Annotated in this window: 47 protein-coding genes, 1 tRNA gene and 1 pseudogene (2 of these 49 only partly in view); 22 read left to right on the top strand and 27 right to left on the bottom strand. The window is 62.5% G+C overall.

Features of this window, described 5'->3' with window-relative positions; all coding sequences use genetic code 11:
- The 8 genes from NP503_RS14945 to NP503_RS14980 all read left to right on the top strand — a co-directional run.
- Positions 1 to 1,422: the 3' portion of an amino acid permease gene (locus NP503_RS14945; protein WP_127268307.1), read on the top strand. The gene continues 141 nt to the left of window position 1, outside the view; the window shows 1,422 of its 1,563 coding nt (coding positions 142-1,563); its start codon lies beyond the left edge, outside the window; its stop codon occupies positions 1,420 to 1,422.
- Between the two features lie 87 nt (positions 1,423 to 1,509).
- On the top strand, positions 1,510 to 2,880 hold the full coding sequence (locus NP503_RS14950; protein ID WP_127268306.1) for a glutamine synthetase family protein: 1,371 nt from the start codon (positions 1,510 to 1,512) through the stop codon (positions 2,878 to 2,880).
- 125 nt (positions 2,881 to 3,005) lie between these two features.
- The gene (locus NP503_RS14955) at positions 3,006 to 4,394 is read left to right on the top strand and encodes an aldehyde dehydrogenase family protein (protein ID WP_127268305.1); all 1,389 of its coding nucleotides are present in this window, start codon (positions 3,006 to 3,008) and stop codon (positions 4,392 to 4,394) included.
- 17 nt (positions 4,395 to 4,411) lie between these two features.
- Positions 4,412 to 5,584, top strand: a complete 1,173-nt coding sequence (locus NP503_RS14960) for an iron-containing alcohol dehydrogenase (RefSeq protein WP_127268304.1) — start codon at positions 4,412 to 4,414, stop codon at positions 5,582 to 5,584.
- A gap of 242 nt (positions 5,585 to 5,826) precedes the next feature.
- Positions 5,827 to 6,933, top strand: a complete 1,107-nt coding sequence (locus NP503_RS14965; RefSeq protein WP_127272317.1) for an ABC transporter substrate-binding protein — start codon at positions 5,827 to 5,829, stop codon at positions 6,931 to 6,933.
- Positions 6,934 to 6,996: 63 nt separating this feature from the next.
- Entirely contained in the window at positions 6,997 to 7,911 is a 915-nt protein-coding gene (locus tag NP503_RS14970; RefSeq protein ID WP_127272318.1) for an ABC transporter permease subunit, read from the top strand.
- A complete protein-coding gene (locus NP503_RS14975; protein WP_023759707.1) occupies positions 7,908 to 8,699 on the top strand; it encodes an ABC transporter permease in 792 nt (263 codons plus the stop codon). Before NP503_RS14970 ends, NP503_RS14975 begins: the two co-directional genes overlap by 4 nt.
- A gap of 11 nt (positions 8,700 to 8,710) precedes the next feature.
- Positions 8,711 to 9,775, top strand: a complete 1,065-nt coding sequence (locus tag NP503_RS14980; RefSeq protein ID WP_023810097.1) for an ABC transporter ATP-binding protein — start codon at positions 8,711 to 8,713, stop codon at positions 9,773 to 9,775.
- A gap of 47 nt (positions 9,776 to 9,822) precedes the next feature.
- Here the strand turns inward: NP503_RS14980 and NP503_RS14985 are convergent, their stop codons facing one another.
- Both NP503_RS14985 and NP503_RS14990 read right to left on the bottom strand, forming a co-directional pair.
- On the bottom strand, positions 9,823 to 10,434 hold the full coding sequence (locus tag NP503_RS14985) for a hypothetical protein (RefSeq protein ID WP_127272319.1): 612 nt from the start codon (positions 10,432 to 10,434) through the stop codon (positions 9,823 to 9,825).
- Positions 10,435 to 10,466: 32 nt separating this feature from the next.
- A pseudogene (locus NP503_RS14990) lies at positions 10,467 to 11,083 on the bottom strand (glutathione S-transferase family protein).
- A gap of 125 nt (positions 11,084 to 11,208) precedes the next feature.
- On the opposite strand from NP503_RS14990, the gene NP503_RS14995 reads away from it, so the two are divergent.
- The 3 genes from NP503_RS14995 (at position 11,209) to NP503_RS15005 (ending at position 14,670) form a co-directional block, all read left to right on the top strand.
- Positions 11,209 to 12,759: a sodium:proton antiporter gene (locus NP503_RS14995; RefSeq protein WP_127270713.1), complete on the top strand. Its 1,551-nt coding sequence runs from the start codon at positions 11,209 to 11,211 to the stop codon at positions 12,757 to 12,759.
- A gap of 166 nt (positions 12,760 to 12,925) precedes the next feature.
- Entirely contained in the window at positions 12,926 to 13,828 is a 903-nt protein-coding gene (locus NP503_RS15000) for an endonuclease/exonuclease/phosphatase family protein (protein WP_127272321.1), read from the top strand.
- The gene (locus tag NP503_RS15005; RefSeq protein WP_013529691.1) at positions 13,825 to 14,670 is read left to right on the top strand and encodes an EamA family transporter; all 846 of its coding nucleotides are present in this window, start codon (positions 13,825 to 13,827) and stop codon (positions 14,668 to 14,670) included. The genes NP503_RS15000 and NP503_RS15005 overlap by 4 nt, the downstream gene beginning before the upstream one ends.
- A 7-nt stretch (positions 14,671 to 14,677) precedes the next feature.
- On the opposite strand, the gene NP503_RS15010 is transcribed toward NP503_RS15005, so the two are convergent.
- The 14 genes from NP503_RS15010 to NP503_RS15075 form a co-directional block, all read right to left on the bottom strand.
- Positions 14,678 to 15,913, bottom strand: coding sequence for an MFS transporter (locus NP503_RS15010; protein ID WP_127269874.1), 1,236 nt, complete (start codon positions 15,911 to 15,913; stop codon positions 14,678 to 14,680).
- Positions 15,914 to 16,066: 153 nt separating this feature from the next.
- Positions 16,067 to 16,375 carry a Dabb family protein gene (locus NP503_RS15015; protein ID WP_127269872.1) on the bottom strand — a complete coding sequence of 103 codons (309 nt, stop codon included), beginning with the start codon at positions 16,373 to 16,375 and terminating at the stop codon, positions 16,067 to 16,069.
- A 17-nt stretch (positions 16,376 to 16,392) separates the two neighbouring features.
- Positions 16,393 to 18,021, bottom strand: a complete 1,629-nt coding sequence (locus NP503_RS15020) for a GMC family oxidoreductase (RefSeq protein WP_127272322.1) — start codon at positions 18,019 to 18,021, stop codon at positions 16,393 to 16,395.
- 12 nt (positions 18,022 to 18,033) lie between these two features.
- On the bottom strand, positions 18,034 to 18,795 hold the full coding sequence (locus NP503_RS15025) for a 3-ketoacyl-ACP reductase (protein ID WP_127269732.1): 762 nt from the start codon (positions 18,793 to 18,795) through the stop codon (positions 18,034 to 18,036).
- A complete protein-coding gene (locus NP503_RS15030; protein ID WP_127269730.1) occupies positions 18,792 to 19,055 on the bottom strand; it encodes a hypothetical protein in 264 nt (87 codons plus the stop codon). The genes NP503_RS15025 and NP503_RS15030 overlap by 4 nt, the downstream gene beginning before the upstream one ends.
- Positions 19,052 to 20,554 (bottom strand): GMC oxidoreductase, encoded by a 1,503-nt coding sequence (locus NP503_RS15035; protein ID WP_127269728.1) that lies wholly within the window; start codon positions 20,552 to 20,554, stop codon positions 19,052 to 19,054. Before NP503_RS15035 ends, NP503_RS15030 begins: the two co-directional genes overlap by 4 nt.
- Positions 20,555 to 20,642: 88 nt before the next feature.
- Positions 20,643 to 21,758 (bottom strand): ABC transporter ATP-binding protein, encoded by a 1,116-nt coding sequence (locus NP503_RS15040; protein WP_023810089.1) that lies wholly within the window; start codon positions 21,756 to 21,758, stop codon positions 20,643 to 20,645.
- Between the two features lie 4 nt (positions 21,759 to 21,762).
- Positions 21,763 to 22,707: a carbohydrate ABC transporter permease gene (locus tag NP503_RS15045; RefSeq protein ID WP_127272642.1), complete on the bottom strand. Its 945-nt coding sequence runs from the start codon at positions 22,705 to 22,707 to the stop codon at positions 21,763 to 21,765.
- Positions 22,704 to 23,660, bottom strand: coding sequence for a carbohydrate ABC transporter permease (locus NP503_RS15050; protein ID WP_127267248.1), 957 nt, complete (start codon positions 23,658 to 23,660; stop codon positions 22,704 to 22,706). The genes NP503_RS15045 and NP503_RS15050 overlap by 4 nt, the downstream gene beginning before the upstream one ends.
- A 102-nt stretch (positions 23,661 to 23,762) precedes the next feature.
- The gene (locus NP503_RS15055) at positions 23,763 to 25,016 is read right to left on the bottom strand and encodes an ABC transporter substrate-binding protein (RefSeq protein ID WP_127267247.1); all 1,254 of its coding nucleotides are present in this window, start codon (positions 25,014 to 25,016) and stop codon (positions 23,763 to 23,765) included.
- A gap of 57 nt (positions 25,017 to 25,073) precedes the next feature.
- Positions 25,074 to 26,585 (bottom strand): aldehyde dehydrogenase family protein, encoded by a 1,512-nt coding sequence (locus NP503_RS15060; protein ID WP_127277009.1) that lies wholly within the window; start codon positions 26,583 to 26,585, stop codon positions 25,074 to 25,076.
- Positions 26,586 to 26,595: 10 nt separating this feature from the next.
- Positions 26,596 to 27,372: an enoyl-CoA hydratase/isomerase family protein gene (locus NP503_RS15065; protein WP_127267245.1), complete on the bottom strand. Its 777-nt coding sequence runs from the start codon at positions 27,370 to 27,372 to the stop codon at positions 26,596 to 26,598.
- Entirely contained in the window at positions 27,365 to 28,966 is a 1,602-nt protein-coding gene (locus NP503_RS15070; protein WP_127267244.1) for an acyl CoA:acetate/3-ketoacid CoA transferase, read from the bottom strand. Before NP503_RS15070 ends, NP503_RS15065 begins: the two co-directional genes overlap by 8 nt.
- Positions 28,963 to 30,021, bottom strand: coding sequence for a LacI family DNA-binding transcriptional regulator (locus NP503_RS15075; protein WP_127267243.1), 1,059 nt, complete (start codon positions 30,019 to 30,021; stop codon positions 28,963 to 28,965). The genes NP503_RS15070 and NP503_RS15075 overlap by 4 nt, the downstream gene beginning before the upstream one ends.
- Positions 30,022 to 30,261: 240 nt before the next feature.
- Between NP503_RS15075 and NP503_RS15080 the strand changes: the two genes are divergently transcribed.
- The gene (locus NP503_RS15080; protein WP_127267242.1) at positions 30,262 to 31,416 is read left to right on the top strand and encodes a dihydrodipicolinate synthase family protein; all 1,155 of its coding nucleotides are present in this window, start codon (positions 30,262 to 30,264) and stop codon (positions 31,414 to 31,416) included.
- 157 nt (positions 31,417 to 31,573) lie between these two features.
- On the opposite strand, the gene NP503_RS15085 is transcribed toward NP503_RS15080, so the two are convergent.
- On the bottom strand, positions 31,574 to 33,841 hold the full coding sequence (locus NP503_RS15085) for an alginate lyase family protein (RefSeq protein WP_127272392.1): 2,268 nt from the start codon (positions 33,839 to 33,841) through the stop codon (positions 31,574 to 31,576).
- Between the two features lie 408 nt (positions 33,842 to 34,249).
- Between NP503_RS15085 and NP503_RS15090 the strand changes: the two genes are divergently transcribed.
- The 3 genes from NP503_RS15090 to NP503_RS15100 all read left to right on the top strand — a co-directional run bounded on the left by NP503_RS15090 (position 34,250) and on the right by NP503_RS15100 (position 35,541).
- Entirely contained in the window at positions 34,250 to 34,456 is a 207-nt protein-coding gene (locus NP503_RS15090; protein WP_127267240.1) for a hypothetical protein, read from the top strand.
- Positions 34,457 to 34,771: 315 nt separating this feature from the next.
- The gene (locus NP503_RS15095) at positions 34,772 to 35,131 is read left to right on the top strand and encodes a lysozyme inhibitor LprI family protein (RefSeq protein ID WP_127272393.1); all 360 of its coding nucleotides are present in this window, start codon (positions 34,772 to 34,774) and stop codon (positions 35,129 to 35,131) included.
- A gap of 14 nt (positions 35,132 to 35,145) precedes the next feature.
- Entirely contained in the window at positions 35,146 to 35,541 is a 396-nt protein-coding gene (locus NP503_RS15100; RefSeq protein ID WP_127270519.1) for a hypothetical protein, read from the top strand.
- A gap of 194 nt (positions 35,542 to 35,735) precedes the next feature.
- On the opposite strand, the gene NP503_RS15105 is transcribed toward NP503_RS15100, so the two are convergent.
- Both NP503_RS15105 and cpdR read right to left on the bottom strand, forming a co-directional pair.
- Positions 35,736 to 35,810, bottom strand: a tRNA-Val gene (locus tag NP503_RS15105).
- Between the two features lie 116 nt (positions 35,811 to 35,926).
- On the bottom strand, positions 35,927 to 36,289 hold the full coding sequence (gene cpdR, locus NP503_RS15110; protein WP_006199474.1) for a cell cycle two-component system response regulator CpdR: 363 nt from the start codon (positions 36,287 to 36,289) through the stop codon (positions 35,927 to 35,929).
- 163 nt (positions 36,290 to 36,452) lie between these two features.
- On the opposite strand from cpdR, the gene NP503_RS15115 reads away from it, so the two are divergent.
- Positions 36,453 to 37,394 (top strand): N-formylglutamate amidohydrolase, encoded by a 942-nt coding sequence (locus NP503_RS15115; RefSeq protein ID WP_127270521.1) that lies wholly within the window; start codon positions 36,453 to 36,455, stop codon positions 37,392 to 37,394.
- Positions 37,395 to 37,719: 325 nt separating this feature from the next.
- Positions 37,720 to 38,493, top strand: coding sequence for a histidinol-phosphatase (gene hisN / locus NP503_RS15120; protein ID WP_127270523.1), 774 nt, complete (start codon positions 37,720 to 37,722; stop codon positions 38,491 to 38,493).
- A gap of 98 nt (positions 38,494 to 38,591) precedes the next feature.
- On the opposite strand, the gene NP503_RS15125 is transcribed toward hisN, so the two are convergent.
- A complete protein-coding gene (locus tag NP503_RS15125) occupies positions 38,592 to 39,569 on the bottom strand; it encodes an alpha/beta fold hydrolase (protein WP_127273394.1) in 978 nt (325 codons plus the stop codon).
- Positions 39,570 to 40,049: 480 nt separating this feature from the next.
- Between NP503_RS15125 and NP503_RS15130 the strand changes: the two genes are divergently transcribed.
- Entirely contained in the window at positions 40,050 to 40,517 is a 468-nt protein-coding gene (locus tag NP503_RS15130; RefSeq protein WP_013529716.1) for an Hsp20 family protein, read from the top strand.
- A 72-nt stretch (positions 40,518 to 40,589) separates the two neighbouring features.
- Here NP503_RS15130 and NP503_RS15135 read toward each other — a convergent pair whose 3' ends face one another.
- A complete protein-coding gene (locus NP503_RS15135) occupies positions 40,590 to 41,639 on the bottom strand; it encodes a low specificity L-threonine aldolase (RefSeq protein WP_127272775.1) in 1,050 nt (349 codons plus the stop codon).
- A 509-nt stretch (positions 41,640 to 42,148) separates the two neighbouring features.
- Here NP503_RS15135 and gltB point away from each other — a divergent pair.
- Both gltB and NP503_RS15145 read left to right on the top strand, forming a co-directional pair.
- The gene (gene gltB / locus NP503_RS15140; RefSeq protein ID WP_127268829.1) at positions 42,149 to 46,885 is read left to right on the top strand and encodes a glutamate synthase large subunit; all 4,737 of its coding nucleotides are present in this window, start codon (positions 42,149 to 42,151) and stop codon (positions 46,883 to 46,885) included.
- Positions 46,886 to 47,026: 141 nt separating this feature from the next.
- Entirely contained in the window at positions 47,027 to 48,481 is a 1,455-nt protein-coding gene (locus tag NP503_RS15145; protein ID WP_127272441.1) for a glutamate synthase subunit beta, read from the top strand.
- A 21-nt stretch (positions 48,482 to 48,502) separates the two neighbouring features.
- Here NP503_RS15145 and NP503_RS15150 read toward each other — a convergent pair whose 3' ends face one another.
- A complete protein-coding gene (locus NP503_RS15150; protein WP_127272440.1) occupies positions 48,503 to 49,711 on the bottom strand; it encodes a DUF459 domain-containing protein in 1,209 nt (402 codons plus the stop codon).
- 98 nt (positions 49,712 to 49,809) lie between these two features.
- Positions 49,810 to 51,030 carry a lytic murein transglycosylase gene (locus NP503_RS15155; protein ID WP_127270259.1) on the bottom strand — a complete coding sequence of 407 codons (1,221 nt, stop codon included), beginning with the start codon at positions 51,028 to 51,030 and terminating at the stop codon, positions 49,810 to 49,812.
- 209 nt (positions 51,031 to 51,239) lie between these two features.
- Here NP503_RS15155 and galU point away from each other — a divergent pair, with 209 nt between their 5' ends.
- Positions 51,240 to 52,145 (top strand): UTP--glucose-1-phosphate uridylyltransferase GalU, encoded by a 906-nt coding sequence (galU, locus tag NP503_RS15160; RefSeq protein ID WP_127270261.1) that lies wholly within the window; start codon positions 51,240 to 51,242, stop codon positions 52,143 to 52,145.
- A 71-nt stretch (positions 52,146 to 52,216) separates the two neighbouring features.
- Here the strand turns inward: galU and NP503_RS15165 are convergent, their stop codons facing one another.
- Positions 52,217 to 53,995, bottom strand: a complete 1,779-nt coding sequence (locus NP503_RS15165) for an outer membrane beta-barrel protein (RefSeq protein ID WP_164749053.1) — start codon at positions 53,993 to 53,995, stop codon at positions 52,217 to 52,219.
- Between the two features lie 249 nt (positions 53,996 to 54,244).
- Here NP503_RS15165 and NP503_RS15170 point away from each other — a divergent pair, with 249 nt between their 5' ends.
- Positions 54,245 to 55,246: an SIS domain-containing protein gene (locus tag NP503_RS15170; protein WP_127272680.1), complete on the top strand. Its 1,002-nt coding sequence runs from the start codon at positions 54,245 to 54,247 to the stop codon at positions 55,244 to 55,246.
- 166 nt (positions 55,247 to 55,412) lie between these two features.
- On the opposite strand, the gene NP503_RS15175 is transcribed toward NP503_RS15170, so the two are convergent.
- From NP503_RS15175 to NP503_RS15185, 3 genes are all read right to left on the bottom strand, one after another.
- On the bottom strand, positions 55,413 to 55,877 hold the full coding sequence (locus tag NP503_RS15175) for an NfeD family protein (RefSeq protein WP_127269754.1): 465 nt from the start codon (positions 55,875 to 55,877) through the stop codon (positions 55,413 to 55,415).
- 11 nt (positions 55,878 to 55,888) lie between these two features.
- On the bottom strand, positions 55,889 to 56,839 hold the full coding sequence (locus NP503_RS15180) for an SPFH domain-containing protein (RefSeq protein WP_127269753.1): 951 nt from the start codon (positions 56,837 to 56,839) through the stop codon (positions 55,889 to 55,891).
- Positions 56,840 to 56,960: 121 nt separating this feature from the next.
- A protein-coding gene (locus NP503_RS15185; protein ID WP_127269752.1) for an FAD-binding oxidoreductase crosses the window boundary here: on the bottom strand, positions 56,961 to 57,671 show its 3' portion. It continues 501 nt past the right edge of the window; 711 of the gene's 1,212 nt are visible here — the last part of the coding sequence; its start codon lies off the right edge, out of view; its stop codon occupies positions 56,961 to 56,963.

Raw genomic sequence — 57,671 nt, forward strand, 5'->3', positions numbered from 1 at the left:
TCGGGCGGCATCAACTCCTTCGCGCAAGCCACATCGTCGATCGGCGGCGCAGGTGCGGGCATCGGCTGGATCGTCGGCTGCTGCGTGTCGGGCTTCTTCGCCCTTGCCATGGCGCAGATCGCCTCGGCATTTCCAACCGCCGGCGGCCTCTATCACTGGTCGTCGATCCTCGGCAACCGCTTCACCGGCTGGCTGACGGCCTGGCTAAACCTGTTCGGCCTGATCACCGTGCTCGGCGCCATCAACATCGGCACCGCTTTCTTCTTCGTTGGAACATTCGGAAGCTGGTTCGGCATCACCGGCACGCCGGGCGAAATCGTCGGGTTTGTCGCCTTCATCACCGTGCTGCAGGCGCTGTTCAACCATTTCGGCATCAAACTGACGGCAATGCTCACCGATGCTTCGGGCTTTCTTATCCTGGGCGCAACAGCAGTGCTGATCGTGGCCTGCCTGGTGTTCGCACCGGCAATCGACATCAGCCGGCTGTGGACGTTCACAAACTATTCAGGCGATGCGGGCGGCGGTGTTTTTCCGCAAACCGACTCCATGATGTACCTGTTCCTGCTCTGCCTGCTTCTGCCCGTCTATACCATCACCGGCTATGACGCCTCGGCCCACACCTCCGAGGAGACCGTCAAGGCAGCACACTCCGTTCCGCGGGCGATCATTTCGTCGGTGCTGTGGTCGTCTCTGATCGGCTGGGTGATGCTGTGCGCAATCGTTCTCGCGATCCCGGACCTGGCTGCCGGCGCCAAGCAGGGCTGGAGCGTCTTCTTCTCGACGATGGACGCGATCCTGCCCGTGTGGCTCAAGGAGCTGCTCTATCTCGCCATCCTGATTTCGCAGTTCCTCTGCGGCCTGGCCACCGTGACCTCGGCTTCGCGCATGCTGTTTGCCTTCTCCCGCGACGGCGGCATGCCCGTTGGCTCCGCGGCTCTCGCCAAGGTCAACCCGACCTGGCGCACGCCGGTCAATGCGATCTGGACGGCCGCGATCCTCGAAATCCTGTATGTGTTCCTTGCCCAGTTTATTTCGATCGGCGGCACCAACATCTACACCATCGTCGTCAATTCGACGCTGGTGTTCCTGTTCCTGTCGTTCACAATCCCGATCGCACTCGGCATGGTCGCATTCGGCACGGCCAAGTGGCCTAATCCTGGCCCGTGGAACCTGGGCGCCGGACTGTTCAAGCTCTTCTGTGCGCTGTCGATTGTCGGCATGGTGATCATCTTCTACATCGCCATCCAGCCGCCGAACGACAAGGTGCTTTACATCACCATAGGCTTCATCTTGCTGACCGCCGTGCTTTGGTTCGGTTTCGAGAACCGCCGGTTCCAGGGTCCGCCGATCGGTGATCAGATCGCCAAACGCCAGGCCGCGATCAGGGCAGCCGAGGTGGCTATCGGCGAAGCTGGCGCCTGATATCGCCCTATATGGCCATGGCCGGCCTCGCGCCGGCCATGGCTACGTTTATCCCTTTCAATCGACAAGTGCTGGAGTGCCAAAGGAATGGCCGGAAATTTCTCGTTCGATCAGTTGAAGAAAGCGGTCTCCAGCGGTGAGATCGACACCGTGCTGGCCTGCATCGTCGACATGCAGGGACGGCTGGCGGGAAAACGCTTCCTGGCGCAGTACTTCGTCGATTCCGCGCATGACGAAACGCATGGCTGCAACTATCTGCTGGCCGCCGACATCGATATGGAGCCGGTGCCGGGCTATAAGGCGGCGAGCTGGTCGAAGGGCTATGGCGACTTCGTCATGAAGCCGGATCTGGCCACGCTGCGGCGCATTCCCTGGCTGGAAAAGACCGCACTCGTGATCTGCGACGTGCTCGACCACCACACCCATGATGACCTGCCACATTCGCCGCGCGCCATCTTGAAGAAGCAGGTCAAGCGGCTGACGGAGCGCGGCTATATAGGCTATTTTGCTTCCGAGCTTGAATTCTATCTGTTCAACGAGACATACGATTCCGCCCGCAAGAAGCACTGGCAAGGTCTCGATACCGCATCGCCCTATATCGGCGACTACCAGATCGGTATCACCACCAAGGAAGAGGGCGTCATGCGCCGGCTTCGCAACGAGATGGAAGCGGCCGGCATTCCGATCGAGAATTCCAAGGGCGAGTGGGGTCCGGGTCAGGAAGAGATCAATGTGCGCTACGCCGAGGCGCTCGACATGGCCGACCGTCACGTCATCCTCAAGAACGGCGCCAAGGAAATCGCGGAGTCCGAGGGCAAGGCGATTTCGTTCATGTCCAAATACAATTACGGGCTCGCCGGCAATTCCAGCCACATCCACAATTCGCTGTGGAGCGCCGACGGCAAGACGCCGTTGTTCTTCGATAAGGCGGCCGACTGGACGCTGTCGACGCTTGGCCAGCAATGGGCCGCCGGCCAGCTCAAATACGCCAAGGAATTCACCTGGTTCCTGGCGCCCTACATCAACTCCTACAAGCGCTTCCAGGCCGGCACCTTCGCGCCGACCAAGATCATGTGGAGCGAGGACAACCGTACCGCCGGCTTCCGCCTGTGCGGCGAGGGCACCAAGGGCATCCGCATGGAATGCCGCATCGGCGGCGCCGATCTGAACCCGTATCTTGCGTTCGCAGCGCTGATCGCCGCCGGCCTTGCCGGCATCGACGAGAAGCTGGAATTGCAGAAGCCGTTCGTCGGCGATGCCTATCAGGCATCGCGCCTGCCGGAGATTCCGAAGACGCTGCGCGATGCCACCGAGACGCTTGCGAAGTCGAAGATGCTCAAGCAGGCGCTCGGCGAGGATGTGCTCGAACATTATGTCCACACCGCAAAGTGGGAGCAGCTTGAATACGACCGCCGCATCACGGATTGGGAACTGCACAGAGGGTTCGAGCGGTACTAGGTATCGACGGTTCGTCGGCGCCCCTTCACTCTTACCCTCTCCCCGTGGGGGAGAGGGTGCCGGCAGGCAGATGAGGGGCAGTGCCAGGCCATACGATTTTGTTGTAGAATACGAGGACTTACAAAATGACCGAGACGGTCAAACTCATATCCCCCATCGACGGTTCGATCTATGCCGAGCGACCGATCGCGACCGACCAGGCGATCAATGCAGCGGTGGAACGCGCCAAGGCGGCGCAAGAGAAATGGGCTGAGACGCCGATCGTCGAGCGCGGCAAGTACATGCTCGCCATGCTGGAAGCGCTGGTCGCGATATCAGACGAGATCGTGCCGGAGATCGCCTGGCAGATGGGGCGGCCCGTACGCTACGGCGGCGAGTTCGGCGGCGTCAGGGAACGCACCACCTATATGGTCGAGATCGCCGAGCAGGCGCTCAAGTCGGTGCCTGCCTCCAACCCGAAGGACGGCTTCCGCCGTTATGTGAAGAAGGACCCGCTCGGCGTGGTCATGGTGATCGCGCCGTGGAATTATCCCTATCTCACCGCCGTCAACACCATCGTGCCGGCGCTGATGGCCGGCAACACCGTCATCCTCAAGCATGCGGCGCAGACGCTGCTGGTCGGCGAGCGCTTTCAGCAGGCGTTCGACAAGATCGGCCTGCCCAAGGGCGTGTTCCAGAATGTCGTGCTCAATCACGCCCAGACCGAAAGGCTGCTCGGCTCGGGAAAGATCGACCATGTCAATTTCACCGGTTCGGTCGGCGGTGGCCGCGCCATCGAAAAGGCGGCGGCCGGCACCTTCATGACGCTCGGCCTCGAGCTGGGCGGCAAGGATCCGGCCTATGTGCTGCCGGACGCCAAGATGGATCATGCGATCGCCAATCTGGTCGACGGCGCCTTCTACAATTCCGGCCAGTGCTGCTGCGGCATCGAACGCGTCTATGTGCACGAAAAGGTCTATGACGAATTCGTCGAAGGCTTCATCGCCGAGACCAAGAACTATGTCGTCGGCAACCCGCTCGACCAGGCGACGACGATGGGACCGATGGCGCAGGCGCGCTTCGCCGATCTGATCCGCGAACAGAAGGCCGAAGCGCTGCGCAAGGGTGCCAAGGCGCACATCGACATGAAGGTGGCTAACGACAAGGCCGGTTCGCCTTATCTGGCACCGGAAGTGCTGACAGAAGTCGATCATCAGATGAGCGTCATGCGCGAAGAGAGCTTTGGCCCGGTCGTCGGCATCATGAAGGTGCGTAACGACGAAGAGGCGATCGCTCTGATGAACGACAGTCCTTACGGGCTGACGGCTTCGATCTGGACCCGCGATACCGAGCATGCCGTCGCGATCGGCAATCGGGTCGAGACCGGCACGGTGTTCATGAACCGCTGCGACTACCTCGATCCGGCACTGGTCTGGACCGGCGTCAAGGACACCGGCAAGGGCGCGGGCTTGTCGGCCATCGGCTATGACAATCTCACCAGGCCGAAATCATTCCATCTGCGCGAAGCCATCTGATTTATTGAAAGACAAAAATGTCCAAGCTGATCTCCAAATGGAACTACCCCACCACCGTCCGCTTCGGCGCCGGCCGCATCAAGGAATTGCCTGAGGTGCTGGCGGCCACCGGCATCAAGCGGCCGTTGTTCGTCACCGATCCTGGACTGGCGAAACTGCCGGTCGTCGCCTCGACCCTAGAGATCCTCGACGATGCGAAGGTCCCTTACGGCGTTTTCTCCGAGGTCAGGCCGAACCCGGTCGAATCCAACCTGACCGCCGGCATCGCCGTGTTCAAGAAGGGCAAGCATGACGGCGTCATCGCCTTCGGCGGCGGCTCGGCGCTCGATCTCGGCAAGCTGATCGCCTTCCAGGCCGGGCAGACGCGGCCGGTGTGGGATTTCGAGGATGTCGACGACTGGTGGACGCGCGCCAATTCGGATGCCATCGCGCCGATCATCGCCGTGCCGACCACCGCCGGGACCGGATCGGAGGTTGGCCGCGCCGGCGTCATCACCAATGAGGCCACGCACACCAAGAAAGTCATCTTCCATCCCAAATTGTTGCCGGCTATCGTCATTGCCGATCCGGAGCTTTCGGTCGGCATGCCGGGCTTCATCACCGCCGGTACCGGCATGGATGCGCTGGCCCATTGCCTCGAAGCCTATTGCGCGCCCGGCTACCATCCGATGGCCGACGGCATCGCCGTCGAAGGTGTGAGGTTGGTCTTCGAGAACCTGCCGAAGGCCTATGCCAACGGCGGGGATCTCGTTGCGCGCGCCCATATGATGAGCGCCGCCGCCATGGGCGCCACCGCCTTCCAGAAAGGGCTCGGCGCCATCCATTCGCTGTCGCACCCGGTCGGCGCGCTCTACGACACCCATCACGGCATGACCAACGCGGTGTTCATGCCCTATGTTCTGGCCTTCAACCGGGACTCCATCGAGGAGCGTATCGGCCGGCTCGCCGCCTATTGCGGCATCAAGGGCGGCTTTGACGGCTTCGCCAAGGCGATCATCAAGCTTCGCAAGGAACTGAAGGTGCCGCATGCACTGCCCGGCCTTATCAAGGGGCTCGATATGGACAAGAAACGTAAGATGCTGATCGCCGATATGGCGGTGGTCGATCCGACTGCCGGCGGCAACCCGGTCAAGCTGACCAAGAAGGCGGCGCTGACCTTGCTCGAAAACGCCATCGCCGGCACGGTCTGAGGCGTTTTCCGCGCCGCAAAGTGATCTGAAAAGGGGCTATGAAAACAAGGGGGAGGATGACGGGCAAGGCAAAAACTAGTTAGCCGGAAAAAGAATCGCGGAGCGATTGCTACATCAGGTTAAAAAGAGTTTACTTTTTCGCACTGCGAGCAGCCGCTTTCACAAAGCTTTCATCTGGCTGTCACATGAAAACGATACCGCATCGCAGGCGTCCAACGGCGTCAGTTCAACGGAGAGAACACATGTTCAAATTCACGGGGAAAGTGCTTTCCCTTTCGGCCGCGGCGCTTTTCGCGTCGACGGTGATTTCGTCCGCGGATTCGCTGGACGATCTCGTCAAGGCCGCCAAGGCGGAAGGCCAGCTCACCACCATCGCGCTGCCGCATGACTGGTGCGGCTACGGCGACGTCATTGCAGGCTTCAAGGCGAAGTATCCGGAAATCACCGTCAACGAACTCAATCCCGATGCCGGTTCCGGCGACGAGATCGAGGCGATCAAGGCCAACAAGGACAACAAGGGCCCGCAGGCGCCCGACGTCATCGACGTCGGCCTGTCCTTCGGCCCGACCGCCAAGGCCGACGGCCTGATCCAGCCCTACAAGGTGTCGACCTGGGACTCGATCCCCGACAGCGCCAAGGATGCCGAGGGCTTCTGGTACGGCGACTATTACGGCGTGCTGTCGTTCATGGTGAACAAGGATCTGGTCAAGGAATCACCGAGCGACTGGGCTGACCTCTTGAAGCCGGAATTCGCCAACGCGGTTGCTCTTGCCGGCGATCCGCGCGCCTCGAACCAAGCCATCCAGGCGGTCTACGCTGCAGGCCTTTCCGGTGGCGCTGCAGCCGGTGAAGCCGCCGGCACCGCTGGCCTCGACTTCTTCAAGAAGCTCAACGCCGCCGGCAATTTCGTTCCGGTCGTTGGCAAGCCGGCAACCCTCGCCCAGGGCCAGACCCCGATCCTGATCAACTGGGACTACAATGCGCTCGCCGGCCGCGACACGCTGAAGGGCAATCCGCCCGTCGACGTCGTCGTGCCGAAGACCGGTGTCGTCGCCGGCGTCTACGTGCAGGCGATCAGCGCCTACGCGCCGCATCCGAACGCAGCCAAGCTGTGGATGGAGTACCTCTACTCCGACGAAGGCCAGATCGGCTGGCTGAAGGGTTATTGCCACCCGATCCGCTTCAACGATCTCGCCAAGAATGGCAAGATCCCGGCGGACGTGCTGGCAAAGCTGCCTCCGGCGGAATCCTATGCCGCAGCAGTGTTTCCGACGCTCGACGAGCAGGGCAAGGCCAAGGAAGCGATCAGCAAGAACTGGGACGCCGTCGTCGGCGCCAACGTGAAGTAACTCACACCATGCCGGGCGGCTTCGCGGCCGCCCGGTCCTTCTCTCGAAGACGGTAGCCGGCGCATGACTGATATCTCATTGTCCGACCACGCTGTTACCGGGAAGACTGCGCCTCCCGCCGAAGCACGCAGCATGCGGCTGCCGACACAATGGCTTGGTGTCGCGCCTTTCTTCATCTTCGCCATCATGTTCCTCATCCTGCCCACGCTCTATCTGATGCTGGGTGCATTCCAGAACGATGCCGGCGAATTCACGCTCGAGAACATCGCAGCGCTGGCGCAACCGTCCATCGTTGCCGCCTACTGGGTTTCGATCAAGATCAGTCTTGCGTCATCGCTGATTGGCGCATTTGCGGGCCTGGCGATTGCCATCGCCATCGTGCGCGGTGGCCTGCCAGACTGGATACGTTCGGCGACACTGACGTTTTCCGGCGTGGCCTCCAATTTTGCCGGCGTGCCGCTGGCCTTTGCCTTCCTCGCCACGCTCGGCCGCCTCGGCCTTGCGACGGTGATCCTGAACACCGTGTTCGGCCTTAACATCTACGCGCACGGCTTCAACATCCTGTCATTCTGGGGCCTGACACTGACCTATGTCTATTTCCAGATACCATTGATGGTGGTGATCATCGTGCCGGCCATCGACGGACTGAAGAAGGAATGGGGCGAGGCCGCCGCGACGCTGGGCGCGACCATGTCCCAGTATTGGCGCATGGTGGTCATTCCGGTGATCTGGCCGAGTTTCCTCGGCACCGTGATCCTGTTGTTCGCCAACGCCTTCGGCGCCATCGCCACCGCCTATGCGCTGACCGGCTCGTCGCTCAACATCGTGCCGATTTTGCTCTATGCACAGATCCGTGGAGATGTGCTGCACAATGCCCATCTCGGTTATGCCATCGCCTTCGGCATGATCGTCATCACAGGTCTTGCCAATGTGTTCTACATCTGGTTCCGGACCCGTTCCGAGAGGTGGCTGAAATGAAGTCGGGAAAGTTCTGGGCCTGGCTCGTCTTTGCTCTTGGCGCGGCCTACTTTTTCATCCCGCTGATCGCGACCGTGGAGTTCTCGATGCGCATGCGGCGCGGGGAGTACTCCTTCGACGCCTACAAGGTCGTGTTGGGCGATGCCCGCTTCCAGGCCACCTTCGGCTATTCGGTACTGGCCGCCGTTTTCACCATCATTCTCGGCGTGCTGATCGTGGTGCCCGCCGCTTATTGGATTCGGCTTCGGCTGCCGCAATTGCGGCCGATCGTCGAATTCATTACCCTGCTGCCGCTGGTCATTCCGGCCATCGTCATCGTCTTCGGCTACATCAGAATGTACGGGTCGAATTCGCCGCTGCCGTTCCTGGCGACCGATACAGGCACCAATGCCTTGCTGGTCATCGGCTATGCAACACTGGCGCTGCCGTACATGTATCGCGCCGTCGACACCGGGCTTCGCACCATCGACGTGCGCACACTGACGGAGGCGGCACAGATCCTTGGTGCTGGTTGGGGGACGATCATCACCCGTGTCATCCTGCCCAACGTGCTGATCGCGGTGCTCTCGGGCGCCTTCCTCACCTTCGCCATCGTCATCGGCGAATTCACCATGGCCAGCCTGCTCAACCGGCCGGCCTTCGGCCCCTATCTGCAGAATATCGGCGCCAACCGCGCCTATGAGCCGGCGGCACTTGCCATCATCGCCTTCGCCATCACCTGGGGCTGCATGTCGCTGATACAGATCCTGTCCCGCTTCGCGCCGAGATCGGCGAACCGTCCGAACTGAAAGTCAAAGCCATGGCCGACCCATTCCTCTCCATCCAGCACGTTCGAAAATCCTTCGGCGCCACCACGGTGGTCGAGGACTTCAATCTTGACGTCGAGCGCGGCGAATTCGTCTCCTTCCTCGGCCCGTCCGGCTGCGGCAAGACCACCGTGCTGCGTATGGTGGCGGGCTTCGAGGAGCCGAGCGCCGGCACGATCGTCGTCGGCGGCAAGGACATTACGAGGTTGAAACCCAACCAGCGCAATGTCGGCATGGTGTTCCAGGCCTATGCGCTGTTTCCAAACCTGACCGTGGCGCAGAATATCGGCTTCGGCCTGAAGGTCGCCGGCATGCCCAGGGCGGACATCGATGCTCGTGTCGCCGAGATGCTCGGCATCATCAAGCTGCCGCAGATGGCGGATCGCTATCCCTACCAGCTCTCGGGCGGCCAGCAGCAACGCATCGCGCTGGCCCGCGCCATCGCGCCGAAGCCGAAGCTCTTGCTGCTCGACGAGCCGCTGTCGGCGCTCGACGCCAAGGTGCGCGTGTCGCTGCGCGAGGAAATCCGCTCGATCCAGAAGAAGCTCGGCATCACAACCATTTTCGTGACGCACGACCAGGAGGAGGCGCTGTCGATCTCGGACCGGATCGCCGTCATGTATGGCGGCAAGGCCGAGCAGGTCGGCACGCCGTTCGAGATCTACAACCGCCCGGCGACCAAGTTCGTCGCCAATTTCGTCGGCACGCTAAACGTGCTCGAAGGCACCGTCACCGATGCCGCTGCAGGCACGGTGCGGGTCAATTCCGAACAGGTTTCGCTCAAGGGCAAGCTCAACGGCTCCAAGTCCGGCGACACGCTGTCGCTGGCGCTGCGTCCGGAAGCGATTTCGCTGGGCCGTCAGCCCGGCCGTGACTCCAGCCTTTCGGGAGAAATCTCCGAAGTGCATTTTCTCGGCTCGGTCATCCGGGTTCGCGTCGGCATCGGCGGCAACACGGTCTCGCTCGACACCTTCAACAGCCCGGCAACCCCGCCGCCCGCTGTTGGTGAAAAGGCTGAGATCTCGTTCTCGTCGAGCGACATGCTGGTGCTGCACTAAAAACGGCAACACCGGCTTGGATGGCCAAGCGAAGCGAAGCCAGTGTTCTATTCGGTGGGGCAACGTCCCCAAAGGATAGGTTGCGCGAAGCTGAAATCGATCTCCAGCAGGGTATTGGGTGTCATCATCAGCAATGCACTCGTCCCGTTGGCGTTCTTCAGAATTTCCTTACCGTTTCCACTGCCGAGCACCTCCATTTGCTGTTCGATGTTCCATCGGTAGTTGTAGGATATCCCCGTTTTGAAAATGTACTCTCTGTGGATCGCGTGCTTCGAACGGGTAACCGGACCAATAATGTCGAAGGAATAGTCCGTCAATTTCTTAAAGGACTCTCCAAATTTATCACAGTATTTCTTCATGTTGTCTTCGTTGGTCAGGTCGGAATAACCAAGGTCGATCCACTTCCCTTCGATGAGAGACATCATTGTCTCGTTAGTCTTCTGCGCCCAAAGCCCCATGCCCGGATCCGGTCGCGTCGTTCCCAGAAGTTTGATCTTAGCCGCCGCCAATTCATCATATAACGCGGAAGCGCCAGCCGCCGGCGAGAGCAGTATCAATGTGAACAGCGTTGCGGACAATCTCAGCATGGGAGGTCCTCGATCAGCCAATTGTTGCGACATGACTTTGGCGACCAGTAATAAACGACCGTTGGTTTTCATAGGTCAAGGCTGATTGTTATGCTGGCCTGGCCTCAAGCTGGCGCGATGAAGGGCTTCGAAATCGCCTGGAAGACCGGCAGGGCTTCCATCCGTGTGGCGTGGGCTTCCAGAGCCGGAAAGCCCGTCAGCGAAACCAGCCCGGGATGGGCCTCGTCGATGAAGCGGAGCGCCGCGGCAACCGCGATGTCGGCGTGACCGATGCGGCCGTCGAACCAGTATGGTGTCGGCCCCTCCTGACGATCGGCCTCCAGCACAGCCAGAACAGCTTCGATCTGTGTACGGCAGCGCCCGATCCAGAGGTTCGAGACTTTCTCGTGCAGTCGCAATTCGTAGAACAGGCTGATCGCCTTGTCGCCCAGCCCGGTCGCAAGGGCCGAGACCTTCAGCGCCTGATGGCGCGCCGGTTCGGTCGCCGGAAACACCCGTCGGTCGGCCGGAACCAGGCTGTCGAGGTAGTCGAGCATCAAATGGCTCTCGATCAGCACCTCGCCATTGTGTCGAGCCCCAGTATCGGCACATTGTAGGGCCGAATCTTGTCGGCATCGCCGAAGGCCGACCAGGAACGATGTTCGTAGGCAATTCCATACAAGGTCAGCGCGATTCCGACGCGGCGGACGAAAGGCGAGTCATACTGGCCGATGAGGATCATGCCATTCTTGTACGGCAAGAGGCTGTTTAAGGCGTACTGCCAGAGGGCTTGAGTTTGATGGCCAATCGACCCCATCCTGCAGGTATATCTGCGCCGGCAATCCCGTCTCACTGAAGTAACAGCCCATGGCTCTTTTCGAACTCACCCTTGTCCTGCTTTTGATCGCTGTCGCGCTGACGGCGCTGTCGCGGCGCGTACAGGTTCCCTATCCCTCTTTGCTGGCGCTGGCCGGGGTGGCCATCGCCTTCGTGCCTGGCGTGCCGACCATAGAGATCGATCCGGAACTGGCGCTAGCCCTGTTCATCGCGCCGGTGCTGCTCGATGCCGCCTATGATACCTCGCTGCGCGATCTCAACCGCTACAGGGTGCCGCTTGTGCTGCTGGCGCTTGGCGCCGTCCTTTTCACGACAGCGACGGTCGCACTTGCCGGCTGGGCGATGGCAGGCCTGCCGATCGCCGCGGCCATAGCGCTTGGCGCCATCGTGGCGCCGCCCGATGCGGTTGCGGCATCGGCCGTGCTTGGCCAGTTCAAGGTGCCGCACCGCATCACTGCCATTCTGCAAGGCGAGAGCCTGCTCAACGACGCCACCGCCTTGCTGATCTACCGGATGGCGATTTCGGCGGCGGCAGGTTCCATTCTGCTGAGCAGCGCCGTTCCGATGATCCTGCTGTCCACGCTCGGCAGTCTTGCGGCCGGCTACCTGCTTGGCCGGGTGTCTCTGATGACGCTGGGCCGGATCGAAGACCCGGCGAGCGGCACTGTGGTGCAATTTGCCGGCACATTCGGGGTCTGGATCCTGGCCGACAGGATCGGACTGTCGGCCATCATCACCATAGTCGTCTATGCCATGACGATCGCCCGCACCGCGCCGCGCCGCATGCCGGCCAGAAACCGCATCAGCTCCTATTCGGTCTGGGAGACGGCGGTCTTCGTGCTCAATGTTCTGGCTTTCGTGCTGATGGGCCTGCAGGCGCGTACGATCGTCGGCCGGCTTGCCGGGCAAGGGCAGACCGATGCGTTCGTCCTGGCTGGGACAGTGCTTGCCATCGTCATCGTCTCACGCCTCATCTGGGTGTTGGGGTGCGGCGCGATCATCAGGTGGTTTGGCCGTTTCGGCGTGGCTGATCGTCAGCGTGACGCTCCGTCGTTTCGTGGCGGCGTGCTGATCGGCTGGTGCGGGATGCGCGGTTTGGTGACGCTTGCGGCGGCATTCGCCCTGCCGGCTGACTTCCCGGCCCGCGACCCGATCGTGCTCGCTGCCTTCACGGTTGTGCTCGGCACGCTGGTGCTGCAAGGCATGAGCCTGAAGCCGCTGCTGCGCCTGCTGAACCTCGACCCTGACGAAACGGTCGACCGCGAGATCGCGCAGGCGCGCGTCGTGGTCATGCAAGCCGCGCTCGACATATTGAGCGGCAAGACATCGGACGCGGCGGCCGCGGTGCGCGAGCAATATGCCGCTCAACGCAAGATCGCCAAAAATCCCGACGATGCCCAGGCGGCGACCGAATATGACCGCTTGCGTCTTTATGCGATCAAGAGCCAGCGCGACGCGCTGGAGGAATTGCGCCGCAACGGGACGATTGGCGACGAAGCCTATCATCGCCTTGAGGAAGAGATCGACTGGACCGAACTGGCGGCGTCGCCACCCGGCCGTTTCCAGCCGCTGAATACATAAGGCATCGCACGCCGTTTTCCGGCGCACGGAAGATATCGAAGTGCTTCGGGATCGGTGCATGATCCCGGTGAAGGGCAAGGCTGGTCCAAGCCACGTCCATTCTCCTGCACATTGCCACCGTGGCATCGAACCGTTACTGCCAACACGAAATTGAGCCGGATAAGCAATGAAGCTGGTCAGCTACAACATCCAGTACGGGTTCGGCGGCGACGGCCGCTACGATCTTTCGCGCGCCGCGCGCATCGTTGCCGGCGCCGACATCATTGCGCTGCAAGAGGTCGAGCGGCACTGGCAGCGCAGCAATTTCGACGACCAGCCGGAACTGCTTTCGCGTCTGCTGCCCGAACATCACTGGGTCTACGGCCCGGCCTTCGACATGGATGCCAGCGAAAGGCGCGACGGCCGTCTGGTCAATCGGCGCCGCCAGTTTGGCACCATGCTGCTGTCGAAACTTCCGATCGTCTGGTCGCGGCTGCATGCGCTGCCGATGCGCCGCACGCAGCGGCCGCTCAACACCCGCAACGCCGCGCTTGAATGCATGATCCGCACCCCGGCAGGGCCGGTGCGGGTGTTGTCGCTGCATCTCGCCCACATCGCGGCCGAGGAGCGGCTGGAGCAGATCGACTACCTCATGGCCGAGCATCGCCGGGCACCGTCCGATGGCGGACCGTGGAGCGGCGTCGACGACGAGCCCACGCGCAATTGGACCAGCGGCGAAGCGGAGCCGGAAAACCCGCTGGCGGCGATCTGGATGGGCGATTTCAACATGGAGCCGGACAGCGCCGAGTATCGCCGCATCGTCGGCAGCACGCCCTACCATAGGGGTGCCGCCTATCTCAGCGGTTTCGTCGATGCCGCCGCCGTTGCCGGGGAGCCGGTTCCGGACTTCCACACCCATGTGAAGACCATCGACGGCAGACTGGCAAAGCGCCGGCTCGACCATTGCTTCGTCGGCGGCATGTTCGCCGGGCGGGTGCGTTCGATCAGTGCCGACATCGGCGAGGTTGCCTCGGATCATTTTCCGCTGCGGGTCGACATAGACCTGGAAACGCCCGGCATCGCCACATGACGCTTTTCGTCTTCTTTGCAGTGCTTGCCGCCGCTGCCATGCACGCGATCTGGAATGCGCTGGTCAAGGTTCATCTCGACCGCTTCCTGTCGATCACGCTGATGACATTAGGCATGGGCGCGGCGGCACTCGTGGTGCTGCCCTTCGTCGAAGTGCCGAAGGCGGAGGTGTGGCCCTACATCATCGCCTCGGTCATTTTCCACATGGGCTACCGGACCTTCCTGATCGGCGCCTACAAGGCCGGCGATTTCGCACAGACCTATCCGCTGGCACGGGGCACAGCACCTCTGCTCTCGGCCTTTGGAGGCATGTTCGTCGTTGCCGAGATTCCCGGCCCGTTCGCCATGCTCGGTATCTTCCTGTTGTCGGCCGGCACGCTGGTGATGTCGTTTCGTGGCGGCGCGCATCTGGAAAAGCTTAACCTGCGCGCGGTCGGTTTTGCGCTCGGCACCTCCATCTTCATCGCCAGCTATACGCTGTCGGACGGCAGTGGCGCGCGGCTGGCGGCAACCGCGCAGAGCTATGCCGCCTGGCTGTTCATCTGCGATGCTTTTGGCGCGTTGGTGCTGTGCCTCATCTTCCGTGGGCCGAAGGCACTGCCGGTGCTGGCGCGCGACTGGAAGGCAGGGCTGTTCACCGGCGTGCTCAGCGGCGCCGCCTACTGGATCGTCATGTGGGCGATGACCAAAGCACCGATCGCTTCGGTGGCCTCGCTGCGCGAAACCTCGATCCTGTTCGCCATGATGATCTCGGTCTTCGCTCTCGGCGAAAAAATGACCGGCTGGCGCGGTGCCGCCGCGCTCAGCATCGTGGCCGGCGTCGTCGCGCTGAGGCTTGGTTAGGCGCCGCTCAGGTCAGGACGGTCATCACCTGGCCACGTCGTTCCGGGCTGAAACGGATGACGACGATGATGCAGACGGCGACCACGCCTGCGAACAGCGCCAGGGCATAGCCATAGCTGCCTCCGGCGCTTTCCGCGATTCCCGCCTGATAGGGGCCGCCATAGGACGCGGCGAGATTGCCCGCCTGATAAATAAAGCCGGGCAAGGTCGCCCGCACCGCGCCGGGCGAAAGCTCGTTGAGGTGCACGGGGATGACGCCCCAGGCACCCTGGACCGCGACCTGCATGACGAAGGCGCCGATGGCGAGCATGAACGGCGTGGTCGAGTAGGCCCATAGCGGGATGGATGGCAAGGCGATCAGGCATGCCAGCGTGATGGCGTTGACGCGGCCGATCTTCTCCGACAGCGCGCCGAAAGCCAGGCCGCCGACGATGGCGCCGATATTGGCGACGATGGTGATCCAGCTCACCGTATGCGGATCGAAGCCGTGCTGCTTCTTCAGGAAGGTAGGGTAGAGGTCCTGCGTGCCATGACTCAAGAAATTGAAGAACATCATCAGGACGACGGCATAGAGCGCGACGCCCCAGTGCTTCTGCAGCGTTTCCCACATGCCCGGTCTCGCGGTCTTCTGCGCTTCGACGAAGGCCGGCGATTCCGGCACATGCGATCGGATGAAGAGCACGATCAGCGCCGGCACGAAGCTGAGCAGGAACATGGCGCGCCAGCCGATCGTGTAGCCGCCGATCGTCTGCTGATAGAGCAGGCCATAGACCACCGCCGCCAGCAGATAGCCGGCCGGATAGCCGCATTGCAGGATGCCGGAGACCATGCCGCGTGCGCTCGGCGGAATGGATTCCATGGCCAGCGAACTGCCCAGTCCCCATTCGCCGCCCATGGCGATACCGAACAGCGCGCGCAGCGCCAGGAAAATGCCAAGATTGGGCGAGAAGGCGGCCAGCGCGCCGATCACCGAATAGCTGACGATGTTGAGCATGAGGATGGGCTTGCGCCCATATTTGTCGGCAAGCATGCCGAAGAAGAACGCGCCGATGAAGCGTGTCGCCAAGGTCAGGAATAGCGCCTTGGAGACTGCGGGCACGTCGGCGTGGAATTCGGTCGCGATATCGGTGAGCAGGAATGTCAGAAGGAAGAAATCGAAAGCATCGAGCGTCCAGCCCAGGAATGAGGCGAGGACGGTCTTCTTCTGCTGCGAATTAAGGGGCAAATCTTCCTCCATCATCATCGATGGGGGGAATTATCGGCCAGTTCAGGGAAGACCGGTGGTCACGTTTTCGCGTGGCTCATTTGATCGAACGCCAGCTGGAATGGCGGAAGGTGCGATGAGAGCGACCGGTGCCATCTGTCGATGAACTCGATCGTGGCTTGAGGGTGAGGTCTAGATTTCGAGATCAAACACCAGCAGTCCGTCCGTGCCGCCTTCCAGGGCAGCAACCAGGCGCGCGCCGGCGCGCTGGTGCGCTTCATGCACAAGATAGGCATCGCGCGCGGCAGCATCGCGGAAATCGATGGTGAAGCCGTGGGTGAAGCCGCGTGCGAACGGCTCCGGGCTGACATTGGCGCTTAATTTTACGGCGTCCATGCCGTCGATCACCTGTCGAAGCGCCTCGAGATCGGAATGGATCGCCATGCGCTCGGTGGTGGCGACATCATTGCGGAATCTAGCGAAAACACAGTGCCTGATCATATCTTACCCCTCAGTGGCTAAGCAGCCCGGTTTCCGGAAAACACCGCCGGCGGCAGCGGCTCGCGGCCAAGGACCAGGTCGGCGCCCTTTTCACCGACCATGATGGTCGGCGCATTGGTGTTGGATGAAGGCACGCGCGGCATCACCGAGGCATCGCAGACGCGCAGGCCCTCGATACCGCGCAGCCGCAGATCCGGCGTCACGACAGCCATATCATCATGGCCCATGCGGCAGGTGCCGACCGGATGGTGGTCGGTCTTGGAACTGCGGCAGGCATAGTCGAACAGCTCGTCGTCGCTGGCGAGCGACGGGCCGGGCAGCACCTCGCGCAGCACGTAAGGGGCAAGCGCCTTCTGCCGCATGATCTCGCGGGCCAGCCGCAGCCCCTTGATCGACATGGCGCGGTCATAGGGATCGGACCAGTAGTTCGGATCAATCAGCGGATGGTCGGCCGGGTCGGCGCTCTTCAGCCGCACGGTGCCGCGCGAGCGCGGCCGCAGGAAAGCCGAGTTCAGGGTGACGCCGGGGTTTTTCAGCTTCTCGACGCCGGCTTCGATGCCGGAGCCCAAGCCGAGATGAAACTGGATGTCGGGCGAGGCGGCTGTCGGGTCGGCGTACCAGAAGCCGCCGGTCTCGAACAGGCTGGAGGCCACCGGCCCCTTCTTCAGCAGCAGATATTGCAGGCCGGCCCAGGCCGTGCGGTGCAGCTTGGCGTAGTTGTCATAGGTGTGATCGCCGGTGCATTCGGCGATGACGAACAGATCGAGATGGTCCTGCATGTTGGAGCCGACGCCGGGCAGGTCATGCACCGGCGTGACGCCGACCGACTTCAGATGGTCCGCGGGGCCGATGCCCGACTGCATCAGGAGTTTCGGCGAGCCGATGGCGCCGGACGAGACGATCACCTCGCGCTCGGCGTGCAGGATTTTCTTCTCGCCGCCTGGCCTGTCGACCAATTCGACGCCGATGGCGCGGCCCTTCTCGACGACGATGCGCGTCACCAGCACATCGGTTCGGACGGTCAGGTTCTTGCGGGCGCGGATCGGCTTCAAATAGGCGACTGAAGCGGACGAGCGCCGGGCATCCTTCTGGGTCAGCTGGTAGTAGCCGACGCCTTCTTGGGCAGCGCCGTTGAAGTCCGGGTTGAAGGGGATGCCCATCTCCTGGCCGGCACGGAAATAGGCTTCGCAGATCGGCAGCGGCGCAATCGGGTTCGAGACGCCGAGCGGCCCCTGGTCGCCGTGAAAATCGTTGGCGTAGCGCTGGTTGTTCTCAGCGCGTTTGAAATAGGGCAACACATCGCGATAGCCCCAGCCGGCGAGGCCCTCTTCCTTCTCCCAGGCGTCGTAATCGCGGGCGTTGCCGCGCGTGTAGATCTGGGCGTTGATGGACGAGCCGCCGCCGACCACCTTGGCCTGCGTGTACCAGAAGACGCGGTCCTTCATGTTTCTCTGCGGCACGGTCGACCAGCCCCAGGAGGCGATCCCCTTCGTCATCTTGGCGAAGCCCGCCGGCATGTGGATATAGGGATGCCAGTCCTTGCCGCCAGCTTCGAGCAGCAAGACCGAGTTGCCCGGATCCTCGCTCAGCCGGTTGGCCAGAACGCAGCCGGCCGGCCCGGCGCCCACGATGATGTAGTCGGTCATGAAACCATCCATTTACAGTCGCGCCACGGAGAGCGCACCGTCGACATTGATGATCGAGCCGGTCGAAAAGCCGAGCTTGCCACCGGCGAGCGTTGCCACCACCGCACCGATATCCGATGCTTCGCCCCAGCGCTTTGCCGGCACCAGACCACCGTCGATGAGGGCGTCGTATTTGGCGGTCACGCCTGAGGTCATGTCGGTGCGGATGATGCCGGGCCGCACCTCGAACACGCCTATGTTTTCGGGAGCCAACCGCAGCGCCAGGTTCTTCACCCACATCGAAAGTGCGGCTTTCGAGATGCAGTAGTCCGGCCGCTCCGGCGATGCCATTTCGGCGCTGACCGAGGTGATGGTGATGATTGATTTCGGGGGATCGCCTGGCGCGGCGAGCATCGCCTTGGCCACGGCCTGGCTGAGGAACACAGTGCCGCGCAGATTGATGCCGAGCGTGCGGTCGAAATTCTCCGGCTTGAGGTCCAAGAGGTCACCGCGCACCACGGCGCCGACGCCGGCATTGTTGACCAGGCAATCGATACGGTCGAAGGCGCGCATCGCGGCATCGACAAGTGCGGTGTGGCTGGCGAGATCGGCGATGTCGCACTGGATGTAGGCAAATTTCGCGCCACGCTTGGTGATGTCGGCGGCAAGTCCGTCAGCGGCTGTTTCGGCAAGGTCGGCGACCAGAATATCGTAGCCGCCATCCGCCAGCGCCTGGGCACAGGCAAGGCCAATGCCCCGCGCGCCGCCGGTGACGATGGCGGAGGGGCGGGTCATTGGAAGCTAGCCTTGCGGATGTCAGCGCCGCCCCTCATCGCCCTGCCGGAGCGTTCGTCGTTCGAAAAGCCAAGCAGTTGGCTTTTCGTCCGCTGCGCGGACCACTCCTCAACCCCCCGTATAGTGACGGGGAGAAGGACGCTCGCGCCGCCGTTCTCGCCAATCGCCAAAGGATCGCCGAGGTTGCGACCAGCTTTCTTCTCCCCGTTTACGGGGAGAAGGTGCCGGCAGGCGGATGAGGGGCGGCGCAAACCGATCATGCCGTAAGCTCCACCTTGCGGATGTGATCGGCAACGCGCATTGCCTGGGCGGCGATCGACAGCGCCGGGTTCACGGCGGCCGAATTGGGCAAGAAGCTTCCGTCGACGACGAAGAGGTTCCGGTGGTCGAAGGAGCGGCAGTAAGGGTCGAGCGCCGCCGTCGCCGGATCGTCGCCCATCTTTATCGTGCCGCATTGGTGCGACGGCGTGCGCTTGTCGAAGGGGCGCGACAGAACGATGGGATAACCGCAGGCGCGGAAATTTTCGCGCATCACCTTGGTCAGCCCGTCGAGCGACCGCATGTTGGAGCGCCGCCATTGCATGACGATGTCCTTGCCGTCGACCATGATGCGGCTTTCCGGATCGGGCAGATCCTCGCACATCAGGTACCAGTCGACGGCGTGGCCGGCCATGAAATCGAGCGCGAATCCCGGCGTGTATTTGACATTGGCCCGCAGCATGTTGCCGTCGATCTTGCCGAGCAACTGGACGTTCCCCAGCGGCTTGCCGCCCTTGCCGTCGGACAGGTAATAGTCGTTCAGCATCAAGGTCTTCTGGTAGACGGCATCGTTGCGACGGCGCGGGTCGATCGCCAGCATGGCGCTGGAATTGTGGTTCATGAAATTGCGGCCGACCTGGTCGGCGCGGTTGGCTAGGCCTTTGCCATCCGATGTGGGCGAGCGCAGCAGGATGACAGCGGAGTTGACCGCGCCGGCCGAGAGGATGACCAGCTTCGGTGATACTTTCTTCAGCTCGCCATTCTGCCGGTAGTGAATGGCTGATATCGTCGTGCCGTCTGGCGAGGCTTCGAGATATTCGACGTAGGCGCCGGTTTCGAGCTTGATGTTCTGGTCGGTGAGGGCCGCCGTCAGCGGTCCCGTTTGTGCGTCGACCTTGCCTTGGCCGGTGTTCGGGAAAGCATCCCAGCCGGTCTTGCCCTCCTTCAGCCAGGTGTCGATGTCGACACCGAGCGGCAGCGAGGCCGGATGCAGGCCAAGGTTTTTCAGCTCGGCGCGGGCGCGGGCGATCGGTGCCTCGTCGGGCACCGGCTTGTAGGCGTAGGGGATCGAATGGAACGGCTCGGTCGGATCCTCGCCCAGTGCACCGCGCACGCGAAACAGCTGTTCGGCTTTCGAATACCAGGGCTCGAATTCGTCATAGGTGAACGGCCATGCCGGAGAGACTCCGCCGAAATGCTCCATGGCCGCAAAGTCCTCCTTGCGGTAGCGGATCAGCACCGCGCCGTAGAACTTCGAATTGCCGCCGACATAGTAATAATTGCCGGGGTTGAAGGCGGCGCCGCCGGCCTCACGCCACATCTCCTTCGGCCTGTAATGGCCGTCGACGAAGATCGAGCGCGTGTCGCGCGCGTGCGGCGTCGCCGGCAACGGCTCGCCGCGCTCCAGCATCAGGATCGAGGCGCCGCTGCCGGCAAGGCCGGAAGCGATCGTAGCGCCGCCGATGCCGGAGCCGATGATGACGATGTCCGGATTTGTCATGGCCTAAATCGCGTCCCGACGCGCTTTAGTTTTTTGTTTTGATGCATGTCGTTGCCCCAAAACCGGATCCACTTTTGGGCGACATACATTAGCGAATACGGGTCTCGGTCGCCGGGTCGAAGAACACCGCCTTGGTCAGGTTGAAGGCAAGCGGCGTGTTGGTGCCCGGCTGGATGTTGGCGTCGGCGCGCAGCCGCGCCACCACGCCCTTGCCGCCGAGATTGGTGACGGCGAAAGTGTCCGAGCCGGCCGGTTCGACGACCTCGATGTGACAGTCGGCGGTTGCGATGTGCGAGGCGTTGCGCTCGGCACCTTCCGGATCGGTCAGGGCTTCGGGGCGGACACCGAAGATGATCGGTTTGCCCTGGAATGCCGACAGGCCGGCCGGTGCATTGGCCATCGGCAGCGAGATCGGCTCTCGTGCTTCGCGCTGCAGCACGACGGACAGCGCGTTGCCTGACGTGCCGATCGTCGCCGGGATCAGGTTCATCGCCGGCGAGCCCATGAAATCGGCGACGAAGAGATTGCTCGGGTTGTTGTAAATTTCGGCCGGCGTACCGAACTGCTGCACCTCGCCATCGCGCATGACCGCGATCTTGGTGGCCAGCGTCATCGCCTCGATCTGGTCGTGTGTGACGTAGACGATGGTGGTGCCGGTGGTGGCATGCAGGCGCTTGATTTCGATGCGCATGTCAACACGCAGCTTGGCGTCGAGGTTGGACAAGGGCTCGTCGAACAGGAACAGTTTTGGGTCGCGCACCAGCGCCCGGCCCATGGCGACGCGCTGGCGCTGGCCGCCGGAAAGCTGGCTCGGCTTGCGCTGCAAGAGGTGGCCGATCTGCAGCACCTTGGCCACCTTGTCGATGGCCTTCTGGCGCTCCGCCGCCGGCACGCCGCGCATCTCCATGCCGAAGGAGATGTTTCCGGCCACCGTCATGTTGGGGTAGAGCGCGTAGCTCTGGAAAACCATGGCGATGTCGCGCTTGGAAGGATGCAGATCGTTGATGGTGCGGCCGTCGACCCGGATTTCGCCCGAGGTGATCGTCTCCAGGCCGGCGATGGTGTTGAGCAAGGTCGACTTGCCGCAGCCGGAAGGGCCGACCAGCACCAGGAAGCCGCCTTTCTCGAGCTCGACATCGATCCCCTTCAGGATCTCGACCTGGCCGAAGCGCTTCCTCAAACCATCAATTTCCAGAAAAGCCATCGGATTATCCTTTGACGGCGCCCGCCATCAGACCGCGCACGAAATAGCGGCCGGCGAGCACATAGACGAGAAGGGTGGGCAGTGCCGCGATCATCGCGGCGGCCATGTTGACGTTGTATTCGACGACGCCGGTCGACGTGTTGACGACGTTGTTGAGCGCCACCGTCATAGGCATCGCGTCGCCAGTGCCGGCGTAAGCCGAGGCGAACAGGAAGTCGTTCCAGATGTTGGTGAACTGATAGATAACGGTGACGACGAAGATCGGCATCGAGTTCGGCAGCATGATGCGGCGGAAGATCTGGAAGAAGGATGCGCCGTCGACCTGTGCCGCCTTGACCAGTTCGGTGGGGAACGCCTCGTAGTAGTTGCGGAAGAACAGCGTGGTGAAGCCGATGCCGTAGACGACGTGGACGAAAACCAGATTGACGGTCGGATTGCCGAGCCCAAAGCTGGTTCCCGTTGCATTCTGCAGCGTGACGCCGAAGCGGCCGAGGCTGCCGAGGATGGTCGCCATCGGCAGCAGCACCGACTGGAACGGAATGAAGCAGGCGAACAGCATCAGCCCGAACACCAGCGTTGCGCCGCGGAAACGCCATTTGGTCAGCACGTAGCCGTTGAGCGCGCCGAGCATCGTCGAGATCAGCACAGCCGGGACCACCATCTTGATGGAGTTCCAGAAATAGCCCTTGATGCCGGCGCAGGTGAGGCCGACGCAGGTCTCGCCCCAGGCCTTCAGCCAGGGATCGAAGGTCGGTGCCCTGGGCAGCGCCAGCATGTTGCCGTTCTGGATCTCGTCCATGGTCTTGAACGAGGTCACCAGCATGACGAACAGCGGCATCAGATAAAATAGCGCAAACAGCGCCAGCAGCCCGTAGATGACGATGCGGTTGATGACCCTGGCGTTGACGCCGCCGGAGGCCTGGCGGGCGGGAGTGGTGAAGGCGCTCATCGCGGCTTCTCCCGCAGTTCCGAATAGAGATAGGGCACGATGATTGCGACGATGGTCATCAGCATGATCACCGCACTGGCCGAGCCGACGGCCATTTCGTTGCGCTTGAACGTGTACTCATACATGAAGTTGGACGGCAGCCAGGCCGATCCACCGGGCCCGCCGCTGGTCAGTGCGACCACGAGATCGTAGGACTTGATGGCGAGATGCGCGAGCACGATGAAAGCCGACAGGAAGATCGGCCGCAGCAGCGGGATGACGATGCGGCGGTAGAGCTGGAAGGTGGTGGCGCCGTCGATCTGCGCCGCCTTCATGATCTCGCCGTCGATGCCGCGCAGGCCGGCCAGGAACATCGCCATGATGAAGCCGGAGGCCTGCCAGACGCCGGCAATGACCACCGTGTAGATGACGAAATCCTTGTTCTTGATCCAGTCGAAATGGAAGCTCGTCCAGCCCCATTGATGCAAGGTCTGCTCGAGGCCGAGGCCGGGATCGAGAAACCATTTCCAGGCGACGCCGGTGACGATGAAGGACAGCGCCATCGGGTAGAGATAGATCGGCCTCAACATGCCTTCGCCGCGGATCTTCTGGTCGAGCAGGATGGCCAGGAACAGGCCGAGCGCTAGGCAGATGGCGATGTAGAGAAAGCCGAAAATACCCATATTGGTGATCGACGTGTACCAGCTCGACGGCGGGTCGGTGTCGAAGGTCCAGCCCCACAGCCGCTGATAGGCGCGCGAGCCGGTCAGGACATAGGACGGGAAGGTCTTGGAATTGGTGAAGGACAGATAGATCGTCCACAGGATGAAGCCGTAGACGAAGACGATGGTGATGGCGAAGCTGGGCGCCAGCACGATCTTCGGCAATGCGTCCTGCAGGCGTGAGCGCACCGAGGCGCGTGGCCGCGCATGCTCCGGCGTCAGCTTGATCTGGCTTGTCGCTACCGTGCTCATGGGCTCCTCCCGTCGACTCGCGGCCAACCAGCTTCGCGGATCCAAGTTCGCGGATCTGGGCCTTCCCCGCCGGAGCGGGGAAGGGTTTTTGGCGCGTGGCGCTTACTTGGCGTCGTCGATTGCCTTGACCAGCTCGGTCACGGCCTCGTCCGAGGTCTTGATCTGACCATGGACGAATTTGGAGACGACATCCTTATAGGCATTGGCGACCGCCGGAGGCGCGCCATAGCCCTGGGCCAGCGAGCCGAACAGCGTGCCGCCTTCGTTGGCCGCCTTCAGATCGGCGATGCCCTTCTTGCCGCAAGCGTCGAAGTCGGTGTCCGGAACGTCGGTACGGGCCGGAACCGAACCCTTGACGACGTTGAAGGCCGACTGGAAGCTCTTCGACAGGGTGGCGGTGGCCAGCGCGACCTGGGCGGCCTTGCGGTCGTCCGGAACGTTGAACATGCCGAACATGTCGGAGTTGTAGATCACCGAGCCGTCGGTGCCCGGGAAGCGATAGCAAAGGAAGTCGGTGCCCGGCGTTTTCTTGGCGGCGTTGAACTCGCCCTTGGCCCAGTCACCCATGACCTGCACCAGGGCGTCGCCCTTGATGACCATGGCGGTGGCAAGGTTCCAGTCGCGGCCGGAGAAGTTGGGGTCGACATAGGTGACGAGCTTGGCCAAATTGTCGAACGACTTCTTCATCGTGTCGGACTTCAGCGATTCGTCATCGAGGTCGTTGAAGGCCTTCTTGTAGAACTCGGGTCCGCCAGTCGACAGCACGACGGAGTCGAACATGGTGGCTTCCTGCCAGTTCTGGCCGCCGAGAGCGAGCGGGATCACGCCTGCCGCCTTGGCCTTGTCGAGCAGGGCAACGAAGTCGTCGAAGGTCTTCGGCTCGGTGCCGCCGATCTTGTCCAGGACGGCCTTGTTGATCCACAGCCAGTTGACCGAGTGAACGTTGACCGGCGCCGCGACCCACTTGCCGTCATAGACCGAGAACTTCTGCAGGGCCGCCGGAACGGACTTGTCCCAGCCTTCCTTCTTCGCCGTTTCGGTCAGGTCGCCCATGACGCCGGCAGCGGCGTAGTCGAGCACGGTATAGCCGAGCATCTGCGAGGCGGTCGGATAATTGCCGGCCGCGACCATCGCCTTCAGCGCGGTCATGGCGGCATCGCCGCCGCCGCCGGCCACCGGCACGTCCTTCCAGGCATAGCCTTCCTTGGCCAGATCGCCTTTAAGGACGTTGAGAGCAGCCGCTTCGCCGCCCGACGTCCACCAATGCAGCATCTGCACTTCCTTGACGTCCTCGGCGTGGGCCGCGAAAGCCAGGCCCGACGCGAGAGCCGTTCCGATAAGCAGTTTGCGCAACATGTACTTCCTCCCTTGTTGCATTACACGACCGGTGAAGCCCACCGGGTTCTTCTCAACTCAGCCGACCCACCATCCGGTGCGCTGGCCGCGATGAAACTGAATTGTCTTTTCCTCGGTATAGTCCTCGACGGCGCGTTTGCCGAGTTCGCGTCCGAGACCGGACTGCTTGTAGCCTCCGAAAGGCAGCTCGGGATAACCTTCCATGAATGTGTTCACCCAAACGGTTCCCGAACGCACTCCACGCGCGACCGACATGCAAGTGTCGATGCTGGCGCTCCACACGCCCGCCGACAAACCATAGGGCGTGTTGTTGGCGATGTGCAACGCCTTTTCAATCGATTCAAAAGTCAGCACCGAGAGCACCGGACCGAACACTTCCTCGCGCGCTATGGCCATCTCCTCGGTAACGCCGCGGATGATGGTGGGATCAAGATATTGGCCGACATTGGAGGCCAATTGCTTGCCTCCGCTGTAAACCTGGCTGCCGTCGCCTTCAGCGGCAGAAACATAGCCGGCCACCTTCTTCAGATGGTCGGACGAGATCATCGCGCCGACCTTGGTTTGGTCATCGAGCGGATCGCCGACCGTGACCCTGGCGGCAAGCGCCTTGACGGTGCTGAGAAAATCGTCGGCGATCGCCTCGTGAACGATCAGCCGGCTGCCGGCATTGCAGCACTCGCCGGCATTGAAGAAGCCGCCGAACACCGCCGCATCGGCGGCCGCTTCGAGGTCGGCGTCGGGGAAGACGATCTGGCCGTTCTTGCCGCCGAGTTCCATCGAGACTTTCTTCAGCGACTGCGCGGCCGAGGCCATCGTCATCTTGCCGACGCGGGTGGAGCCGGTGAACGACACCATCTCGACCAGGGGATGACTGACCATCGGCGCGCCGACGTCGGCACCAAAGCCGGCGAGGATGTTGACTACGCCGGCGGGCAGGCCGGCCTGCATCAGGATATCGCCGAGCACGAAGGTCGACGCCGAGGTCATTTCGCTAGGCTTGACCACCGCCGTGCAGCCGGCGGCGAGCGCGAAGGGCAGTTTCTGGCTGACGATCAGGAACGGGAAATTCCATGGAGTGATGATCGAGACGACGCCGATCGGCTCGCGCAGGACGACGCCCAGCATGGCATCGCCGAGATTGGCGTAGGATTCACCATGCAACGTGCGGGCAAGCGAGGCGGCATAGCGCCAGATGTCAACGGCGCCGCCGATCTCGCCGCGCGCCTGGGCGATCGGCTTGCCCGATTCCAGCGCGTCGAGCCGGGCGATGTCTTCAAGCCGCGCCTCGATCAGGTCAGCCGCCTTGAGCAGGATCGCGGCACGCTCAGCTGCCCTCATGCGCGGCCATGGACCGGTCTCGAACGCCTTGTGGGCGGCCTGCACAGCGGCTTCCACTTCGGCCTCGCCGGCCTGTGCGTAGTGCGAGACGGTGAAGCCGTGGCCGGGACTATTTCGAGCAATCGTGCGGCCGTCGCGGGCATCGACATGCTTGCCGTCGATCAGCAGCCTGTAGGCTTTCGGTGCCGCAGCCGCCTCGGCCGGCATGGCGATCTTGAGTGGGGCGTTCATCTGTTTTCCTCTAGGATCTCGAAAAGGCCGGCTTCTGCTTGGCCTTGAAGGCATCGACGCCGGCCTTGAGATCTCCGGTCAGGGCGATGAAGCCGCTGGCCAGCGCTTCGGTGGCGGCGGCACTTTCCTCGCCTTCGGCGACCGCGATCATCAGCTTGGCGGCTTCCGTCGCCAGTGGCCCGCGCTCGGCGATCTTTTCCGCCCACGCCTGTGCATTAGCCAGCGCCTTGCCGGTCTCGACCACCCGATCGACAATGCCCAAGGCCAGTGCTTCAGGGGCGAGAAAGATCTCGCCGCCCAGCGCCATGCGCCGCACCGTCTGCGCGCCGAAGCGGCGCACGGCGCGCTGCGTGCCGGACCAGCCCGGAACGACGCCGATCGAGGTTTCGGGGAAGCCCAATTTTACCTGTGTTTCGGCCACGCGGAAGTCGCAAGCCACAGCCAGTTCGAGCCCGCCGCCCAGTGCATGGCCCGACAAAACGGCGATGGTCGGCTGCCTGAGCCGCGCCAGCCGGTCGAAGACGCGGTGGCCGTAGCGTACCCATTGCACCTGGAAATCGGCGGCACTCATCCGCGCCCACGCTTCAACATCGCCACCGGCGCAAAATCCCTTGCCCTCGCCGCGCAGCAGCACGACGCGGACGCCCTCGGCCATCTCGGCCGCGTCAAGCGCCGTCTCCAACGCGCGCAGCATCGGAATGTCCAGCGCGTTGAATTTCTCCGGCCGGCGCAGCGTGACGACGCCGATGGCGCCGTCGGTTTCAAAGGTGACGAGGTGCTCAGCCATGCGCGCCTCCAAGCGAGGCGCCGCCATTCAGCGACAGGCCTATCGGTTGCTCCTGATAGAGGGCTGCCGGTGTCGTCTTGAGGTTCTTGGCAATGCCCAACGGAATTTCCGACTGCGCCAGCACATCGCGCTGCAGATCGATGCCGGGTGCGAGTTCTGTGACGACCAGGCCCTCCGGCGTCAGCCTCATCACGCAGCGTTCGGTGACATAGGTGATGTCCTGTCCCTGCGCGACTGCGCGCTTGCCCGAAAACGAGATGTGCTCGACTTCGTTGACCACCTTCTTGACCTTGCCCTCCTGATCGATGCGGATGCCGCCATCGGCCAATGAGAGTTTTGCCCCGGCGTTGAAGAAGCCGGAAAACACGATCTTCTTCGCCCGCGCGGTGATGTCGACAAAGCCGCCGGCACCAGCCGTGACATGCGGGCGCGCCGAAAGCTTCGAGACATTGACCGAGCCATGGCGGTCGATCTGCAGGAAGGACAATAGCGAGGCGTCGAAGCCGCCCGCCTGGAAATAAATGAACTGGTGCGGCGAGGGCATGAAGGCGTCGGCGTTCGACGAACAGCCGAATTTGAAGTCGAGCAGCGGCACGCCGCCGACCGCGCCCTGTTCGATCACCCAGGTAATCTTGCCGTGCTGTCCTTCCTCGAGAAGGATGCGCGGGACATTGGCGGAAATGCCGAAGCCGATGTTGACGGCCATGCCGTCGCGCAACTCCATGGCGACGCGGCGCGCGATCACTTTCTGGACGTTCATCTCCGGCGTGCGGAAGCTCGACAGCGGCCGGAAGATTTCTCCGGAGATCGCCGGGTCATAGGGTGTCAGCGTCGTCTGCAACTGGTCGGGCGCGACGACGATATGGTCGACCAGGACGCCCGGCACGCGCACGTCATGCGGTTTCAGCGTACCGTTTTCGACGACGCGCTTGACCTGCGCGATAACGATGCCGCCATTGTTACGGGCGGCGAGCGCCTGTTCGAGGCCACCGAGATAGGCGCCCTCATGCTCGTAGGTGAGGTTGCCGCGCTCGTCGGCTGACGTGGCGCGAATGATCGAGACCTGCGGCACGATGGAGCGGAAATAGAGCCATTCCTCGCCGTCGAACTGCTGCACCGAAACGATCGGCTCGCTTGCGGCGGCGTTCATGGCGCAGCCCTGGTGGCGCGGGTCGGCGAAGGTGTCGAGGCCGACCTTGGTCAGCACGCCCGGCCGCTTGGCGGCCGCTTCGCGGTGCATGTCGAACAGGATGCCGGACGGCACGTTGTAGGCGGCCACCGAATTGTCGCCGATCATCTTCCAGATCTGCGGCGGTTCGGAAGAGGAGGGGCCGGACGGGTAGGAGCCGCACAAAGTACGCTTCAGCAGGCCGGGCTTGGCCAGATGGTCGATGCCTTTGATGCCGTACATGTCGCCGGCGGCGATCGGGTGAAGTGTGGTGATATTTTTTGGGTGGCCTTCCTCCTCGAAGCGTTCGCCGATCGCGGCAAGCACCGCGTCCGGACAGCCGAGACCGCTCGACGACGACACGGAGACGACCATGCCGTCCTTGATCAGGCCCGCTGCCTGCGCTGCCGAAACGACCTTGCTCAATTCATGATCCCCGAACCGGCCGTCCTGTTTCGGGTGCGGCGATCCGGGCCACAGCTTTCCCTGACGACCAGATTGACCGCGCCGATATGGTCCTCGGCCCGCGTGGTGCGCGACTGGATCATTTTCAGCATGACATGGGCGGCGCGTTCGCCGAGGCCGGCCGAGTCCACCGCGACGCTGGTCAGCGCCGGCATATAGTGCTCGGCCTCGGCTACATCGTCGAAACCGACGATGGCGAAATCAACTCCCGGCTCAAGCCCGCGCTTGCGCAGCGCCAGCATGGCGCCAAAGGCGACAGCGTCGTTGAAGCAGAGCGCCGCGGTCGGCGGTTCAGCCATAGCGAGAGCGGTTTCCAGACACCCTATACCCCCTCTGCGGCTGGTCTCGCCCTCGACGACCAGTGCGTCGCGGGCGGCGATGCCCTGCGTCTCGCAGGCTTCGCGAAATCCGCCAAGCCGATCGTGATAGACCACCAGGTCGGACGAACCGCCGAAGAAGACCAGCCTGCGATGTCCCTTGCCGATCAGATGGGCGGTGGCGAGATAGGCGCCGCGATGATTGTCGGGCGCGATAACCGGAATACGGCTCTCGGGAAGCCGGCGCATGGCGAAGACCACCGGCAGACCTGCCGTCTCGATCCGCCTGAAGGCGCCCGGCGTCGTGCCGCGAGCCGGCGAGACGATGAGGCCGGCGACGCCTTGCTCCATCAGCGATTTCAGCACTTCTTCCTGGCGCACCGGATTTTCCGCCGTGTTGGCGATGAACGGCACGATGCCCGCCGACTGGAAGACCCGCTCCATGCCAACCGCCAGCTCTGCGAAGAAAGGATTGGTGAGATCGTTGATGACCATGCCGATGACATTGGAGTGCGCCTTGCGCAGATTGGCGGCGCCCCGGTTGTAGACGTAACCGACATCCTCGATCGCCTTGCGCACTTTGCTCGCTGTTTCGGGCCGGATCAGCCCGCTGCCCTGGAGCACGAGCGATACCGTCGATTTGGACACGCCTGCTTCGCGGGCGATGTCGAATATCGTCGCCTTGGCCCGGTTGGCCATCCAGATGCATCCTCCCCGACTGCAGGTCCAAAAGTATTGGAACGTTCTAATCTCTGCTCCGGTCGTGAGTCAATCGGGATTTTTCTCGCGTCTCGAATGCCGATCGTGCGTACTCAAATGGCTTGCTCCATAAGGCTTTTGTGTTGCAATGCAGCATTCTTCCTGCCGTGGAGTTCGAATCTTAAAGGTTCTTGATTTATTGGAACGTTCCATCTAGTAGCGTTGCGAAGGGAGAGATCGATGGACATTTCCTTGCCTGGTGAGGGGGGCGGCAGCACCCGGTACACGCTGGTCGGCGAACCGGTGCAGCCTGACATCGGCGCGCGATTTTCGCGTATCGCCTATGCCGCCGCGCACGTCGTTGCCGATCCGCTTGCCATGACCGATCCGTGGTCCAGGCCGGTGGTCGACTGGGACAGGACGATGACGTTCCGTCACCATCTGTGGCGGTTGGGATTCCGCATCGCCGAAGCGATGGACACGTCGCAGCGCGGCATGGGTTTCGACTGGGCAAACGCGCAGGAATTGATTCGCCGTTCGATCGCCGAGGCGCGTACCGTCGATGGCGCCGATCTCGCCTCGGGTGCCGGGACCGACCATCTGGCGCCCGCCGCCGCCAGGACACTGGACGATGTGGTCACCGCCTATGAGCGGCAATTCGCTTTCATCGAAGGCTTGGGCGGCAAGGCGATCATGATGGCCAGCCGGGCACTGGCGGCAGTTGCCAAGGGGCCGGACGACTATGTCAGCGTCTACGACCGCATCCTGTCCCAGGCATCCGGCAAGGTCATCCTGCACTGGCTGGGCGACATGTTCGATCCGGCGCTCAGGGGCTATTGGGGCAGCGAGAATTTCGAGACTGCTCTCGATACAGTTGTTGCCATCATCGAACGCCACTTTGGCAAGGTCGAGGGGATAAAAATCTCACTGCTCGATGCCGGCAAGGAGGTCGCGCTGAGGAACCGTCTGCCGGACGGCGTCGTCATGTTCACTGGCGACGATTTCAATTATCCCGAACTGATCGCCGGCGACGAGAAAAGACACTCGCACGCACTGCTCGGTATTTTCGACGCGATTGCGCCGGTCGCCAATGCAGCGCTGGCGAAACTGGCGGAGGGTGACCGCGCCGGCTATGACGCCTTGATGGCGCCGACCGTGCCGCTATCGCGAAAAATCTTCGAGGCGCCGACCGAGTACTACAAGGCCGGCATCGTCTTCATGGCCTGGCTGAATGGCCATCAGGACCATTTTGCGATGGTCGGCGGCATGCAGTCGGCGCGCGGCATCCGTCACTATGCCGACGTGTTCCGCCTTGCCGACCAGGCCGGATTGCTCGCTGATCCCGATCTGGCGGTGGCCAGAATGAAGAGCCTTTGCACCGTCGCGGGCGTTTGATTTCGGGAAAGTGGTTCTCATCATCGACGTGACAGGCCAGGAATGCCGGACGTCCCTAGAGCAATTCCAGGAAAAGTGTGAAACGGTTTTCCGTCCGGAATTGCTTAAAAACAAGGAGTTAGAGCGGGTCGCCGTTTCCGTGAAACGGTGAACTGCTCTAACGTCTTCGCCACAGCCAAAAAGGCGCGATTGCCTCGTCTGGATGAAATATGGGCTTGGCCGCCCTTCCCAGATCGGCAGGTGGCATCCCTGCGGGATCATGATGCGTCAGGTCGAGAAGCAGCGGCCCAAGCCGATCCGGATCGACAGTTTCGGCCGACATGGTGTGTCGCTTGTTCTCGTGCGCAACAAGCCAGTGCAGCGCCTGGACCAGTCCCAGTCCCTCGGCTGTCTTGTGCTGCCAGAGATTGTCACCAACCGAAGACATGACACGGGCCAGCGACGTCCAGCCTTGCAAGGTAAACATGGCGTAGTGCCTGGGGCGCGTGCGGGACAGTTCCCTGGGCAAGGAGCCGTCGGCTGCGATCTGGGTCGCCAATCTCTCCCGAGCATAGAGGCTGATCTTGGCCAGGGTGGCGCTGTCGCCAAGAAATGTGGCGATCGATGCCCGCTGCAAATCGTAGTACGTTCCTTGGTTGCTGCTGCTGCAGAAGGCCGTCGCGGCTGCCGGCGCGGTGTCCAGCCATTCACAGTAGGAACCGAGCCAGGCTCTGAACGCCTCGCGATCCTCGTCGCCCAGTACTCCTGTTCGCTCGATCAAGCGTACGGCATCCAGGAAGAAATAGAAATCCTTCAGCTCGATGATGCCGTAGCCGGCCCCTTCATTGTTGTCGTGGCCCGACCGCACCTGCGCATAGCGCAAATGCGGGTTCATTCTTGTCTTGGGATCGACAAACCATGCGCGAATGAGCCTCGCGGCGTGGACGGCGTAATGACGTCCATCAAGCACGGTTGCGGCGAGCGCAAGCACGGTTGTGTCGTCGAAGACGCGCTGTAAGCGTGTGCGATCGTAGGTTTCGCTTCCTGCTGCATACAATGCCGTGCCGGGCACGCGTTCGCCATCGAGCCTGATATAGGGCAGGCCATCGGGTCTGTCGGGGTCGGGCCACCAGTAAGGCGCCGGGTGAAAATAGTCCTGGGGATCCCCGCTGGGGGCTCGGCCAGTCTTGTCGAGCACGCTGAACGGACCGCGGGCGAGTGCCTGACCGGCCGCGGTTTCGAGATAGCGCAGGATGGGTCCGTCCTTTACCGCGTGGGCGAGGGCGTCTTCGTCATAGAAAGCCAGGCGGGAGGTATCAAGCCGAGCGGCGACTGCCTTGGCGTCACATTGATCGACCATATCGACGATCGCCTGGTCGCGGCTGACCAGACGCGCGACGAAGCCGGCCTTGCCGATCTCCAGATGCGAACGTCCTGAATCCAGGCGCGCCACCCAGCCCGCTTTCTGGAGCAGCCCGGCATCCGCTGCCCGGACCGGGCGTGGAAAATCCCAGGCGTCGTCGCGGTAGCGATCCCAGGGGCCGGGAACTGCCAACCGCCACAGCATCTCGATTTTTGGCCGCCTTCCGTAGCCATAGTTTTCGTCGAACAGTTGCGTGGTATCGGCTCGAAATATGATCTGCGGCTCTTCCTCGGCCGGCGGCTGGAAGCTCTGGTCCAGCAGAAGCGCATTGTCGACAATACGCGCCATGGGCACCACAGCGTAGGGAAGGTGCGGGTTTCTCTCGATCGCGGACCGTATCCGCTGGAACGCAGAGCCTGTCAGGTAGCAGTTCCCGTCCCAGGGCATCAGCCATTTTGCCCTGCCGCGGGCAATCGCGAGCGCGGCGTTGCGAGCCCCATTGTTGTTCATCACATAGAGGTTCTTGCTGCGGCGGATGTGCGTTTCGTAACGCGCGGACTTTCCGCTCGCCCGGCCCTTCTCTGAGAATCTGAGGTCGCCGGCAACAAGCTGGTCGACGTCCCAGGATATCTTCCGGTACGCATCGAGTTCGAAGGGGATTGTGTGAAAATTCTGGCGGCGGCTTTCGAGCAGGCCGATGATCCGGGCTTCCTCGTCGGTGTCGACTATCCGATTGACGATCCAGAATTTTTCGCAGGCGTCGAAGACCGGTTCGTTGTCCAGAATGAACAGCACGTTGTCGAATGACTGGCCCTTGCGGTGTCGCGGTTCCAGATCATTGCCGATGATCCGGACGAGCATGAAGCTGTCGGCAATCTGCGAGATCGGCGACGCCGTGTAAGTCTCGCGGGCGGCTTCGATCCGCTTGCCGAGTTCGCGTCGGTATTCAGCGTTCTGCTTTGCGGAAATGAGCGCGTTGCCCAATGTCGACCACGGCGACTGCAATTGCGTGCGCACACGGTTCAGTTCGCGATGTATCTTCGGCCAAGGCGACAGTTTTTCCCTTCTGGACTGTGAACTCATGACGGCACGCAAGGAGACCCGATCACCGCCTCGGGAATGCGCGCAGTTTCGCCAACCATTCCGGCTTCGATCCTGGACCATTTCTGAGTGTGAGGCGACCAAGCCCTGAATTGTCCAACGCGATCAATCATGGAAAACGTCTCTCGCCTGCAATGTTGCGAATGTCCTGTTACGGTTCTGCTGCATCGGTCACGGCAGGTTGCAGGCAACGCCGACAAGACAATGCGATAAATCAAATCCGAAAACCACATAGCATGGCAAAATGCCCCGGCATCGGCGATGCGCCTTCACGCGAAGGCAAGCTCGCAAAAAGATTCCGCCGGTGATCGCAATTTTCTTGTGAACCAATTTCTCCCGAGGCGCGACCAAGCGATGTGTCCAAACATGGTCCATCAAGGAGAACGTCTGATGTTTACTGTTTCAAGAAACGTCCTTTTGGCCGCCATCGCCGTTTCGGTGCTGGCCGGCTGCAAGACAACCGCTCCCAGGGAATGCGACAAGCTGAAGCCCGGCGTCACCTACAACGGCAAATGCTGCGGCATCGGCGAGCCTTGCCGTGAAGGCAAGGGCGGCGGCGACAGGCCGGGAAATACGCCTGATCCAGAGCCGCAATGATCTGATTGCCCGTCGCCCGTCCCGGTCAGCACCGGGACGGGCGCACAGCTTTCCGCGACGGCGTTTGCGTCCGGCGTCCGGTCTGCCAGGACCGGGTTGCGAAACTCGCCGGCGCCGCCCACGACAATGGCGAAACGGCAAATCTTGACGTCAGCTTGTGGCGGCCATTCCCCGCATATCACCTCACGGCCCCAGCCTCGTCCGTCCTGCGTTGTTGAACCCGACAACCCTTTGCTTACTATACGGTTTTTCGGTGCTTGTCGGCTGCCCCCATGCGTGCTTACTTGTGGTTGTTTTCATTCCGGGGATACAATCATGCGTTTTCTACTTGCTGGCGTCGCCATGCTGTCGTTCGCCGCCACTGCGGCTCTGGCTGATCCAGCTTCGGACTTCAAAAGAGCCGATCAGGCGTTGAACCAAACCTTCAAGCAAATCCAGAAGCGGCTTACGGATGATTCCGACGGCAAGGCACGGTTGGTGAAAGCGCAGAGAGCGTGGATTGCGTTCCGCAACGCCGAATGCACGTTTCAATCCAGCGGTGACGATGGTGGCTCCGCGGCGCCGATGGTTGCCGCTGCTTGTCAAGCTGAACTGACCAAGGCTCGCACCAGGCAGTTGAGGGCCTACCTGAACTGCCAGGAGGGTGACCTCTCTTGCCCGGTGCCATCAGAATGATCTGGAGTGACAAAATGCCGAATTTCAAGATGAGATATGTGCTGATCGCGCTTGTGCCGTTGGCGGTTGCTGGTTGCGTCAGCGCTGAGGATCAGCGCGCAATGGATCAGCAACAGTGCGCTTCTTACGGCTATAGGCCAGGAACCAACAGGTTTGCCGACTGCATGATGCAACAGACTTCACAACGTTCAGAAGACGAGCAGCGCTCAATGGATCGCATAGCCGCGCAGGAACAGAGAGACAAGGATCGCAAGGAAGCGCGTCGAAAGAACGACAGCTACATCGACCCAAGGCCGAGTTACGACAAGGACGGCAATCCGAATTTCGACACTCAAGGCAATTACCAAGGGTGTCACGGCGCGGGATGTTTGGTCGACAATCCAGACAATGGCGATGACGATGACCAGTAGGCTGGCTTCGCAAGGGCTCTTCTTCCTGCCCCTATAGTCCGGACCTCAGCCCAAATCGACAAACCGTTCGCCAAGCTCAAGCACTGCATGCGGCGTTGCGCCAGGTGCAGGCTATAAGTCAACCTATGCGAACCGCTCTACCTCTGGGGAACCAGCCGGGAAATGCCGATGCAAGATCTGCTTGTCTGGTTGGATGGTGGGCGTGACAGGGATTGAACCTGTGACCCCTGCAATGTCAATGCAGTGCTCTCCCGCTGAGCTACACGCCCATCCGAAGCCGCGCATACACCATTTTTGATCCAGCGCGTCAATAGCAGGAAAAAGGAAAGAAGGCGTCGTCTCGCCGCAGTGGCGAAGAGGTGCGGCGCCTCGCCTAGAAAAGGGCTCAGGCCGCCTGCAGCATCTTCTCGACCTCGTTGACGAGGTCGCGCAGGTGGAAGGGCTTCGACAGCACCTTGGCGTCTTTCGGCGCCTTGGAATCCGGGTTCAGCGCAACGGCGGCGAAACCGGTGATGAACATGACTTTCAGATCAGGATCGATCTCTGTGGCACGCCGCGCCAGTTCGATGCCGTCCATCTCCGGCATGACGATGTCGGTCAACAGCAGCGAGAAAGGCTCCTCGCGCAGCCGCTCATAGGCGCTGGCGCCATTGTCGAAATCACTGACCTGGTAACCGGCGCGCTCCAGCGCCTTGACGAGGAACCGACGCATATCGTCGTCGTCTTCCGCCAGAAGAATGCGTGCCATGATATCCCGTCCGAATCACCCGCCCGAGGTTGCCGTTGGGCAAGCCCGTTAACCATCCTGTATATGAGGAGGTGAGGGTAAACATCAAGTGAACGCTGACGGGGATGATCCATATTTGCCGGGCGTGTGCTGTGGCCGAAATGCTGGACACGAGGCTTGCAAGGTGGCACTTTCACATCATGATGCACTGGTGTTTTCGGGTTCGTTCAAATTGAAGACGGCAGCCGAGGATTTTTCGGTCTTTCCACCCTTCGAAATCCGGTCGGGCGTCGAGCAGCGCGTCCCCTTCCTCTTCAACTCACCGCATAGCGGCCGCTACTATCCGGAGCGCTTCCTTGCCATGGCAAGGCTGGACCGCAACGCCATCCGCCGGTCCGAGGACTGCTACGTCGATGAGCTGTTCGGCGGGACCGTCGCGCTCGGCGCACCGCTGCTGGCGGCGAATTTCCCGAGGGCCTATCTCGACGTCAACCGTGAACCGTGGGAGCTTGATCCGCGCATGTTCGCCGAGCCGGTGCCGTCCTTCTGCAACATCCGCTCGGCACGGGTGGCCGGCGGGCTGGGCACGGTGCCGAAGCTGGTCGGCGAGGGGCTCGACATCTATTCCGGCCGCTTGCCGCTGGCCGAAGCGGTCGCCCGCATCGAGGCCGTCTACAAGCCCTATCACGAGACGCTGAAGCGGCTGTTGACCAGAACCCATGCGCGGTTCGGCTTTGCCGTGCTGATCGACTGTCATTCGATGCCGGCGAGCATCCGGGTTGGCGACAGCGGCCAGCGGCCCGACTTCATCATCGGCGATCGTTTCGGCATCTCGGCAACGGCCGCCCTGACCGAGACCGCGATCGGCCTGCTCAGCGCCATGGGCTATTCGGTTGCCCACAACAAGCCCTATGCCGGCGGCTTCATCACCGAGCACTATGGCCGCCCGGCGCGCCATCTGCACGCGCTGCAGATCGAGGTCAACCGGGGGCTCTATATGAACGAGCGGACGTTCGAGAAGGCTGCCGGCTTCGATGCGCTGGCCGACGATCTGACGCGGTTCTCAGCCGACCTGATGTCGATGCCCGACCATCATTTCATCGACCTGCCACTGGCCGCGGAGTGAACAACCTGCCGCTGGCCGCGGACTGAATGGCGCCATAAAAAAAGACCGCATCGTTTGCACGATACGGTCGAAGTCTAGGGAGGAAACGCCCAAGGAGGGCATGGACAGGAAACCCTGTCCGAGATTGAGGGTATTGTGCGCTGCACAAATGTCAAGCGACCTTCAGCCTTTTTTAATTCACTCTGATGTGGAAATTGCGTTTCGATGGCGCCTGTGTGACATCCAGGCAACAGATGCCGTCGCGGAAAAATCCTCGACACCCTTGTTTTGGCACGAAATTGGCGGCAAAGCCGGGCTCGGGCATGCTGCAACGCGGGAGAATCAGTTGGACATCAGCATCGATTTCATGCGTCGCATCGCGCAGGCGGCAGCGGCGGAGACCTTGCCGCGCTTTCGTGCCCAAGGTGCGGTCGCCAACAAGGAACAGGGCAGTTTTGATCCGGTCACCGAGGCCGATCGCGAGGCCGAGCGCGCCATCCGGGCTCTGATATCGGCTGAGTATCCCGATCATGGTATTCTAGGCGAGGAGCATGGCAGCGAGAACATTTCAAGCCGGCACGTCTGGGTGATCGACCCGATCGACGGCACGCGCGCGTTCATTTCCGGTCTGCCGGTGTGGGGCACACTGGTCGGGCTGACGGTCGACGGCGACGCCGTTGCCGGCATGATGGCGCAGCCCTTCACCGGCGAGCTTTTCTACGCCAACGGCTCGGGCTCCCATTATGAGGGGCCAGGCGGGCCGCGAAAACTGACGACCCGCAAGACGACGAAGTTGGACCAGGCGACGCTGTTCACCACCACGCCGGCCCTGTTCAAGGGCGAGGCGCGCAACCGTTACGATGCATTCGAAAGACAGATCCAGCTCGCCCGCTATGGCGCCGATTGCTATGCCTTCGCCATGATCGCCTCGGGAAGCGTCGACATCGTCGCCGATCCCGGATTGAAGCCCTACGACATCGTGGCGCTGATCCCGATCATCGAAAAGGCAGGCGGCGTCGTCACCACATTCGACGGCGGGCCGGCGGAACAGGGCGGCGATGTACTCGCCGCGGCGACGCCGGAACTTCATGCCGCCGCCATGGCCGCCCTGCGCGGCTAAACGAGCGTCCGCCGCCATTCAGGTGATGCCGACCGCTTGAAGCAGTCGTTTTACTGCCGGCGGCACCCCTTGGGGAGCGGGCCAGCGACCGGCGCCCGTCAGGCTGTGGGGTCGTCGCTGCCGGGAATGAAGGCGTCGAAGGCGGCGAGCAATTGCTCGCGGTAGATGTCGGCTTCCTGCAGGATTTCGTGGCGGGAGCCATCGATCATCAGCAGCGAACCGAGCCGCAGACGCCTGGCGTAGGCTTCCACGGCCCTGGTCGAGACGACCTGGTCGGCGCCGGCGGCGATGATCAGCAGCGGGACCTGGATCCGAGCCATGAAATCGGGGTCGCTGACGGCTTCCGATGCTTTCGCGGCTGCCTGCAGCCAGCGGATCGTCGGCCCGCCAAGCGCCAGTTGCGGGTATTCTTCATAGATCCGTGTGTTGCGCCGATAGCGCTCCGGGTCCGATGTCAGCTTGTTGGTCTCGAACGGGGCCGTAACCCTCGGCCGCGGACCCCAGGCGGCGTAGAGCCGGCCGAGGCCGAGAGCGCAGAACAGAGAACAGACGCGGCGAACCGTCGAGATCGAGACCGGCAGGTCGGGCAGCGTCAGGAAGGGCGCGATCAGCACCATGCGCCGGATGCGGTTCACCATTGATGGGGCGGCAAGCAGGGTGATCAAGGCACCTGCCGAATGGGCGAGGATGTAGTACGGTCCGCGGCAATCGGGCAGCACGATCTCCTCGAAGAACTGTTCGAGGTCGGCGGTGTACTCGCGGAAGCTGCTGACGTAGCCGCGCTGGTGATCGCGGATCAGCCGGTCGGAATCGCCCTGGCCGCGCCAATCGAGCGTGGCGACGCCAAAGCCGCGATCGGCAAGGTTGCGGATGGTTTCGAAATATTTCTCGATGCACTCGTTGCGGCCGGTGAGCAGGACCACGGTGCCCTTCATCGGGCGAGCGACCGCGCCGAACAGGCCGTAGCGGATATTCTTTCGGTCACGCGTGGTGAAGAAGCCGCCGGTGGCATTTTCCGGCCGCGGATTGCCCTCGATTTCGTGAAAAAGGGAGTTTTCGGTGAAAAGATCCGTCATTCGGCGCTTCGTGCTCGGCGTCTCGCATGCCCGCCTGCGCTGGCCGGCTCCGCTAAGGTGATAGACGCCCATGCGCCAAAAGCCAAGGAATTCCCGGTGAAGGGGAGGCTGCATCAGGGAAGGCCGGAAGCCGCTTGAAAGCGTGCTTCCGGCCCCTGTCGATCCGGGAGGAAGGGACGTTACACCCGGTCGGCCTCGTTGCGGTGCCTGTTGTGCAATCGGCGCCGCCAGTCCTTGATCCTGGAATGGACTTTAGCGCCGGCTGCCTGAACGCGCGCCGAAGTGCCGGTTCATCTGCCGTTCATCAAGGGTCCGGCCGCCGTGGCTTTTGCCGCCAGGTGAAATCTTGAAATGCTTTCCAGCGCTCCCCAAATGTCTCGTGCGGTCGCCAATGTCGGGGCCGCTGGTCCACCCGAAACGCCGCTCAAGGGTTTCGCACCGGCCATACGCAAACCATGTTGCTCAACAGGAGAACACCTCATGCGTCACGTTGATTTTTCCCCGCTTTATCGCTCGACCGTCGGCTTCGATCGTCTGTTCACGATGCTCGATTCGCTTGCGCAGCCGGATGGCGCGCAGACCTATCCGCCCTACAACATCGAGCGCACCGGTGAGGATTCCTACCGGATCTCGATGGCGGTTGCCGGCTTCTCGGACGAGGAAATCTCGATCGAAGCCCATCGCAACGTGCTGACCGTGAAGGGTGAGCGCAAGGACGAGGGCACCGGCGAAGGCTCTGAGCTGCTCTATCGCGGCATTGCCTCGAGGGCTTTCGAACGTCGCTTCCAGCTTGCCGACCACGTCGAGGTCGTTGGCGCCTCGCTGAAGAACGGCCTGCTCTTCGTCGACCTCAAGCGCAACATCCCCGAGGAGCTGAAGCCGCGCAAGATCGCCATTACGGCGTCTTCGGCCAAGGCCAAGCAGATCGAGGCCAAGACCGCTGCCTAAAATACAAGTCTCCTCCCGAGACGGAAGCGGCGCCGAAAGGCGCCGCTTTTTTGTTGTCGGGGAAATGCGTTATCAGGCGATCAGCTGGCCAAAACGGTCGACTTCATCGGCTGTCGTCGCAAAGCTGGTGACGAAGCGGTAGAGCAACTCGTCCTCGCCGATGTGGCCGTCAAAGCCATGCGGCTTGTGCCAGTCGTAGAAGGCGGCACCCGCGGTCTGCAGCCTCTCGGCCTCGGCCTTCTTGATCACCGCGAAAACCTCGTTCGCCTGCGGCAGCCATGCCAGCTTGGCCGTTGCCGAATCCTCGATCGCGGCGGCAAGGCGTGCGGCCATGGCGTTGGCGTGGCGGGCGGTGTCCAGCCACAGCCCACCCTTGAAATAGGCCTCGAACTGCGCCGCGACGAAGCGCGATTTCGAAAACAGCTGGGCGGCGCGCTTGCGCAGGAAGGCCAATTCCCTGGCACGATCGAGGTCGAACAACACGATCGCTTCGGCGCACCAGCAGCCGTTCTTGGTGCCGCCGAAGGAGAGGATGTCGACGCCGCGTTTCCAGGTCATTTCGGCCGGTGTCGTGTCGAGTGCGACCAGCGCATTGGCAAAGCGGGCGCCATCCATGTGCAGGGGCACCGAATATTGTTTGGCGATCGCCGAGATCGTCTCGATCTCATCCAGGCCGTAGATGGTGCCGACCTCGGTCGACTGGGTGATCGAAACGGCCATCGGCCGTCCCCAATGGACAATTTCCGGTGCGAAACGGCCGATGGTCCTTTCCAGATTGTGCGGATCGATCTTGCCCAGCGCGCCATCGATCTCATGCAGGCGAGAGCCGCCGGAAAAATATACCGGCGCGCCGCATTCGTCCTCGATGACATGCGATTCGCGATGGGCAAAGGAAATGCCGCCCGGCTTGTTGTAAGCGGTGAGCGCCAGCGAGTTGGCGGCCGTGCCGGTGGCGACGAAGAACACCGCGACCTCGCGTTCGAAAATCTCACTGAAGCGCTGGTAGACTGCCCGGTCGAGCGCACCGTCGCCATAGGCGGTGGAAAAGCCGCCGGCATTGGCCGACAGGCCGGCGGCAATATTGGGATGGGCGCCTGCCCAATTGTCGGAAGCGAAGAACATGCATCTGCCTATGTCTTGGGAGGTCGGGGGGTTGGGGAAATCGGGTTTTGGGGAAATCAGTCTGAAGTTGACCGGTTTCGCGAGCGGACCGCAAGGGGCCAGGCGCCGGAAAAACAGTAAAGCCAGCCAACCGGCAAAGCCCAGGTCGACGACTGAAGCTTACGTTTTTCCCGGACTTGACGACATTTTCTGTCGCGGAAAGCCCAAGTTTTTTGTGAATCGGTCTTGTGTGCGTCCCAGATTTCTGCCATAAAAATTTAGGACAGTAGTGCTGTCTTATTTTGTCGCACAAAACGAGCCGGATTGGCGTATCATTGGGCCTCTCCGGCTGTTGCCGCGAGCGACAGGTGGACAGCCAGACTCTGGCCTGTACGATTACCAGATGCGTTCCATGCGGAAAGCCGCCTGGTTCGGCAAGGATTTCGCAAGACGTGCCACAAGGATCAGGGTGAGCCAAGCGCTTGCCGAGGCAAACCAGCGCCTGAATGGCTGGGAATGGAGGACAGGAGATGACGGACATGACGCACTCTGCGACGAACGGCCAGGCCGCGCAGACGAAAGCGGCAACCGTCAAAACCACCTTGCGATCCAATATTAGCCGAACCGCCAACGGCTTTTCCGCCCAGGGCCTCTACGATCCGCGCAACGAGCATGACGCCTGCGGCGTCGGCTTCATCGTCAATATGAAGGGCGTGAAGTCGCATCAGATCGTCAAGGACGGGCTGGCTGTGCTCGAAAACCTGACGCATCGCGGCGCCGTTGGCGCCGATCCGCTGGTCGGCGATGGCGCCGGCGTGCTGGTGCAGCTTCCCGACCAGTTCTTCCGTGAGGAGATGACGGCCCAGGGCATCGAGCTGCCGCCGGCGGGTCAGTACGGCGTCGGACACTGGTTCATGCCGCAGGACGCGGCCCTTCGCGCCCATATCGAGGACATCATTGTCGAATCGGCGCAATCCGAGGGGCTTCCGCTCATCGGTTTCCGTGACGTGCCCGTCGACAATTCGTCGCTTTCGAAGGCGCCTGACATCGTGGCATCCGAGCCGTTCCATCGGCAGATCTTCATCGGCCGCACGCCAGACATTACCGATGACGAGGAATACGAGGCCAGGCTCTATCTGCTGCGCAAGGTGATATCGGGCCGCATCTACGCCGAGAACGATAACAAGGACATCGGCGCCTATTGCGTGTCGCTGTCGGCGCGCACCATCGTCTACAAGGGCATGTTCCTGGCCTACCAGGTCGGCGCCTATTACAAGGACCTGATCGATCCGCGCTTCGAGACCGCGCTGATCCTCGTCCACCAGCGCTTCTCGACCAACACCTTCCCGTCTTGGAAGCTGGCGCATCCCTACCGCATGGTCGCCCACAATGGCGAGATCAACACCGTGCGCGGCAACAACAACTGGATGGCTGCGCGCCAGGCGTCGGTCGATTCCGAACTGTTCGGCAACAACATCTCGAAGCTGTGGCCGATTTCCTATGACGGCCAGTCCGACACCGCCTGCTTCGACAATGCGCTCGAGTTCCTGTTCCAGGGCGGGTACAGGCTCAGCCATGCCATGATGATGCTGATCCCGGAAGCCTGGGCGGGCAACAAGCTCATGGATGCCGATCGCAAGGCCTTCTACGAATACCATGCGGCACTGATGGAGCCGTGGGACGGGCCGGCGGCGGTGGTTTTCACCGATGGCCGCCAGATCGGCGCCACGCTCGACCGCAATGGCCTGCGCCCGGCACGCTACATCGTCACCGATGACGACCGCGTCATCATGGCCTCGGAAGCCGGCGTGCTGCCGGTGCCCGAGGAGAAGATCGTCAAGAAGTGGCGGCTGCAGCCAGGCCGGATGCTTCTGATCGACCTGGAGAAGGGGCGTATCGTCTCCGACGAGGAGCTCAAGTCGGAGATCGCGACCAAGCATCCCTACAAGACCTGGCTCGCCAACACGCAGCTCATTCTCGAAGATTTGAAGCCGGTCGAGCCGCGCGCGCTGCGCAAGGATGTCAGCCTGCTCGATCGCCAGCAGGCATTCGGCTATAGCCAGGAAGACACCAAGCTGTTGATGTCGCCGATGGCGACGACAGGCCAGGAAGCGGTGGGCTCGATGGGCACCGACACGCCGATCTCGGCGATGTCGGACAAGTCGAAGCTGCTCTACACCTACTTCAAGCAGAACTTCGCCCAGGTCACCAACCCGCCGATCGATCCGATCCGCGAGGAGCTGGTGATGAGCCTGGTGTCCTTCATCGGGCCGCGGCCCAACATCTTCGACCTGGTCGGAAATTCGCGCCGCAAGCGGCTCGAGGTGCGCCAGCCGATCCTGACCAATGGCGATCTCGAAAAGATCCGTTCCATCGGCCACACCGAGGACCGTTTCGACACCAAGACGATCGACATCACCTATGGCTCGGCCGAAGGGGCCGCGGGCATGCAGGGCGCCATCGACCGGTTGTGCGAGCGGGCGGAGGCGGCGGTCGCCGGCGGCTACAACATCATCATCCTGTCCGACCGCCAGGTCGGGCCGGACCGCATCGCCATCCCGGCGCTGCTGGCTACGGCCGCGGTCCATCATCACCTGATCCGCAAGGGGCTGCGCACCTCGGTCGGCCTCGTCGTCGAATCCGGCGAGCCGCGCGAAGTGCATCATTTCTGCTGCCTTGCCGGCTATGGCGCCGAGGCGATCAATCCGTACCTTGCCTTCGACACGCTGCTCGACATGCACAAGCGTGGCGAACTGCCGAAGGAAGTGGACGCCTACGAGGTCGTTTCGCGCTACATCAAGTCGATCGGCAAGGGCATCCTCAAGGTGATGTCCAAGATGGGCATCTCGACCTACCAGTCTTATTGTGGCGCGCAGATTTTCGACGCCATCGGCCTGAAGACCGATTTCGTGCAGCAATACTTCACCGGCACCGCGACGCTGATCGAAGGCGTCGGGCTGGACGAGATTGCGGCAGAGACGCTCAGCCGCCACAATGACGGTTTCGGCAACGACCCCGTGCTGCGCAACAGCCTCGAGGTCGGCGGCGAATACATGTTCCGCATGCGGGGCGAGGCGCATATCTGGTCGCCCGACGCGGTCGCCACCTTGCAGCACGCCGTGCGCCAGGGGTCGTGGGAAACGTTCAAGGACTATTCCGCCCAGATCGACAGCGAGACGGCCCGCGCCCAGACCATTCGTGGCCTGTTCAAGATCAAGCTGGCCGGAGAGACCGGCCGCAAGAAGGTGGCGCTCGACGACGTCATGTCAGCGGCCGACATCGTCAAGCGGTTCTCGACCGGGGCGATGTCGTTCGGGTCGATCTCGCGCGAAGCGCATACCACGCTGGCGCGCGCGATGAACCAGATCGGCGGCAAGTCGAACACCGGCGAGGGCGGCGAAGAGGCCGACCGCTATCTGCCGCTGCCTGGCGGCGGCAAGAACCCCGAACGCTCGGCGATCAAGCAGATCGCCTCGGGCCGTTTCGGCGTCACGGCCGAATACCTCGTCAATTCCGACATGATGCAGATCAAGGTGGCGCAGGGTGCCAAGCCCGGCGAGGGCGGCCAGCTGCCCGGCCACAAGGTCGACGCGACCATCGCCAAGGTCCGGCATTCGACGCCGGGCGTCGGCCTGATCTCGCCGCCGCCGCATCACGACATCTATTCGATCGAGGATCTGGCACAGCTGATCTACGACCTGAAGAACGTCAATCCGGCGGCCGACGTGTCGGTCAAGCTGGTGTCGGAAGTCGGCGTCGGCACGGTTGCGGCGGGCGTCGCCAAGGCACGCGCCGACCACATCACCATTTCGGGCTATGATGGCGGCACTGGCGCCTCGCCGCTGACCTCGCTCAAGCATGCCGGCAGCCCATGGGAAATGGGCCTTGCCGAGACGCACCAGACGCTGGTGCTGAACGGCTTGCGGTCGCGCGTCGCGCTGCAGGTCGACGGCGGCTTGCGCACGGGGCGCGACGTTATCATCGGTGCGCTGCTTGGCGCCGACGAGTTCGGCTTCTCGACCGCGCCGCTGATCGCGGCCGGCTGCATCATGATGCGCAAGTGCCATCTCAACACCTGCCCGGTCGGCGTCGCGACGCAGGATCCGGTGCTGCGCAAGCGCTTCAAGGGCACGCCCGAGCATGTCATCAACTTCTTCTTCTACGTGGCGGAAGAGGTGAGGGAGCTGCTCGCCGAGATGGGTTACACCCATATCGACCAGATCATCGGCGACAGTGATCTTCTGGAGAAGCGCGACCTGATCGTGCACTGGAAGGCGCGCGGGCTCGATTTCTCGAAGATGTTCTTCAAGCCGGATGCGCCGCATGAGGCGGTGCACTGGACCGAGCGCCAGAAGCACCCGATCGACGACGTGCTCGACCGCAAGCTGATCGAGCTGGCAAAGCCTGCGCTCGAAAGCAAGCTGCCGGTCAAGATCGAGGTCGATATCCGCAATGTCGACCGCTCGACGGGCGCCATGCTGTCGGGTGAAGTGGCCAAGCGCTTCAAGCACAAGGGCCTGCGCGAGGACACCATCCAGGTGAAGCTGACCGGCACTGCCGGCCAGTCCTTCGGCGCCTTCCTGGCGCGCGGCATCTCGTTCGAGCTTGTCGGCGCCGGCAATGACTATGTCGGCAAGGGCCTGTCGGGCGGCCGCATCGTCATCCGGCCGCCGGAAGAGGCCAAGATCGTCGCCGCCGAGTCCATCATCGTCGGCAATACGGTGCTCTATGGCGCCACCGAGGGCGAGGCCTACTTTGCCGGCGTCGCCGGCGAGCGTTTCGCCGTGCGCAATTCGGGCGTCGCCGCCGTCGTCGAAGGCGTCGGCGACCATGGCTGCGAGTACATGACGGGCGGCATCGTCGTCGTCATCGGCAAGACCGGCCGCAATTTCGCCGCCGGCATGTCGGGCGGCGTCGCCTATGTGCTCGACGAGGCGGGCGATTTCGCCGAGCGCTGCAACATGGCGATGGTCGAGCTGGAGCCGGTTCCGGAAGAAGACGATCTGATGGAAAGGCTGCTGCACCATGGCGGCGACCTCGATCACAAGGGTCGCGTCGACGTCTCCGGCGACATGACCAGCCATGACGAGGAGCGGCTTTACCAGCTGATTTCCAACCATGTGCATTACACCGGGTCGGTGCGCGGCCGCGAGATTCTCGACGACTGGACGATTTTCCGGCCGAAGTTCCGCAAGATCATGCCGGTCGAATACCGCCGCGCCCTGATCGAGATGGAACGCATGCGCATGGGCGTCGCGGCGGAATAGGCTTTGCAATTGCCGGGGAGCCCAGGCTTCCCGGCCCATCTTCATCGACAGTTTGACCTCCGGCGCAAGGTTGCCATGGCTGCCTCAAGGGGTTAACGGGTGCGGCGAAAACCGCACCATCTGGACAGCAGGAACTGGACTATGGGCAAGGTAACAGGCTTTCTCGAAATCGACCGGCAGGTGCACAAGTACCAGCCGGCCTCCGATCGCATCCGGCATTTCCGTGAATTCACGCTGCCGATGTCCGACAAGGAGGTCGAGAAACAGGCCGCGCGCTGCATGGATTGCGGCATTCCGTTCTGCCATGGGCCGACCGGTTGCCCGATCCACAACCAGATTCCGGACTGGAATGACCTCGTCTACAATGGCGACTGGGACAACGCGATCCGCAACCTGCATTCGACCAACAATTTCCCGGAGTTCACCGGCCGCATCTGCCCCGCGCCCTGCGAGGAAGCCTGCACGCTGAACCTCGAGGACATTCCCGTCGCCATCAAGACGGTCGAGCAGGCGATCGCCGACAAGGCCTATGAAACCGGCCATATCAGGCCCTATCCGCCGGAGAAGAAGACCGGCAAGCGCGTCGCCGTCATCGGCTCCGGCCCTGCCGGCATGGCGGCTGCCCAGCAGCTTGGCCGCGCCGGCCACGATGTCCATGTCTACGAGCGCGAAAGCCGGCCCGGCGGGCTGATGCGCTACGGCATTCCCGACTTCAAGATCGAGAAGCACTATATCGACCGGCGCATCGAGCAGATGCAGGGTGAGGGCGTGACCTTCCATTGCGGCGTCAATGTCGGCGTCGACAAGCCGGTTGCCGAGCTGCTCGCCGAACATGATGCCGTGCTCTATTGCGGCGGCTCGGAAACGCCGCGCGCGGCCGGCATTCCCGGCGACGATCTCGGCGGCGTGCATGACGCGATGCCCTATCTGGTGCAGCAGAACCGGCGTGTCGGCGGCGAACCGATTCAGTCGGTGGCATGGCCGTCGCATCCGATCATCGCCGGCGGCCAGCATGTCGTCGTCGTCGGCGGCGGCGATACCGCCTCCGACTGTGTCGGCACTGCTTTTCGCCAGGGTGCGGTGCGCGTCACCCAGCTCGACATCCGTCCGCAGCCGCCGGAGAAGGAAGACAAGCTTTCGGTCTGGCCCTATTGGGCGACCAAGATGCGCACCTCGTCCTCGCAGGCCGAAGGCGCGGAGCGCGAATTCCAGGTGGCGACACTCGAATTCATCGGCGAGGAAGGCCAGCTGACCGGCGTCAAGTGCTGCGAGGTCGACGACAAGCGCAAGCCGATCGCCGGCACCGAATTCGTCATTCGTGCCGATCTCGCCTTCATCGCCATCGGCTTTGCCGGGCCGGCCGCGGCCGGGGTGGCGAAGGAATTGGACGGTGAGATGAAGATCGCCACCGACAGCCGCCGCTCCAGGAATGTCGAGGCCAATGACCGCGACTACAAGACCAGCGTGGACAGGCTCTATGCGGCCGGCGACGTGCGTCGTGGCCAGTCGCTGGTCGTCTGGGCGATCCGCGAGGGCCGCCAGGCGGCACGCTCGATCGACGAGGCGTTGATGGGGTCGAGCGTTCTCCCGCGCTGAACCCAGGAGCGTGCAGCGATACTAACGATTGATCGCGGTCGTGGTATCGGTCGCGGCCTTTGGCGGCCATGAGAAATCGTCGGCGCGGCCGGGCGATGCAATCGGTGCCTTGCCCTCGACCACAAGCTTTTCACCGGGCAGGTCCGGATTGGCCTTCGCCGGCGGTGCCGCGCCCAGCAATTCGGAGCCACCGTCGAGTGCCGGATCGCTGAGCAGCATCGGCGCGGTGCGGTCGATAACGATGGGGGCCGCGGCCGGCGCCGGCGCCTCGACAGGTGCGCCCGCCGGAGCGGACGGTGTAATCACGCTTCCAGGCGCGGTCAGGCCGAGGATCTTCAGCAGCGGTTTTTCGGTGTAGAAGGCGAGTTTGCGCTTGCCTGCCTTCGAGACGTTGATGCCGTCATCGGCGCGCAGCCGCACCGGCTGGCCGTTGATGTCGGGGCCGCTGGTGACGAAAGCACCGTTCTCATCGACGAAGCCGTCCCAGACGTCGACGAATTCACCGCCATGGCTTTCAGCGGCCTGATGATAGATGTCGTTGAAGGCCAGCATATCGGAGGTCATCTTCGACACCCGGAAAGCCGGCATGCCGACCCAGAGGAAGGGTACCTTTGCCTCCGCGATAGCTTTGCCGAACGCGTCGGTCCGGCGCTCATATTCCTTGGTCCAGGTTTCAGAGCGGGGCTGCTCGCGCACGTCACCCACCTTCATCTGCTGGCGGTCGTTGGAACCCAGCATGACGACCACGGCGGCAGGTTTTTCGGTCTCGATCAGCGATTTGATCTGTTCGGGCCAGTTGTAGAAATCATCGCGTACGAAGCCGGACGAGCCATTGCTGCGAACGACGATCCTGACGCCGGCATTCTCGGCAAAGGCGGTGTCGAGGCCTTCGGCGAGGCCAGCCGCCATGAAGTCTCCGACCACCAGCACGGTGCGAGCGTCCGGTGCCTTGTCAACCACCGGGATTTCCGGCTCCGCCGGCGGGCGCGGGGCGCGGGGTTTTTTCGCCTTGGGCCTGGGCCTCGGCTTCTGGATGTCCTGCGGCGGCTCGATGCGCTCGCTGCGGCGCGGGAACAGAAGGTCTCGCAGCGACCAGCCGCGGTTTTGCTGCTCCTGCGCCATGGCCGGCGCATGGAAGGCGCCAGCCACACCGACGGTGAGCACGATCACGGCCAGGATGAGCACCGGCATGCGACGAACAAGCCCTGCGATGCGCGCAGCCGAAGCCACTCGTTTCCTCCATCCCTTGGCGCAGCAAATGCCGCGCCAACCAGATTGCTACAGTGTCCTTTGCGCGCCCGAAAGGCCGCGCGGCACCGCAGGCGGCTCTATTTCTGCCGGAGCCACTTCAGCACTTCCATGCTCGGGTAACCGTCCTGGGTCAAGCCGGCCTTGGCCTGGAAGGCCAAGATGGCTGATTTCGAGCCGTCGCCGATCTTGCCGTCGAACTTGCCGTCATAAAGGCCATGTTGGGAAAGCCGCTGCTGCAGCTCCTGCCTTTCCTCGAAAGTGAGCTTGGTGAAAGGCCGCTTCCAGTCTTGCACGAGACCGCTGGAGCCGGCGATTTCGTCGGCAAGAAGGCCGACGGCCAGCGCATATTTGTCGGCGTTATTGTAGGCTTTGATGACCGTGAAATTCTTGATCATCAGGAAGGCCGGCCCGTTGCGGCCGTCCGGCACCTTCAGCGTCGCCTTGTCGGAGCCGTTCTTGAACGGCTTGCCGTTGGCCCTGACCACGCCGAGCGCCTGCCATTGCGACAGTGTTTTCGAGCCGCCGGGAAGCTTTCCAGCGGGCAAAGCAACCTCATAGCCCCAGGTCTTGCCGGCCTGCCAGCCATTCTTCTTCAACAAATTGGCTGATGTCGCCAGCGCATCGGGGATCGAATTCCAGATGTCGCGTTTGCCATTGCCGTCCATGTCGACGGCATAGTGCAGATAGCTGGTCGGGATGAACTGGGTATGGCCCATGGCGCCGGCCCAGGATCCGCTCAGATGGCTTTCGTCGATATCGCCGGTCTGCAGGATCTTCAGCGCGGCGATCAGCTGGGTGCGAGCGAATTTCGCCCGCTTCGGATCGGCATAGGCCAAGGTCGCCAGCGAGCGCACGACATTGCGCATGACGTCGTCGCGCTTGAGGATCTCGCCATAGTTCGATTCCATCGACCAGATGGCCAGCAGGATGTAACGGTTGACACCGAACCTGGCCTCGATCCGGTCCAGCCACGGCTTCCATTTCCTGGCCATCTGCTGGCCGACGGCGACCGACTGGTCATGGACGCGATTGTCGAAATAGTCCCAGGCGGGGGCCGTGAATTCAGGCTGCGTACGCGCCTTCTCCAGCACCACCGGATCGATATCCCTGATGTTCCTGAAGGCCTGGTCGTAGAGGGCGCCGGAAACGCCGCTCTGCACGGCGGTGGCGCGGAAGCCGGCGACCCACTGCCGGAAACCGGCATCGGCGAAAGCGGGGCCAGGCATCAGCAGAGCGAGCGATAGGCTGGCTGCCGCCATGACGCTGGTAAAAATTTTTGCGGCATTGCGAACGGACATCTTTTCCTCCTTCTCTGTCTCAGGAAAGACCATTCATCGCCGAACCAGGTTAGGAATTAGTTTACCATAGGCGCCACCGGGAACGAAAAGACGCTTCGAAGCTTTACCGGTGGACATTCCTCTCAGTTGCCCAGTAGTCCCGAATTCCGGCGTGAAAATGTCTTGGAACGGGGATTGCGGAGCTGGCCCTCAAACGGATAATTGAAAGCATGAAGAGAGTTCGCAAGGCAGTCTTCCCGGTCGCCGGTCTCGGCACACGGTTTCTCCCGGCCACCAAGGCTGTCCCCAAGGAAATGCTGACCGTCGTCGACCGGCCGGTGATCCAGTATGTGGTGGATGAGGCACGCGAGGCCGGCATCGAGCATTTCATCTTCGTCACCGGCCGCAACAAGGCCGTCATCGAGGACCATTTCGACATCCAGTTCGAACTCTATGACACGCTGGCCCAGCGCGGCAAGGACGACCAGCTCGCCCGCCTGCAACGGCTGCAGCCGGCGCCGGGGCAGACCAGTTTCACACGCCAGCAGGTGCCGATGGGACTTGGCCATGCCGTCTGGTGCGCCCGTGAGCTCGTCGGCGACGAGCCCTTCGCGCTGTTGCTGCCCGACATGATCATGCAGTCGGAGAAGAGCTGCACGAAGGCAATGGTCGAGCTCTACGAGGAGACCGGCAACAACATCATCGCGGTGCAGGAATGCGCTCCCGCCGAAACCCACAAATACGGCATCGTCGGCCGCGGCGAGGACACGCATCACGGTTTCCGCATCACCGAGATGGTGGAAAAGCCGAAGGCCGGCACCGCGCCGTCCAATCTTTACATCAACGGCCGCTACATCCTGCAGCCGGAGATCTTCAAGATCCTTGAAGGCCAGGAAAAAGGCGCCGGCAACGAGATCCAGCTCACCGACGCCATGCTGAAGCTGGAAAAGCAGCAGCCTTTCTACGGCTACCACTATCGAGGCCGCACGTTCGACTGCGGATCGCCGGAAGGCTTCGTCGAGGCCAATGTCGCCTTCGCGCTGTGGCGCAGCGACATGAACGAGAACATGGCCGGTGTGATCCGCACGCTTCTCGATGAGATGAAGCCATCCGAGCGCCGCGGCGCCGCATCTTAAGTCGATGTCGATGTTCAGCCGGTCCGCGGAAGGGCCGGTCTGATCTCAACGCACGTTTGGCACGCAAGTCCTCAGCGCTGCACTTTCACGCCGAGGAAGATGCTGTTGGCGGTGTAGTCCCGGCCCGGCAGATTGCTGGTCAGCTTCTCGGTCCTCACCCTTGTGGTGAGGCCGGCGTAGCGGTTCAGCCACCAGGTCAGTCCGGCCTCGGCGCTCAACACCCTGTCATGGCCATCGATGCCGATGTAATCACGCCAGTCGAGGCCCAGAGCCGCATTGGCGGTGAGGTTGGCGCGGATCTGGCGTTCGCCGGTCAGGCGACCGGAATAGAGGATGTCGCCGCTTTCGCCCGATGTGGTCGTGGGCTCGACGGTGGTCCGCCCGGTCAGGCCGATCGTGGTGCCGCGCTCCGGTGACCATTTGAGGTCGGCGTTGACGGTGGCACCCGAGATCGCATCAAGGTTTTTGTCGTCGATCGCTTCCCTGAGCCAGCCGGCCGAGAATTCGCCCGACAGCTTCTCGCCCATGTCGAGTGCAAGGCCAGCGCGGGCGCCGAGCCGCGTCGACGAGCGCTCGAACCCTTCATTGTCGATGCGTTGATCATAGGTCCGGCGGCCGACCTCGATTTCAGTGAACGGGGTCAGGGCAGGGGAGATCTCGTAGCCGGTGCGCAACGTCGCCGTGTAGAGTGTGGAGTCCTGATCCTTCTGCGACAGCGAGGTGCCGTCCGAGAGCTTGGCGTCGCCGTAAAAATCGTGCGAGACCGCGCCGGTTAGCGTGTACTGCATCTTGCCGAGATGCTTTTCGACGGCGAGGCTGCCATCGATGGTCTGCCGCAGCGGCTGCTTGCTGACGCCGGCAATGGCGTCCGGTGATGATGCCGATTCCGGCACGGCCTCGTAGCCGAGCTTGGCGATGGCTCGCAACTCATTGTCGAGGTCGACATTGAGCTGGCCTTCGATGCGCCCTTGCGCGTCGTGAACCGGGTAACCCGACACGGTCTCGCGAAAAAGGCCATAGCCGTCGATCGTGGCTGAGTTCTCGCGCCAGTCGGAGGCGGCGGAAAAGCGCAGCGCTGTCTCGGACAGCAGCGCCGACGTGCCGGCACTGCTCGAATCGCCGTTCGAGGTGGCGGTCAGGCCCTGTTCGATCGTCGGCCGGATGACGAAGGAGCCCCATTTGACGCCGGTGGCGGCAAACGGATCATCCTCCAGCTTCTTTTTCTGGCCTTCGATGGCGTCAGTGCGCTCCGCGCCTGGGTCGAGCTTCTGCCTGTCGGCACTGTCGATGGTGAGGGCGCGGCGGTTGGCCGTGTCCGCATCGGTGTCTTCACCATCGGTGGCGTCCGTCGTGGAGGCGGTGATGTCGGAGGTGCCGGCCGTCGATTTCTTCTTCTTTTTCGACTTGTCGGCAGCCTTGTCCTTGGCCTGGCCAGCAGCATTCTGCCCGGCAGTCGATGAGCGGCGGCGAGGCTTGGGCGGCGCCGCGATGTCGGCGGACGTGTCGTCAGTGGCTGCCGGCTGGTCGAAGAGGCTGCCGGTCGCGATGGCATCGCCGGTATCCGTATCGTCAGGCACAGCACCGGCGCTGGCCGGCAGATAGGTGCGGGCCGGCGCATTGTCCTGCGCGGCATTGGCCGGCTGTTGACCCTGCGCTGCCAGGGCCAGCTGTCTCGCCTTGCGCTGCTGGTCGGACAGGATCGCCGATTCCGAAACCTCGCCGCGCAGTTCGGTTTCCTGGGCATGGAGCGCAGTCGGGCGCAGCAAGGCAAACATGCTGGTTGCCAGCAGCAAGGCGCAGACCGCCTTGCCCTTTCGTCCTGTCGAATTTTCTGGCTGGGCCCCGGACATCGCCACCACTGCTTGCGCGGCGCACGCGCGCCATACTTACCGAACCGTAAATGGGGATGGTTAACGGAGGGTTGAGGCGGCGGCCCGTCAACCAGCTGAAGCGCTGATTTCCAAAGGGATCCATACCGCGTGCGTCAAGCTTTTGGTTTTGGCGCCTGCCGTCGTCAAAACCACCGCGCACGTTCGGGCAACATGCCTTGGGCCATTTCTGTTGGACAGCGCGCCGGCAAAGCGCTAATCGCATCAGCCATGCATGCGGGATCCCTGGATAAGAAGCCTTCGGACAGGCAAGCCTCGATCGCTTCGGCGCTGAGGACGGTGGCGACAGAACAGGCTGGGGTTGCAGCCCTTGCCGAGGCCTTGGAGAACGGATTGGCCGCGCCTTTCGCGCAGGCGGTCGAGATGATCTCCGGGATTGAAGGCCGGCTCATCGTCACCGGTGTCGGCAAAAGCGGCCATATCGGTTCGAAGATCGCGGCGACGCTGGCCTCGACCGGCACGCCGGCTTTCTTTGTCCATCCCGCAGAAGCCAACCACGGCGATCTCGGGATGATCGCCAGAGACGACGCCATCATCGCCATGTCGTGGTCGGGCGAAAGCAAGGAACTGATGGGCATCGTCGCCTATTCCAGGCGCTTTTCCATTCCGCTGATCGCCATCACCGCCGGAGAGACATCGGCGCTGGCGCGGGCTGCCGACGTGGTGCTGCTTTTGCCGCGCGCGCCTGAAGCCTGCCCGCACGGCCTGGCGCCAACGACATCAACGCTGCTGCAACTGGTGATGGGCGACGCGCTGGCGATCGCGCTGCTCGAAGCACGCGGCTTCACGCCGGATCATTTCCGCACCTTTCACCCGGGCGGCCAGCTCGGCGCCAACCTGACGCAGATCCGCGAGATCATGCATGTCGGCGACAGGCTGCCGCTGGTGGTTGCGGGCACCGGCATGCATGACGCGATCCTGGAACTGTCGCGCAAGGGATTTGGCTGCGTCGCGATCACCGACGCAGACGGTGCGCTGGTCGGCATCATCACCGATGGCGACATCCGCCGGCACATCGGCAGCAACCTGCTGGCGATGACGGTGGATCAGGTGATGACAAAAGGCCCGAAGACCGCGACGCCGGACACGCTGGTGGCAACGGCGCTGCAGACGATCAACAACTCAGCCATCACCAGCCTGATGGTGGTGGAGGGCCGGAAACCAGTCGGCCTCATCCACCTGCACGACCTGCTGCGTATCGGCGCCGCCTAAGGTGTGCTGATCTTAAGGTGATGCCGGCCTGCAAACGACGGTTTCCTGCGCTTCCGGTGCTCACGTACCCAAAGTACGCTCCGCTCCGGTTCTCGGAACCCACCGTTTTCGACTCGGCCTGACCTGAATCTCAACACACCTTGTCCAAGCGGTGGGTTTCAAGAATTCAGACCGCCTCGACGGTCAGTTCCAGATCCGTATCGGCCGCACCCGTCACGCGCACTTGCGTGCCGGCCGGCAAATCCGGGCCGGAGACACGCCACAGCGTATCGCCCAGCTTGATGCGGCCGCGCCCGTCCCGGATCGGCTCGGCAAGTGTCGCCATCCTGCCGACCATTTGCGCGCCGCGCCGGTTGAGCAGCGGCTGGTCGGTCGGGTCGTTGCGGCTGCCGACCAGCTTCTTGCCGACATAGGCCGAGACCAGCGACAGCGCCAGGAAGGCGAGGACCTGGACCTGCCAGGTCCAGAAGCCGGCGTCCCAGACCAGCAGCGACACGGCGCCGATGATCAGCGCGGCGATGCCGATCCACAGCATGAAGATACCCGGTGCGATGACTTCCATCACCAGCAGGATGAAACCGAGTACCATCCAGTTCCACGGGCCGAGTTCGGAAACGATGCGGTCGATCATTGGTTTCGACCTCAGTTGTCGGTTGGGCGAACGACCGGCGGGCGCGCGGCCTGCCTCTGCGAGCCGGTCGTGCCTTCGCTGCGGAAGACTTCTTTGGCGATTTCGCCAATGCCGCCGAGCGAACCGATCAGCGACGATGCCTCGAAGGGCATCAGCACGATCTTGCTGTTGGTGGCCGTGCCGATCCTGCCAAGCGCTTCAGTGTATTTCAGCGCTACGAAGTAGTTCAGCGCCTGCACATCGCCTTTGGAGATCGCTTCCGACACCACCTGGGTGGCGCGGGCTTCCGCCTCGGCCGAACGTTCGCGCGCCTCGGCATCGCGGAAGGCGGCTTCCTTGCGGCCCTCGGCCTCGAGGATCTGCGACTGCTTGAGGCCTTCGGCGGCAAGGATCTGGGCACGCTTGTTGCGTTCCGCGGTCATCTGCCGGCCCATCGATTCGATAAGGTTGGCCGGCGGGTTGATGTCCTTGATTTCGACGCGGGTGATCTTGATGCCCCACGGGTGGGCTGCCTCATCGACGACACGCAGCAGGCGCTCGTTGATGGCGTCGCGGTTCGACAGGAGTTCATCGAGATCCATCGAACCCATGACGGTACGGATGTTGGTCATCGTCAGATTGAGGATGGCGTTCTGCAGGCCGGAAACCTGGTAGGCGGCCTGCGCCGCGTTGAGGATCTGGAAAAAGGCGATGCCGTCGACACCGACAATGGCGTTGTCGCGGGTGATGATTTCCTGGCTCGGAACGTCAAGCACCTGCTCCATCATGTTCATCTTGGCGCCGATACGGTCGATGAACGGGAAAATGAAATTGAGGCCTGGGCTCAGTGTCTTGGTGTAACGGCCAAAGCGCTCCACCGTATAATTGTAACCTTGCGGGATTGTCCTGATGCCTTTGATCAGCAGCACCAATACCAGAAGTGCAAGTGCACCAATCGCAATATCGAAACCACTGAAATCCATTTGGCTCTCCCTCAGACGAAGGCCGCACAAGCCATTCTCGCGCCGCCGACTTCACCAAAGACTTAAGTGTATTTCAGATGCGTTACAATCAGGTGATGATGGATTGTTTATAGGGTTGCACTCAGCGGTTGAAGGCAAACAATCTTGCATCCATGTCATCCAGCCCGTTGATCGAAGCCGGGACAATCTCGGAAGCGACCTGCGAGAAGGTGATGCCGTTGCCACCGTAGCCCATCACCGCATGGATGCGCGGGTGGCGGGGAATGGCGCCGATATAGGGCAGGCCGGTGGTCGTGGTGCCGAACGAGCCGGTCCAGGCAAAATCGGGTCTGGTGTCGAGATGCGGAACTATCAGGCCGAGCTTCTCGGCGATGCGTGTGCTCTTGTCGGCGATCAGCGCGTCGCGCCGCGCTTCGTCGATAAAATCCTCGTCCTCGCCGCCGCAAATGACCCGGCCGTCGACCGTCGTGCGCATATACAGATACGGCTCCGACGCTTCCCAGATGAACGCTGCGTCCGGCCAGAGCTTTCGCGGTTGCGGGCGTGTCGCAATCGCCCATGTCGAGATGATCCGGTGGGCGGTGGCCGGCACGATGTCGACAAGTTCGTAGCCGGTGGCCAGAACAACATGTCGTGCGGTTATGGTCGGGCCATCCCTGGTCGCGACGACAACAGCTTCGGCGCTGTCCTCGATCATTGTGGCTTCCACGGGGGCATAGAAGCGTGCCTTGCGCTCCAGGGATTTCAGCAGCAGCCCAGCCGTCAGCTTGCGTGGGTCGAGGGCGATATTGCCGTGGCCGAGAATGGCGCCTTCGCGGTCGATGCCGAATTT

This window comes from Mesorhizobium sp. SEMIA396, assembly GCF_024518615.1.
Lineage (GTDB): Bacteria > Pseudomonadota > Alphaproteobacteria > Rhizobiales > Rhizobiaceae > Mesorhizobium.

Coding starts and splice junctions, on each gene's coding strand:
- NP503_RS14980 (WP_023810097.1), top strand. CDS start 8,711: ATGGCCGACCCATTCCTCTCCATCCAGCACGTTCGAAAATCCTTCGGC.
- NP503_RS15005 (WP_013529691.1), top strand. CDS start 13,825: ATGACGCTTTTCGTCTTCTTTGCAGTGCTTGCCGCCGCTGCCATGCAC.
- gltB (WP_127268829.1), top strand. CDS start 42,149: ATGACGGACATGACGCACTCTGCGACGAACGGCCAGGCCGCGCAGACG.
- NP503_RS14975 (WP_023759707.1), top strand. CDS start 7,908: ATGAAGTCGGGAAAGTTCTGGGCCTGGCTCGTCTTTGCTCTTGGCGCG.
- NP503_RS15175 (WP_127269754.1), bottom strand. CDS start 55,877: ATGATCGACCGCATCGTTTCCGAACTCGGCCCGTGGAACTGGATGGTA.
- NP503_RS15060 (WP_127277009.1), bottom strand. CDS start 26,585: ATGAACGCCCCACTCAAGATCGCCATGCCGGCCGAGGCGGCTGCGGCA.
- NP503_RS15085 (WP_127272392.1), bottom strand. CDS start 33,841: ATGAGTTCACAGTCCAGAAGGGAAAAACTGTCGCCTTGGCCGAAGATA.
- NP503_RS15030 (WP_127269730.1), bottom strand. CDS start 19,055: ATGATCGGTTTGCGCCGCCCCTCATCCGCCTGCCGGCACCTTCTCCCC.
- cpdR (WP_006199474.1), bottom strand. CDS start 36,289: ATGGCACGCATTCTTCTGGCGGAAGACGACGACGATATGCGTCGGTTC.
- NP503_RS15010 (WP_127269874.1), bottom strand. CDS start 15,913: ATGATGATGGAGGAAGATTTGCCCCTTAATTCGCAGCAGAAGAAGACC.
- NP503_RS15065 (WP_127267245.1), bottom strand. CDS start 27,372: ATGGCTGAGCACCTCGTCACCTTTGAAACCGACGGCGCCATCGGCGTC.
- NP503_RS15080 (WP_127267242.1), top strand. CDS start 30,262: ATGGACATTTCCTTGCCTGGTGAGGGGGGCGGCAGCACCCGGTACACG.
- NP503_RS14995 (WP_127270713.1), top strand. CDS start 11,209: ATGGCTCTTTTCGAACTCACCCTTGTCCTGCTTTTGATCGCTGTCGCG.
- NP503_RS15045 (WP_127272642.1), bottom strand. CDS start 22,707: ATGAGCGCCTTCACCACTCCCGCCCGCCAGGCCTCCGGCGGCGTCAAC.
- NP503_RS15135 (WP_127272775.1), bottom strand. CDS start 41,639: ATGTTCTTCGCTTCCGACAATTGGGCAGGCGCCCATCCCAATATTGCC.
- NP503_RS14960 (WP_127268304.1), top strand. CDS start 4,412: ATGTCCAAGCTGATCTCCAAATGGAACTACCCCACCACCGTCCGCTTC.
- NP503_RS15020 (WP_127272322.1), bottom strand. CDS start 18,021: ATGACCGACTACATCATCGTGGGCGCCGGGCCGGCCGGCTGCGTTCTG.
- NP503_RS15040 (WP_023810089.1), bottom strand. CDS start 21,758: ATGGCTTTTCTGGAAATTGATGGTTTGAGGAAGCGCTTCGGCCAGGTC.
- NP503_RS15155 (WP_127270259.1), bottom strand. CDS start 51,030: ATGTCCGTTCGCAATGCCGCAAAAATTTTTACCAGCGTCATGGCGGCA.
- NP503_RS15165 (WP_164749053.1), bottom strand. CDS start 53,995: ATGTCCGGGGCCCAGCCAGAAAATTCGACAGGACGAAAGGGCAAGGCG.
- NP503_RS15145 (WP_127272441.1), top strand. CDS start 47,027: ATGGGCAAGGTAACAGGCTTTCTCGAAATCGACCGGCAGGTGCACAAG.
- NP503_RS15000 (WP_127272321.1), top strand. CDS start 12,926: ATGAAGCTGGTCAGCTACAACATCCAGTACGGGTTCGGCGGCGACGGC.
- NP503_RS15095 (WP_127272393.1), top strand. CDS start 34,772: ATGCGTTTTCTACTTGCTGGCGTCGCCATGCTGTCGTTCGCCGCCACT.
- NP503_RS15170 (WP_127272680.1), top strand. CDS start 54,245: ATGCATGCGGGATCCCTGGATAAGAAGCCTTCGGACAGGCAAGCCTCG.
- NP503_RS14985 (WP_127272319.1), bottom strand. CDS start 10,434: ATGAAAACCAACGGTCGTTTATTACTGGTCGCCAAAGTCATGTCGCAA.
- NP503_RS15035 (WP_127269728.1), bottom strand. CDS start 20,554: ATGACAAATCCGGACATCGTCATCATCGGCTCCGGCATCGGCGGCGCT.
- NP503_RS15125 (WP_127273394.1), bottom strand. CDS start 39,569: ATGACGGATCTTTTCACCGAAAACTCCCTTTTTCACGAAATCGAGGGC.
- NP503_RS15180 (WP_127269753.1), bottom strand. CDS start 56,839: ATGGATTTCAGTGGTTTCGATATTGCGATTGGTGCACTTGCACTTCTG.
- NP503_RS14950 (WP_127268306.1), top strand. CDS start 1,510: ATGGCCGGAAATTTCTCGTTCGATCAGTTGAAGAAAGCGGTCTCCAGC.
- NP503_RS15050 (WP_127267248.1), bottom strand. CDS start 23,660: ATGAGCACGGTAGCGACAAGCCAGATCAAGCTGACGCCGGAGCATGCG.
- NP503_RS14965 (WP_127272317.1), top strand. CDS start 5,827: ATGTTCAAATTCACGGGGAAAGTGCTTTCCCTTTCGGCCGCGGCGCTT.
- NP503_RS15015 (WP_127269872.1), bottom strand. CDS start 16,375: ATGATCAGGCACTGTGTTTTCGCTAGATTCCGCAATGATGTCGCCACC.
- NP503_RS15025 (WP_127269732.1), bottom strand. CDS start 18,795: ATGACCCGCCCCTCCGCCATCGTCACCGGCGGCGCGCGGGGCATTGGC.
- NP503_RS15075 (WP_127267243.1), bottom strand. CDS start 30,021: ATGGCCAACCGGGCCAAGGCGACGATATTCGACATCGCCCGCGAAGCA.
- galU (WP_127270261.1), top strand. CDS start 51,240: ATGAAGAGAGTTCGCAAGGCAGTCTTCCCGGTCGCCGGTCTCGGCACA.
- NP503_RS15100 (WP_127270519.1), top strand. CDS start 35,146: ATGCCGAATTTCAAGATGAGATATGTGCTGATCGCGCTTGTGCCGTTG.
- NP503_RS14955 (WP_127268305.1), top strand. CDS start 3,006: ATGACCGAGACGGTCAAACTCATATCCCCCATCGACGGTTCGATCTAT.
- NP503_RS15090 (WP_127267240.1), top strand. CDS start 34,250: ATGTTTACTGTTTCAAGAAACGTCCTTTTGGCCGCCATCGCCGTTTCG.
- NP503_RS14970 (WP_127272318.1), top strand. CDS start 6,997: ATGACTGATATCTCATTGTCCGACCACGCTGTTACCGGGAAGACTGCG.
- NP503_RS15130 (WP_013529716.1), top strand. CDS start 40,050: ATGCGTCACGTTGATTTTTCCCCGCTTTATCGCTCGACCGTCGGCTTC.
- NP503_RS15055 (WP_127267247.1), bottom strand. CDS start 25,016: ATGTTGCGCAAACTGCTTATCGGAACGGCTCTCGCGTCGGGCCTGGCT.